Below are 46,035 nucleotides of genomic sequence, written 5' to 3' on the forward strand. Positions count from 1 at the left end.
AAAAACTTTGGCATTGACTATCAAACACACTGTTGAGTTCTCAAACAACCGACGCACACCCACAAGACCAGGACCTTCGTCCTGACCCCGCCGGGGGCAACTCCTCAAACTTACCAGACTCTTTCCGGCCGATCCAACCGCCCGTTCCCGGGCAACGGCTCGTCCGACTCGACGTCGGGAAGCCCCCAGATCGCGTCTCGGGGCACACGAAGCGACCCGATCCTCGAATGGAGTTCCAGCCCCGGTCGGCCACTCGAGCGCCGGTCTCCCGGGCTGTGCTCTTCGTGTCCGTCTCCCTGTCGGGCTGACTTCGTAGAACTTACACGCTCCTCGGGCCCGGACCAACTCCGCCGGCGGTGACGCGGGGCACACACACCCGGAGGCAGGGCTAGATTCGCGCGGTGACCGCCTCTTCGCCCCTCGTTCCGTCGCCCGGCCACGTGCTCGTGCGCCCCGCCCGTGCCGAGGAGGCTGCGGACGTCGCCTGGCTCGCCGCGCTGACGTTCCCCCTCGCGTGCCCGCCCGCGACACGGGTAGCCACGATCGCCGCGCACATCGCGGCGCACCTGAGCCCCGAGTGCTTCCGGGCGTGGATCGCCTCGGACCGCCACGCGCTCCCGGTCGCCGTCGGACCGGGCTCCGGCCGGCTGCTCGGCTACGCGCTCGTGGCGTTCGGCGAGCCGGACGGGCAGGCAGAGCGCGACGTGCTCGGCGACGCGGCCGGCCCGGGGCCGTACGCCGAGCTCTCCAAGATCTACGTCCATCCCGACGCGACGGGATCCGGTGTCGCGGGGCTTCTCCTCGACGACGTGGTCCGCGCGGCCGGGCGCCTCGCCCCCGACCCCGGCGCTGCCCCGCACCTGTGGCTCGGGACGAACGGCCAGAACCTGCGCGCCCAGGCCTTCTACCGCAAGCACGGCTTCGAGGTGGCGGGGACGCGTACCTACGACGTCGGCGGCGTGGAGCACGACGACGTCGTGATGATTCAGCGTCGCGACGCCTGACGGCGCCGGTCCCGGTCCGCTCCCCGGAGACCGGCCGCCGCCTCCCGTCAGTGCCGGCCGGGACGGGCGCGCAGCGCGAGGATCGCGTCCGCGCTGCGCTCGGCGTTGCCCAGGGAGTCCACCGGGTGCGGAGGCTCGGCGACGGTGGCCGCGTTGTCCTGCTCCCAGATCCCGTGCTGCTGCCCCGAGCCGTGCAGGGCGCTGAGGAACGACCGGTAGTCGAGGTCGCCCACCCCGAACTCGACGATGTCGTAGCCGTTGGCCGACGTCGGGTTCACCCGGCCGTCCTTGAGGTGGAACATCGGATACCGCTTCCGGTTCGCCAGCACGTACTCGACCGGCTCGAAGCCTGGGTAGAGGTACCGCCCCACGAAGGCCCAATACACGTCCATCTCGAGGAACACGGCGCGCGGGTCGGTGTTCTCGAGGAACACGTCGTACAGCCGCACGGACGGGTCGTCGGTCGCGAACCCGAACTCGTGCTGGTGGTTGTGCTGGTAGAACTTCAGCCCGCGCGCGGCGGCCGCCGCGCCGAAGCCGTTGAACTGCTCGGCGGCGGCCAGGTACCCGGCGACCGTCCGCACGTTGGTGGGCGCGTTCGCCGTGCCGACGTGCCGCATCCCCAGCGTCTCGGCGATGTCGAGCTCCGCCTCCAGGTTCGCGGCGAAGTCGCCGATCCCGCGGTGCGAGCCGACCGCGGCCAGGCCGTTGTCGTCCAGCAGCGTGCGGATCTGCGCCGGCGTGATCGCACCGACGGTCCCCTGCGTGTAGCCGGCGAACTCCACCTCGGCGTACCCGATCTGCGCGAGGCGCTCGAACACGGCGCGGAAACCCAGGGAGGAGACCTTGTCGCGGATCGAGTACAGCTGGATGCCCAGCTTGCCCGGGGGCACGAGCCGGCGACCTCCCCCGCCGGCCCCGGCCGCCGCCGCGGGAAACGCCGCGGCGGCCCCCGCCCCGGTGACGGTCGCGGCTCCGACCGCGACGGTGGACCCCGCCAGACGCAGGAACGTCCGGCGGTCGAGCTCGGTACGACTGGTCATGCTGATCTCCTTTGATCAGGACGCCGGACCACCCGGCGCCACGCTGTCGTCGTCCAGGCTGGGTCGGCCGCGTCGCCGCGTGGGTCAGCGGCGCTGGGAGAACGCGGCGTCGAACGCCGCCGCCGGCGGGTCGAACGCGAGCCCGCGCACGAACTCCAGAGCCTGGCGCGCGCCGACCAGGCGGTCCATTCCGGCGTCTTCCCACTCGATCGAGATCGGCCCCGCGTACCCGATCGTGTTGAGCATCCGGAACGCGTCCTCCCAGGGCACGTCCCCGCGCCCGGTGGAGATGAAGTCCCAGCCGCGTCGCGGGTCCGCCCACGGCAGGTGGGACGACAGCCGCCCGTTGCGGCCGTTCGTCATGCGCTTCTTGGAGTCCTTGCAGTCCACGTGGAAGATGCGGTCGCGGAAGTCCCACAGGAAGCTCACCGGGTCCAGGTCCTGCCACACCATGTGCGACGGGTCCCAGTTGAGGCCGAAGGCCTCGCGGTGCCCGATCGCCTCGAGGGTGCGCACCGTCGTCCAGTAGTCGTACGCGATCTCGCTCGGGTGCACCTCGTGCGCGAACCGCACCCCGACCTCGTCGAAGACGTCGAGGATCGGGTTCCAGCGGTCCGCGAAGTCCTGGTAGCCGGCTTCGACCATCGCCTCGGACGCGGGCGGGAACATGGCCACGTACTTCCAGATCGACGACCCCGTGAACCCCACGACCGTGTCGACCCCCAGCCGGGCCGCCAGCCGCGCGGTGTGCTTCATCTCCTCGGCCGCGCGCTGCCGCACCCCCTCCGGGTCGCCGTCGCCCCATACGACGTCGGGCAGGATGTCGCGGTGCCGCGCGTCGATGGGGTCGTCGCACACCGCCTGGCCCTTGAGGTGGTTGGAGATCGCGTGCACCGTGAGCCCGTGCCGCTCCAGCAGGTCCAGCCGGGACTGCACGTAGGCGTCGTCGTCCCATCGCCACGGGTCGAGGTGGTCGCCCCAGCAGGCGAGCTCCAGCCCGTCGTACCCCCAGCCGGACGCGAGCCGGGCCACCTCCTCCAGGGGTAGGTCGGCCCACTGGCCCGTGAACAGGGTGATCGGTCGTGACATCGAGATGCTCCTTCTCAGCGGGTTTCGACAGGTTCAACCAGCGACGTGGGTTGCGACAGGCTCGGTTTCGACAGGCTCAACCGGCGAGGTCGACCCAACCGCTGCCGCCGGTGGAGCTGCGCTCGACGGCGTCGAGCACCCGCTGCACGGCGAGGCCGTCGGCGAAGGACGGCGTCGGCTGCTTGCCGGCCGCCAGGTCGCCGACGAGGTCGACGACCTGATGGGTGAAGGCGTGCTCGTAACCCAGGCCGTGGCCGGCCGGCCACCAGTGCCCGCCGTAGGGGTGCTCCGGCTCCGTCACGACGATGCGACGGAACCCCGCGACCTGGGCGTCGTCGCTCGCATCGAAGAAGTGCAGCAGGTTCATGTCCTCGAAGTCGAAGGCGACCGAGCCCCGGGTCCCGTTGACCTCGAGCCGGATCGCGTTCTTGCGACCCCCGGCGTACCGGGTGGCCTCGAAGCTGGCGAGCCCCCCGCCCGCCAGCCGCCCGAAGAAGACGGCCGCGTCGTCGACCGTCACCGGGCCGGTGCCCTCCCCCGCCTCGCCGGACAGGCCGGAGAACGACGCCGGCACCGGGCGCTCGTGCACGAAGGTCTCGAGCATCCCGGCCACGCCGACCAGCCGTTCGCCGGTGACGAACTGCGCGAGGTCGACCACGTGGGCGCCGATGTCGCCCAGCGCGCCGGAGCCCGCCTTCTCCTTGTCGAGCCGCCACGACAGCGGCGCGTCGGGGTCCGTGAGCCAGTCCTGCAGGTACTGGGCCCGCACGTGCCGCACCTCGCCGATCCGCCCCTGCTCGACCAGGCGACGCGCGAGCTGGATCGCGGGGACGCGGCGGTACGTGAAGCCCACCGTCGCCGTCACCCCGCGCCGGGCCGCCGCGTCGGCGGCCGCCACCATCGTCTCGGCCTCGGCCACCGAGTTCGCGAGCGGCTTCTCGCACAGCACGTGCTTGCCCGCCTCGAGCGCCGCGACCGCGATCTCGGCGTGCGTGTCGCCCGGGGTGCACACGTCCACGAGGTCGACGTCGTCGCGCGTGAGCAGCTCCCGCCAGTCCGTCACGGCGTCGTCCCAGCCGAGCCGGTCCGCCGCCGCGCGGACCGCCTGAGGGTCGCGGCCCGCGACGACCCGCATCCGGGGGGCGAGCGGCAGGTCGAAGAACCGCGGCGCGGTCCGCCAGGCCTGCGAGTGCGCCGCACCCATGAACGCGTATCCGACCATCCCGACGCCCAGCGTCGGAGTCCCCCCTGCTGGGGCGTGCTCGGCCATGCTGCCCTCCCTGTCCTGCGGTGGCGCACCGGCCGGCCCTGGGAGCCGGCCGGTGCCGTCCGTCGTGTTCCCGGTGGTCGTCAGTCGTCGTCGATCGGCCCGGTCAGGACCGGAAGCCGATCGGCAGGTACTGGTCGACGTTGTCGGCCGTGACGACCGGTGCGTAGAGCTGCGTGGTGCGCGGGACGCCCGCCGAGACGAGGTCCCCCATGTTCTTGTCGTGCACCACGAGCCGGGCCAGCTTGATGCCGTCGGCGGCCTGCGTCGACGGGTAGACGACGGTGGCCTGCAGCACGGAGTCGTCGGCCTTGATGTGCTCCATCACGTCGAGGGAACCGGCGCCGCCGACCATGAAGAACTCGTCCCGGCCGGCGTTCTCGATGGCGGCCAGGACGCCGACGCCCTGGTCGTCGTCGTGGTTCCAGATGGCGTCGATCTTCGGCTCCGCCTGCAGGAGGTTCGACGTGGCCGTCTCGCCGCCCTGGACGGTGAAGTCCGCGGCGACCCGGGCGTCGACGTCCAGGCCGCAGTCGGACAGCGCGTCCTTGAAGCCCTTGCTGCGGTCCTGGGTGAGCGGCAGCGAGTCGATGCCCGCGATCTCGGCGACGACGGCGTCGGGGTTGTCCCCGAGCTGCTCGCAGATGTACGTGCCGGCGCTCACGCCCATCCCGTAGTTGTCGCCGAGCACCGTGGCGCGTGCCGCGAACGGGCTGGAGAACTCGCGGTCCACGTTGATGACGGGGATCCCCGCGTCCATCGCCTTGGTGGCGACCTCGGTGAGCGCCGCACCGTCGAACGGGAGCAGCACGATGGCGTCGACGCCGTCGTTGATGAACTGCTCGATCTGGCTGATCTGGACGTTGACGTCGTTGGTGGCCTCCGCCTGCCGGAGCTCGACGTCCGAGTACTGCTCGGCGGTGTCGACGGCGGACTGGGTGATGGCGCCCATCCAGCCGTGGTCGGCTGCGGGGGCGGAGAAGCCGATGACCATCTCTTCCCCCGGCTCGTCGTTGCCCTCGGCCGCGACCTGCGGTGCGGCCGAGCCCTCGTCCTCGGGGGCCTCGTTGCTGGTGCAGCCGGCGGCGAGCAGGACGGCGGTGGTGGCCACGGCGGCCAGCGCGGCGGTGCGCCGGCCACGGTTGAAGCGTTCGGTACGTGCGGACATGTGATCCTCGATTCGGTCCGGCCCCGCCGGGCGGGTGACCCGGTGCGGGGTGGTGCGGGGAGATGCAGGGAGGTGCGGCGGCGTCAGGTGGACGATCGTTTGGCGAACCGCTGCTGGATCAGCACGGCGGCCACGATGATCACGCCCTTGGCGACGTTCTGGGCGGAGATCGACAGGTTGTTGATCGTGAAGACGTTGGTGAGCATCGCGAAGATGACGACGCCGATCACGGTGCCGACGATGGTGCCGCGCCCGCCGATGAGCAGCGTGCCGCCGACGACCACGGCGGCGATCACCTCGAGCTCGAGATACATGCCGTGCGTGGAGCTTCCGGCCGTGGTGCGGCCGAGCATCATCACGCCCGCGATGCCCGACGTGAGCCCGGACAGCGCGTAGACGTACAGCAGGTGGCGCTGCACCTTGATGCCCGCGAGGCGCGACGCCTCGATGTTGCCGCCCACGGCCACCGTGCGCCGTCCGAACGTGGTGCGGTTGAACAGGAACCAGCCGGCCACGGCGACCACGGCGAAGATCCACACGAGCACCGGGACGCCGATGAAGTCGGCGCGGAAGAAGTCCAGGAACCCGTCCACGCCGACGACCTGCGTCTGCCGGCCGGAGATCATCTCCGCGAGGCCGCGGGCGGCGATCATCATCGCGAGGGTGGCGATGAACGCCACGACCCTGCCGTAGGCGATGATCAGGCCGTTGATGAGGCCCGCCGCGGTGCCCACCGCGAGCGCCGTGAGCACCATGACCGTCCAGTGCACGTCCTCGGCCATCGTCTGGGTGGCGAGCGTGCTGGCCCACACGGAGGTGAGGCCCACCAGGGAGCCCACCGACAGGTCGATGCCGCCCGCGGTGATGACGTACGTCATCCCGATGGCCAGCACGCCGGTCACCGACGCGAGCCGGAGGATGGTCATGATGTTGTCGATGCTGGCGAAGCGCTCGCCGCCCGTGATCACGCCGACGACGGCGACGAGGGCCAGGGCCACGACGAGCCCGACGGTGCGCCCGGCGGGGCCGGACAGCCACGAGGACCGCGACTCGGCCGCGGGTGGTGCGTCGACCTGGGTGCTCATGCGGCGGTTCCTTCCATGACGAGGTCGAGCACGCGGTGCTCGTCGATGTCCTGCGCGGGTGCACGGTGCACGACGCGTCCTTCGGAGACCACGAGCACGTGGTCGGCGAGCCCCAGGACCTCCGGGATCTCGCTGGAGACGACGACGACCGCTGTCCCGGCGTCGGCGAGCCGGCGCACCAGGGCGTAGAGCTCGGACCGGGCGCCGACGTCGACGCCACGGGTGGGCTCGTCCAGGAGCAGCACGTCGCAGCCGTGCACGAGCCACCGGCCGAGCAGCGCCTTCTGCTGGTTGCCGCCCGACAGGGTGCGGGCGGTGCGGTCGACGTCGGCGGGCCGCAGGTCGAGGGCAGAGACCTGCTCGCGCGCCGCCGCGCGCTCCGCGCGCTCGTCGAGCCAGCCGCCCCGGGCGATCCGGGCGAAGGTGGACAGGGTGATGTTCTTGTAGACGGGCTCGTCGAGGACGAGGCCCTGGCTCTTGCGCTCCTCGGGGCACAGCCCGATGCCGGTGCCCACCGCGGCGTCCACCGAGCCCGCACGCAGGCGCCGGCCCTTGACCGTCACGCTGCCCGCGGTGCGCCGCCGGGCGCCGTAGAGCGTCTCGAGGATCTCCGAGCGCCCGGCGCCGACCAGGCCCGCCAGGCCGACGATCTCGCCGGCCCGGACCTGGAAGGACACGTCCTCGAACGTCCCGGCGAGAGCAAGCCCTTCGACGTCGAGCACGACGGGCGCGTCCTGGGGGACGCCCGGCCGCGCCGGGAAGGCGTACTCGACGGTCCGCCCGGTCATGAGGCGGATCAGCTCGACGGTCGGCGTCGTGGCCGGCAGGTCGCGGCCCACCGTCCGCCCGTCCTTGAGCACGGTGATGCGATCGCCGATCTGGCGGATCTCCTCCATGCGGTGGGAGATGTAGACGACGGCCACCCCCTGCGCGGTGAGCTCGCGGACCACCCGGAAGAGGTTCTGCACCTCGCCCGCGTCGAGCACGGCGGACGGCTCGTCCATGACGATGACGCGCGCGTCGTGGGAGAGCGCCCGCGCCATCGACACCACCTGCTTGCCCGCGGCCGACAGGCGGCCGACCTCGCGGTGCGGAGAGATCTCGGGGTGGCCGAGCCGCGCCAGCAGCTCGCGCGTGCGCCGGGTCGCGTCGCGCCGCTGCGTGAACCCGCCGCGGTCGAGCTCGTGGCCGAGGAAAACGTTCTCCGCGACGGTGAGCCCGTCGACCACGTCGAGCTCCTGATAGATGGTGGCGATGCCGTGCCGCAGCGCCGCGACCGGGTGCGGGACGACGACCTCGGCGCCGTCGACCAGCACCCGACCGGCGGTGGGCTGGTGCGCGCCCGCCAGCACCTTGATGAGGGTCGACTTGCCGGCGCCGTTCTGACCGAGCAGGCAGTGCACCTCGCCCGGCAGCACGTCGAGGTCCACCCCGTCGAGCGCCTTGGCGCCCGGGAAGTGCTTGACGATCCCCTCCATGCGCAGCAGAGGGACCGGGGCGTCTCTGTCCTCGGGCGTTGCCGCGTCGTCGCGGTCCACGTCGACCATGGGTCTGAACCTAGGACCCCTTCTGTCGAGCGTCAAGCAAAAGATGCGGGTGAACCGGTCGTGATTGACTACGGCCATGACGGAAGGTGTAGGCGCCGGCCCGCGGACGTCCGGGGCGGGCGAGATGTTCCAGCTTCTGCGCGACGGGCGCGCCCGGACGCGGGCCGAGCTCGCCACCCTCACGGGGCAGGCGAGATCCACGGTCGCCGGGCGCATCGACGCGCTCATGGCCACCGGGCTCATCGCCCCGGCCGGCGAGGCGACCTCCACCGGGGGACGCCCGCCTGCGACCTTCGCGTTCCACCCGTCGTCGCAGGTGGTGCTGGGCGTCGACCTCGGCGCGACCCATGCGCGGCTCGCCGTGACGGACCTCGCCTCGACCGTGCTCGCCGAGCTGGACGCCCCGCTCGCCATCGCGGACGGGCCGGGGCCCGTGCTCGAGTGGGTCGCCGAGACGGGGCGCAAGCTCCTCGAGACCGCCGGCCGCGACCTCGCGGACCTCGCCGGGGTGGGCGTCGGGCTGCCCGGGCCCGTCGAGCACGCCACCGGCCACCCGAACAACCCCCCGATCATGCCCGGCTGGGACGACGCGGACGTGCCAGGGATCCTCCGGGCCCGCTTCGACGCACCCGTGCTCGTGGACAACGACGTCAACATCATGGCGCTCGGCGAGCACCGCATCGCCTGGGCGGACGTCCCGGACCTCATCCTCGTCAAGGTCGCCACGGGCATCGGCGCCGGCATCATCGCCGACGGCGCGCTGCGGCGCGGCGCGCAGGGTGCGGCGGGCGACATCGGGCACATCGCCGTCCCCGGGGCCGAGGACATCGTGTGCCGCTGCGGCAACGTGGGCTGCCTCGAGGCGATCGCGAGCGCGCAGGCGCTGGCCTCCCACCTCCGGCAGGAGGGCCTCGACGTCGCCGGCCCGGCCGACGTCGTCGCCCTGGTGCGCGGCGGCGACGTCAGCGCCGGGCGGGCCGTGCGGCAGGCGGGCCGCGAGATCGGCGCCGTGCTGGCCTCCACCGTCAGCCTGCTCAACCCGTCGGTGATCGTGCTCGGGGGCATCCTCGCCGAGGCCGGCGAGCACCTGATCGCCGGGATCCGGGAGGTCGTGTATCGACGGTCGCTGCCGCTGGCCACCCAGCACCTGCGCATCGCCGTGGCCCGCACCGGTGCGCAGGCCGGCGTGCTCGGGGCCGCCGCGATGGCCTCCGACCACGCGCTCTCCACCGAGGCGGTGGAGGCGCTCACCGCGAGCGCCTGACCACCGCGGGCACCGCCGTACGATGCGCGGCATGACCACCACGACCGCACCGTTCACCGGGCTGCTCGCGTACCCGATCACACCGTTGCACGACGACGGGACGCCCGACCTCGATGCGCTCGCCGGTCTCGTCGACCGCGCCGTCGCAGCCGGGGTGGACGGCGTCACGGTGCTGGCGACCTCCGGCGCCGGGGTGTCGTTCGACGGCGACGAGCGGGACGCCGTGGTGCGCGCCGCCGTCGACGCCGCTGGCTCGCTGGCCCCGGTGTACGCGGGCGCGGCGGACGCGTCCGCTCACCGCGTCGTCGCGCACGCCCGGGCCGCCGTCCGGTCCGGCGCCGCGGGGCTCGTCCTCCCCCCGTTCTCCTACCTGCCGCTCGACGACGCCGACGTGGGCGCGCTCTTCGCGCGGGTCTCCGCCGCCGTGCCGGGTACCCCCGTGTGCTTCTACAACAAGCCCGTGCAGCTCGGGTACGACGTCTCGGTGGAGCTCCTCGGGCGCCTCGCCGCCGAGGGCGTGGTGGCCGCGGTCAAGGACCCGGCGTCGACGGCGGCCCGGCCGGCGGGCCGGGTGGCCGCGCTCCGCGCCGCCGGCCCGGGCGTCGCGGTGGGGCTCAGCGGGGACGACGCGCTGGTCGGGGCGGCCGAGCCGGCCGACGCCTGGCACACCGGGCTCGCGGCCCTCGCGCCGGCCGAGTACGTCGCCGTCCGGCGTGCCAGGGTGGCGGGCCGGGACGACGACTCGGCGGCGCGGGCGTGGCTGCTCGAGGTCGCGCACGCGGTCGCCGCGACGAGGCGGCCGATCGCGGCGTTCCACGCGCTGGCGAACCTGCTGGGCGCGCCCACCGCGCCGCCGCGCGACGCGCTGGTCCCGCTCGCCGCCGCCGACGAGGGGCCCCTCCGGGACGTCGTCGCCCGGCGCCCCTGACGCCTGACGGGCCCGCCGAGCGCAGGGGCCGCGCCGCGGAGGGCCGGGAGCGAGGTGGTGGGAGCGTCGAGCACCCGCGCAGCGTAGCCGCGGGCGTCAGTCGCCCTCGTCGCCGTCCGGAGCGTCGCCCACCGTGCCGTCCAGGCCGCCGTCCAGCGCCGCCGGGCCGGCCTCGAGCAGGCGCGTGAACCCGTCCTCGTCGAGGACCGGCAGGCCGAGCTCCTCCGCCTTGGCCGCCTTCGTCCCGGCGTTCTCGCCCACGACGACGTAGTCGGTCTTCTTCGAGACCGACCCGGCAGACTTGCCACCCGCGGCGAGGATCGCCTCCTTCGCCCCGTCGCGGCTGTAGCCCTCGAGCGAGCCGGTGACCACGACCGTCAGGCCGGCAAGCGGTCCGGTCGGGCCCTGGTCGGCCTGCGTCGCCATGGCCTCCGGGCCGGGGTGCCCGGGCGTGGCGAAGCGGACCCCGGCGCGCTCCCACGCCGCGACGATCTCCCGGTGCCAGTCCACCTCGAACCAGTCCAGCAGCGCGTCGGCGATGATCGGGCCCACGCCGTCGACCGCGGCCAGCTCCTCGCGCGAGGCCGCACGGATCGCGTCGAGCGAGCCGAACCAGTCCGCGAGCGCCCGGGCCGCGACGGGCCCGACGTGCCGGATGTTGAGGCTGACCAGGATGCGCCACAGGTCCTTCGTCTTGGCGCGGTCCAGCTCGAAGACGAGTGTCTCGGCGGTGGTGGAGGGCCCGTAGACCGGGAAGTCCTTGCGGACCCCGGCCGCGCGGCGCTCCGCCGGCGTCGCGTCCTCGTACCCCGGCGGGTAGGTGCGGCTGACGACCTTCTGGAACGGCCGGACCACCTTGGCGCTGGTGATCGAGCCGTCCGACATGGTGACGTCGGCCGACTCCCCCCGGCCGTCGCTCGGCCGCGGCAGCCCGGTCTCCGGGTCCCGGACGACCACGCGGATGGGGGCGAGCTGCTCGATCGTGAGGTCGAAGAGGTCCTTCTCCGTGCGCAGGGGCGGCTCCTTCGGCTCCAGCGGCTGCGTGAGCGCGGCGGCCGTCACCTCGCCCAGCGCGTCGACGTCGAGCCCGCCCCGCGAGCCGATGTGCTCCACGCGCCCGCGCACCTGCGCCGGGCAGGTCTCGGCGTTGGGGCAGCGCAGGTCGACGTCGCCCTCCTTCATCGGGCGCAGCGGCGTGCCGCATTCGGGGCACTGGGCGGGCATGACGAAGTCCTCGCGGGGGTAGCCGTCGTCCGCGAGCGCCGCGACCGGGCCGAGGATCTCGGGGATCACGTCGCCGGCCTTGCGCAGCACCACCATGTCGCCGATGCGCACGCCCTTGGCCCGCACCACGTCCTGGTTGTGCAACGTGGCCTGCCGCACGGTGGAGCCCGCGACCTTGACCGGCTCCATCACCGCGTACGGCGTCGCCCGGCCCGTGCGCCCCACCCCCACCTGGATGGCCAGGAGGCGGGTGTTGACCTCCTCCGGCGGGTACTTGTACGCGATGGCCCAGCGCGGCGCGCGGCTGGTGGCGCCCAGGCGGCGCTGGTCGGCGAGCGCGTCCACCTTGACGACGATGCCGTCCAGCTCGTGCTCGATGGAGTGCCGGTGCTCGCCGTAGTAGTCGATCATCTGCTGCACGCCGTCGAGGCCCTCGACCACCCGGTTGTGCGGCGAGACCGGGACGCCCCACTGCTCGAAGAGCGCGTACGCGTCCGACTGGCGCCCGAGCTCGGCGTGCTCGCCCTGGGTCCACTGCAGGGCGCCCACCCCGTGCGCGTACATGCGCAGGTTGCGGCTCTCGGTGACCTGCGGGTCCTTCTGCCGCAGCGAGCCCGCCGCGGTGTTCCGCGGGTTGGCGTACGGGTCCAGACCCGCGGCGACGAGCTTCTCGTTGAGCGCCGCGAAGTCGTCGACGCCCATGAAGACCTCGCCCCGGACCTCGATGACGTCCGGGTGCGTGGCCGGGTCGCCGCCCAGGCGCTGCGGGATGGTCGCGATGGTGCGCACGTTGGCGGTCACGTCCTCGCCCGTGCGACCGTCGCCGCGCGTGGCCGCACGCACCAACCGGCCTTTCTCGTAGAGCAGCGCGATCGCGAGGCCGTCGATCTTGACCTCGCACAGGTACCCGACGCGGTCGTCGGGCCCGAGGCCCAGGTCGCGGTGCACGCGCGTGGCCCACGCGGCGATGTCCTCGGCGCTGAACGCGTTGTCGAGGGACAGCATCTGCTCCAGGTGCTGGACCGTCGCGAAGCCCGCCGCCGCGCGGCCGCCCACCCGCTGCGTCGGAGACTCCGGTGTGACGAGCGCCGGGTGCGCCGCCTCCAGGTCCTGCAGCTCGCGCATGCGCCCGTCGTACTCGGCGTCCGAGACCTTCGGCGCGTCGTCCTCGTAGTACGCGCGCTGGTCCTCCTCGACCAGCGCGACCAGCTCCGCCCAGCGGCGCTGGGCGCCGGCCTCGTCGCGCACGGTCTCGTCGAGCGCAGTCTCGTCGAGCGCAGTGGGTTCGATGTCGGTCACGGGCCCATCTTGCCGCGTCCCGCCGACACCGGCCGTACCGACGCCGGGGCCGTCGGCCCCGCCACGGGACCTATCGCGCGGACTGTCCGGACCGCTACGATTCTGGCGATTCGGCCCTTATCGACCGACAGCAAGGACGACCATGAAGATCGCCGTCGTCGGCGCCGGCTTCGCCGGCCTGGCCAGTGCCAAGGTGCTCCGCGAGTTCGGGCACGACGTGACCGTGTTCGACAAGACCCCCGACGTCGGCGGCGTGTGGAGCGCCAGCCGCCGCTACTCCGGGCTCACGACCCAGAACAACAAGGGCTCGTACTCCTTCTCCGACCTGCCGATGCCCAAAGACTTCCCCGAGTGGCCCAGCGGCGAGCAGGTGCAGGCCTACCTGGAGCAGTACGTCGAGCTGCACGACCTGGGCGGCACGCTGCGCCTGTCGACCGAGGTCGTGCAGGCCGAGCTCACCCCGGCCGAGGACGGCTGGCTCGTCACCGCGCGCCGGGCCGGCGAGGCGGTGGGCGATCCCGAGCCGTTCGACCACCTCGTGGTCGCGAACGGCATCTTCTCCGACCCCGTCATCCCCCGGTTCGAGGGGCTCGCGCAGCTCCTGCGGGCGGGCGGCAAGGTCGTCGCCGCGAGCCAGCTCACCTCGCTCGAGGACGCGCGCGACAAGCATGTCGTCGTCGTGGGCTACGGCAAGTCCGCCTGCGACGTCGCCGCGGAGCTGGGCCAGGTCGCGGTCAGCACCCACGTGGTGGCGCGACACCTGCTGTGGAAGCTGCCCAAGAAGCTGGGCAACGCGCTGAACTACAAGTACCTCCTGCTCACCCGCCTCGGCGAGGGCCTGTTCCGTTACCAGACCCTTGAGGGCGGGATGGAGCGGTTCCTGCACGGGCCGGGCGACGGCGTCCGCCGGTCGATGCTCTCCGGCGTCAGCTCGGTCTCCACCAGGCAGCTGCGCCTGAAGGAGCTCGGCCTGGTGCCCCGCGGCGAGTTCGCGGACATCGCCCGGTCCTCGGCGTCGCTCGCCACCGACGGCTTCTTCGAGCAGGTCCACGCGGGCGCGATCGTGGTGCACCGCGACACCGAGATCGAGCGCCTGGCGGCGGACGACGACGGCGCCCCCGTCGCCGTGCTCGACGACGGGACGACGACGCGCGCCGACCTCGTGGTCTGCGGCACCGGCTTCCACCAGCGCGTGCCGTTCCTCGACGACGACCTGCGGGCCCGCCTGCTCGACGACCGGGGGAACTTCCAGCTCTACCGGCAGGTGCTGCCCCACGACGTACCCCACCTGACCTTCGCCGGGTACAACTCGTCGCTGTTCAGCCCGCTGTCGGCCGAGATCGGCGCCGTGTGGACGGCCGCCTACCTGGCCGGCGCCCTGCGGCTGCCCCCGCTCGAGGTCCGCCGCGAGCACGTGGCCGGTCGCGTGGACTGGATGGAGAAGCGCACGGAGGGCAAGCACGCCCGCGGCACCAACGTCATCCCGTTCTCGCTGCGCCAGGTCGACGAGCTGCTGGACGATCTCGACGCGCGCCTCCCCGCGCCCACGCGCGCCGCCCAGTGGCTGCTGCCGGTGGTCCCGAAGGCGTTCCGGCACGTGTCGACCCGGATCCGGGAGCGCGTCGCGCAGCACGCGTGACCCGCCCGCCGCGGGCTCCCGCTCCGCACGAGCCGCGAGATCAGTCGCAGTCAGACGAAGCGGACCGGGAGCTCGCGCGGGTGGCGCACCCACGCCGAGCGCACGGGCAGCACGTCGCCGGGCGCGAGCATCAGCTCCATGTCGGCGGCCCGGGCGAGGAAGTGCCCCACCACCGTGCGGGTGATGACCGGCGCCGTGCGGTGCGCGGGGCACGCGTGGGCGCCCGTGCCCCAGGTGAGGTGGAACCGCGAGTCGACCTGCTCCCACGTGTCGACCGCCTGGACGGCGCGGTCGGCGTTGGCGGCGGCGACGGCCGGCACGACCGCGTCGCCGGCGGCGACGGCCTGGCCGCCCAGCTCGCCGTCGGTGAGGGCGTAGCGGGGCCGCAGGTGCGGCAGCGGCGGCGTGTCGCGGGCGACCTCGTCCAGGGCGTCGTCGAGGGAGAGCCGGCCACCGTACAGCCGGGCCGCGAACGCCGGGTCCGCGAGCACGCGCTGCAGGGCGGTGGCGATCCAGGCGATCTCGGCGTCGTGCGCCGTCTGGAAGAGCAGCGCGACGGCGCCCATCACCTCCAGGTCGTTCGCGTGCCCGGGGTGGGCCAGCAGCGCCGACGTGAGGTCGTCGCTGGGCTCGGCGCGGCGGGCGGCGACGAACCCCGCGAGCAGGTCCTCGGCCTCGGTGGCGGCCGCGTAGGCGTCCTGGGTGCCCGACCGCTGGGCCACGGTGAGCTCGTGCAGTCGACGCGCGTCCGCGAGCGTCATGCCGAGCAGGTCGGCCAGCACGCGCACGGGCACGTCGACGGCGTACTGGGCCACCATGTCCGCGCTGCCGCGGGCGGCGAGCCGGCCGAGCACGGCGGTGCACGCGACGTCCACCGTCCGCACGACACGCTTCTCCTCGAGCGCGTCCAGGGCGTCGGCCAGGGGCGCGCGCAGGCGCCGGTGCTCGGCTCCGTCGCGGTCGTGGGCGCTGTCGCGCTGCGCGAGCACGGCCCGCGTCGGCGAGCGCCAGGCGACGAGCCGCTCGGCCTCGTACCGCCAGTGGCGGGAGTCCCGGGAGAACAGCGCCTCGTTGCGCAGCACGGCGGCGACCTCGGCGTGCCCCAGGGCCAGCCAGGCCGGCACCCCCGGCTCGAGGTCGACCGGCGCGAGCGCGCCCCAGCGCGAGCGCAGGGCCTCGTAGCTCGCCCGCGGGTCCACGGCACCGGCCAGGTCCGCGAGCAGCGGTCGATCGGCGACGTCCTCGAGACGCACGACGCGCACCGCGCCGGTGAGGCTCACGCGGTCGCGCTCCCGCCGCCCGCGCGGCGCACGGCGTGCGCGACGAGGGCCTTGAGCGCCTCCACGGCCTGGCGGCGTTCGCGCAGGTCGCCGGAGACGACCGGTGTGCCCGGCGGCAGGTCGAGGGCGCCGCGCACGGCGTCTACGCCGTAGCGCGGCGCGTCCGGGAACTCGTTGACCACCACGGCGATCGGCAGCCGCGTCTGCTCCTCGAGCTGGTCCAGCACCTCGAAGCTGTCCTCCAGCCGGCGCGTGTCGACCAGGACGAGCGCCCCGACGGCGCCCTCGGCCAGGCCGGCCCACAGATCCCAGAAGCGCCGCTGCCCCGGCGTGCCGAACAGGTAGAGCGCGGTGGTCCCGCCCACGGTCACCCGGCCGAAGTCCATCGCGACCGTCGTCGTCGACTTCGACCCGAGGAGGGGGTCGACGCCGACGCTGGCGGCGGTGACGGTCTCCTCGGTGCTGAGGACGGGGATCTCGCTCACGGCGCCGATGAGGGTGGTCTTGCCGACGCCGTAGGAGCCCACCACCAGCACCTTGACCGACCGCTCGACGGTCGACGCCAGGTGCCGGGCGCTGCCGGGATCAGAACCTGTCGGGTCCGGACCCGTGCGATCAGAATCGCTGGAGCCCATCGAGCACCTCCTCCAGCAGGCCGAGTCCCGGCAGGTCGTGCTGCGCGTGGGAGCGGATCGCCAGGTAGCCGGAGTCGACCAGGTCGGACACCAGCACCGCCACGAGGCTCGTGGGCAGGTGCAGGTACGCGGCGAGCTCGGCCAGGGCGAGCGTGCCCCGGCAGGTCTCGAGGAGGGCGCGCTCGTGACGCCCGGCGCCGACGGGCAGCTCGCGCCCGTCGTCCACCGTGCGCAGGAGCGTCTCGGGCCGCAACGTGTTGCGGGAGGGATGCGCGCGTCCGCCGGTCAGGACGTACGAGCGCACCGGATGGTCGCGGTAGCCGTCCGTGGGCATCGGGTCTCCCTCAGTGCTCGAGCGAGGGCTCGGACGGGGAACCGGGCATGGTCTCGAGCGTGGTCTCGAGCGGGAGCGCGACCGACGGCCCGACCGGGTCGGTGCCGAGCGTCCGCTCCCCGATCATGAGGACCTGGGCCTGCATCTGCTGGGCCACGAGCCCGGGGTCCACGGTCGCGTCGGTCACGACCGCGAGCCGCGACCCGTCGCCCGCACCACGGACGAAGAGGAAGCCGCCCTCGAACTCCACGAGCACCTGGCGCAGCCGGTCCCCCGCGCCGAACTCCCGGCCCATGCTCATGCCGAGGGCGATGAGGCCCGCGCAGGCCGCCGCGACCTTGTCGGCGGAGTCCGGGTCGGTGACGTCCGTGCGGACCTTCACCAGCCCGTCGGAGCTGAGCACGACGGCGTGCCGCACACCACGCACCCCGGCCACGAGGTCGAGCATCCAGCTGTCGGGATGCGCGATCCCGAGCGGCGTCGTGCCGGTGGTCTGGGTGGTCATCTGTCCTCCGAGTTCCCGTCCGTCACGGTCGACGGCTCCTGGGCGTGGTGATCGGTCGCGAAGAACGCGCCGATCCATTCGCCGGCCTGCTCCGCGGTCTGGTCAGCGGTCTGGTCGGCGGTCTGGGCAGTGGGGGTCCGGGCCGGGGCGAGAGCGGCCGGGTCGACGGCGCCGCGCCTCGCGCGCCGCTGCGGGAGCGCCGGCGGCGCCACCGGTTCCGGCGGCACGGACGACGGCGCGAACGAGAGTGCCGCAGTCGTCCGGGCCTCGGGCACGACCGCGCGATCGCCCCACGCCTCGTCGACGCTCGGGGCCAGCGCCTCCGGTGCCACCGCGGACGTGGTGGTCAGCTCGCCGGGGACCAGCACGACGGCCCGCAGGCCCCCGTAGACGGACTCCATCAGGTCCACGCGCAGGCCGAGCAGGCGCGCGTACGCGCCGACGACGGCCAGGCCGGTCTGCGGGACCTCGCCGAGGTCCGCGATCCCCACCGGGCGCTTGCCCGACGCGACCTCCCGCACCCGCTCGAGCTCACGCGGGGCCATCCCCACGCCGCAGTCGTCGACCTCGATGACGGCGCCTCGCTGCACCTGCCGGATGGCGACGAGGACCTGGGTGTTCGGCGGGGAGCACTGGGTGGCGTTCGCGAGCAGCTCCGCGACCACGTGCGCGAGCGGCTCGATCGCCCGCCCGAGGACCGCCAGACCCGGGTCGCCCGAGACGTCGATGCGCTGGAAGGCGGTGATGCGCCCGGCGGCCGCCCGGACGACGTCCGGCAGGGCCAGCGGGTCGTCCCAGGCCTGGCCGGGCCGGCGGCCGCAGAGGGCGACGAGGTTCTGCGCCTGCCGCGCGTGCTGGGCCGCGGCGTGGTCGATCCGCATGGAGGTGTGCAGCACGTCCGGGTCCGCCGCGTGCCGCTGCACCATGCGCGCGGCCTCCTCCTGGATGCGGTGCGCCGAGGCCTGGACCTTGCGGCCCAGCGCGACGACGGCGGTCTCGACCGCGGCCCGCTGGTCGTCGTGCGCCTCCTGGGCGCCCGCCAGCGCCGTCGTCGCCTCCTCGAGGGACCGCGCGCTCGCCGCCAGGCCCGCCGCGAGCTCGTCGCGGAACGCGAGACGGGCGGACTCGGCCCGCCGGGCGGCCAGCGACAGCGCTACCGCCGCGACCACGACGAGGACGGCCGCCAGGGCGGCCAAGGCCCATCCCGTCTCGCGCGCCACGGGTTCCCCCGCGGCACCCCCGAGCACCGGCACGGCCGCGACGCAGAGCACCGCGGCCCCGGCGCAGAGCTGTCCGATGACGCGGGCGCTCGCGCCCGGACCGGCAGAGGTCGTCGTACTCACCGCACCCCCGTGGGTGAAAGGGGCGAAACCCCTGGAACGTCCATAGCGGGATCAATCCCCTGACCAGGAGTTTCTACCACGGGCGCCCCCCGGTTGGAAGAGGACCTGCCGCCGGAGTGCCTGGCCCGGAGGTTATCGTGCCGACCATGACCGCCGAGCGTCTCGAGACCGTCCCGTCCACCGCCGCACCGACCACCCCGCTCGACCCCGGAGCGCCCGACCCGTTCGCGTGGCTGGAGGACGTCGAGGGCGCGGACGCGCTCGCCTGGGTGCGCGCGCGCAACGACCACGCGCACGCCACCCTCGGCGCGGCCGAGGACTTCGCGGCCACGGAGACGGCGGTCCGCGAGGTGCTGGACTCCGACGAGCGCATCCCCGACGTGTCGCGGATCGGCGACCACCTGTACAACTTCTGGCGCGACGCCGAGCACGAGCGCGGCCTGTGGCGTCGCACCACCCTCGAGGAGTACCGCACCGACGACCCCGCGTGGGAGACGGTGCTCGACCTCGACGCCCTCGCCGCGGCGGAGGCCGAGAGCTGGGTGTGGCACGGCGCCTCGCTGCTGCGCCCCACCCCGGAGCAGCTCGCCGCGGGAGAGCCCTGGCGCCGCGCGCTCGTGGACCTCTCCCCCGGCGGGTCCGACGCCGACGTGACGCGCGAGTTCGACCTCGTGGACAAGCGGTTCGTGCCGGCGGCCGAGGGCGGGTTCGAGCGCGACACCACGCGGGCCGACGGCCACACCGGCGCCAAGGGCGGGCTCGCCTGGGCCGACGAGGACGCCGTGTACGTCTTCACGGACTTCGGGCCGGGCACCATGACCCCGTCGGGCTATCCGCGGGTCGCCAAGCTCTGGCGGCGCGGGACACCGCTGGAGGCCGCAGTCGTCGTGTACGAGGGCACCGACGACGACATGTACATCTCGGCACGGCGCTCCCGGACGCCGGGCTTCGAGCGCGACGTCGTGAGCCGGTCGATCGCCTTCTACCGCTCGGAGACGTACCTCGTCGAGCAGGTCGGCACGCCCGAGCAGCGGCTCGTGAAGATCGACGTGCCCGAGTCGGCTGAGGTCGGCTTCCACCGCGAGTGGCTGCTGGTCGAGCTGCGCGACGACTGGACCACCGCCGGCACCACGTACCCCGCCGGCTCGCTGCTCGCTGCCCCCGCGGACGCGTTCCTCGCGGGCTCGCGCGAGCTCACCGTCTTGTTCGAGCCCACGCCGTCGACCTCCCTGGTCGGGGCCGCCTGGACGCGGCACCACCTGGTGGTGAACGTGCTCGACGACGTGAAGAACCGCCTGCACGTACTCACCCCGCCCGCCGGGGCGGGCACGGCGCCCGGCGAGCCCTGGACCCGCTCGACGCTGCCCGTGGGCGGCGACCTCGTCACCGTCGGCGCTCGCGCCGTCGACCCGGTGGACGGCGACGACGTCTGGCTCACCACCACCGGCTACCTCACGCCGTCGACCCTCGCGCTCGCGACCGTCCGCGGCCCCGAGGACGAGCCGGCCGAGCCCGAGCCGCTGAAGGCCGCCCCCGCGTTCTTCGACGCCGACGGCATGGTCGCCGTCCAGCACTTCGCCACCTCCGACGACGGCACCCGCGTGCCGTACTTCGTCGTCGGGCGCGAGGACCTGGTGCGTCCGGCCGACCCGACGCTCCCGGGCGCGGCGCCGACCCTGCTCTACGGGTACGGCGGCTTCGAGATCCCGCTGCTGCCCGGCTACTCCCCCGCGGCCGGCCGCGCGTGGCTGGCCCGCGGCGGCGTGCACGTGGTGGCCAACATCCGAGGCGGCGGCGAGTACGGCCCCGCGTGGCACCAGGCCGCGCTGCGCGAGCGCCGCCACAAGGCGTACGAGGACTTCGCCGCCGTGGCCCGCGACCTCGTGGCTCGCGGCATCACGACCCCCGCGCACCTGGGCGCGCAGGGCGGGTCCAACGGCGGGCTACTGGCCGGCAACATGCTCACGCAGTACCCCGAGCTGTTCGGGGCCGTCGTGGTGCAGGTGCCGCTGCTGGACATGAAGCGGTACTCGCACCTGCTCGCCGGCGCGTCCTGGGTTGCCGAGTACGGCGACCCGGACACCGCGGACTGGGAGTTCGTCCGGACGTTCTCGCCGTACCACCTGTTCGACGCCGACCGCGACTACCCGCCGGTGCTGTTCACGACGTCCACCAAGGACGACCGCGTGCACCCCGGCCACGCGCGCAAGATGGCCGCGCTCATGCTCGCTGCGGGGAAGGACGTCACCTCGTACGAGAACATCGAGGGCGGGCACGGCGGCGCGGCCAACAACGCGCAGGCCGCGCACATGTCCGCGCTGGCCTGGACGTTCCTGCGCGAGCGCCTCGCCTGACGTCGCTGGTCGAGCCTGCGCCGTCCTGAGCCTGTCGAAGGGTCGAGTCCCCGGTTTCGACAGGCTCGACCAGCGGTGACGGTCAGGAGTGCGGCACCCTCGCCGTGATGAGGGTGCCGTCGTCGCGACGGTTGCCGGAGAGGGCGCGCAGGCTCGGGCGTCCGGGCCGCACGGCCCCCTGACCGTCGAGGGCGACGCGCACGGGGTCGCCGGGCGTGACCTTCACCTGCTCGCCGCGCACCGTGACCTGCGCGCCGTCGCCGGTCTCCGCCACGAGCTCGATCTCCTCGGGCCGCACGGTGATGCGCAGGCGCGAGCCGTGCCACGTCACGCGGAACGTCAGCCCCTCCCAGCCCTGCGGCAGCCGCGGGTCGAAGGAGAGCTCGCCGTCGTGGTCGCGCATGCCGCCGAACCCGAACGCCAGCGCCGTCCACGTGCCCCCGGCCGAGGCGACGTGCACGCCGTCGGCCGCGTTCGAGTGCAGGTTGGCCAGGTCCACGAGCAGCGAGGACACGAAGTACTCCAGCGCGAGCTCGTGGTAGCCCACCTCGGCCGCGATGATCGACTGCACGACGCCGGACAGCGTGGAGTCCCCGGTGGTCAGCGGGTCGTAGTACTCGAAGTCGGCGAGCTTCTCCTCCGCGGTGAAGTACTTGCCCTGCAGGAACAGCGCGAGGACGACGTCCGCCTGCTTGAGGACCTGGTACCGGTAGATCACCAGCGGGTGGTAGTGCAGCAGGAGCGGGCGCTTGGTGACCGGCGTCGCCGCCAGGTCCCACAGCTCCCGCTCCAGGAAGTGCGAGTCCTGCGGGTGGATGCCGATGCTCTCGGCGTACGGGATGGACATCTTGTCGGCCGCACGGTTCCACTCGGTGGTCTCGTGCACGCCCAGGGAGAGTCGTTCGGCGAGCCGTGCGTAGTCCTCCGGGAAGTCCGCGCGCATCCGCTCCACGACGAGTGCCGCCGCCCGCAGGTTGAACCTGGCCATGACGTTGGTGAACAGGTTGTCGTTCACCACGGTCGTGTACTCGTCCGGCCCGGTCACCCCGTGCACGTGGAAGTTGTCGTCGCCGTTGGCGCGCCAGAACCCGAGGTCCTGCCACATGCGGGCGGTCTCCACGAGGATGTCCGCCGCCTCGCGACGCAGGAAGTCCCGGTCGTCGGTGGCGCGCACGTACTGCACCAGCGCATAGCTGATGTCGGCGTCGATGTGGTACTGCGCCGTGCCCGCCGCGTAGTAGGCGGACGCCTCCTCGCCATTGATGGTGCGCCACGGGAAGAGGGCGCCCTTCTGCGACAGCTCGCGCGCCCGGCGGCGCGCCGCGTCGAGCATCTGGTAGCGGAACCGCAGCGCGTTCCGCGCGAACCGCGGCGACGTGTACGTGAGGAACGGGAGCACGTAGATCTCGGTGTCCCAGAAGTAGTGCCCGGAGTAGCCGCTGCCGGTGAGCCCCTTGGCGGGGACGCCGGAGCCCTCCGCCCGCGCGGTGGCCTGCGCGAGCTGGAAGAGGTTCCACCGCACCGCCTGCTGGATCTCCGGGCGGCCCTCCACCTCCACGTCGGACCGGTCCCAGAAATCGTCCAGCCACCGCCGCTGGTGACGGAGCTGGACCTCGATGCCGCCGTCCCGGACGCGGTCGAGCGTGCGGCGGCAGCGGTCCACGAGCTCCCGCGCCGGGACGCCGCGCGACGTGTGGTACGTGACGACCTTGGTGAGGCGGATCGGGTGGCCCGCCTTCGCGTCGACGCGGAAGACGTGCTTCGCCAGGTCGTCGTCCACCTGGGTGCGCACGTCCCACTCGTCCTGCGTCTCCAGGTGGTGGTCGGCCGCGACCGCGAGCGTCATGCCCGAGTTGGTGCAGCGGTAGGAGAGCACGAGGCGCTCGTCGTCGCCCCACCGGGTCTGCGGCCGCAGCACCCGACCGGCGAACTGCTCGGCCCGGCGCGGGTCGAAGCCCTCGCCGAGAGAGGCGTCCGGCACGTGGTACTCGTCCTGCCCGTCCTGGCGGTTGAGGATCTGCGAGGAGAGCGCGACGGGGCCGTCGGCGTCCAGCAGCGTGACCTCGAACGTCATGAGGGCGAGGTGCCGCTCGACGAACGAGACCATGCGCTGCGAGCTGATCTTGACCCGCTTCCCGGACGGGCTGCGCCACAGGATCTCGCGGCGCAGCACGCCGTCGCGCAGGTCGAGGGAGCGCTCGTAGTCGACCAGGTCCGCAACCGGCAGGAGCAGGGGCTCGTCGTCCACGTAGAGCCGGATCACCTTGGTGTCCGGCACGTTGACGATGGTCTGGCCGACCTTGGCGAAGCCGTACGCATCCTCGGCATGCCGGATCGGCCAGGTCTCGTGGAAGCCGTTGATGAACGTGCCGTGCGCGTGGGACTCGCGGCCCTCCTCGACGTTGCCCCGCATCCCGAGGTAGCCGTTGGCGACGGCGAACAGCGACTCGGTGACGCCCAGGTCCTCGGCGGAGAACTTGGCCTCCACGAGGCGCCACGGCTCGGCGGGGAACCGGACGCGGTCGACGGCGCGCTGCTCGTCTGCGGTGCGGTGAATCATGCGGACTCCCCCTGGAGGTCGAGGACGGACGCGTCGAGCTCGCCCAGGTCGGACACGACCCGGTCGGCGCCGTGCGCGGAGAGCGCGTGGGCGCCCACACCCCGGTCGACGCCGAGCACGAGGCCGAACAGGCCGGCGGCGCCCGCCTGCACGCCCGACAGCGCGTCCTCCACCACGACAGACTCCGCGGCGGGCACGCCCAGCAGGGCCGCGGCGCGCAGGTAGGTGTCGGGGGCGGGCTTGCCCGGCAGGTGCTCACGCGCCGCGACGTTGCCGTCGACGACGACGTCGAACCGGTCCGCAAGGCCCGACGCGGCAAGCACGGCGGGAGTGTTGCGCGAGGACGACACGACGGCGACCTGCGCCCCCGCCGCCGTGACGGCGTCCAGGAAGCGCACGGACCCCGGGTACGGGGCGATGCCCTCGTCCGCGAACATCCGGTTGACGATCTCGTCCTTGCGGTTGCCCAGCGCGCACACGGTGTCCTCGCCGGGTGCGTCGTCGGACGAGCCGCGCGGCAGCTCGACGCCGCGGGAGGCGAGGAACGTCGCCACGCCGTCGTACCGCGGCTTGCCGTCGATGTGCGCGAAGTAGTCCGCGGCGGTGTACGGCGCCAGGCCGCGGGCATCGCACCAGGGCGCGAAGAGGCGCTCCCACGCACGCATGTGCACCTCGGCGGTGGGTGTGAGCACGCCGTCGAGGTCGAACAGCACGGCTCGCAGGGAGGTCACGGGGAGTCCTTCGCAGGTCGGGGACAAGTCGGACACGCCGAGCGGACGCAAGCACGACGCCGAAGATCAGCCTACGCAGTTCCCGGCAGCCGCCGCGTCACGCGGCGGCGCGTTCCGCGAGCGCCTCGGCCACCCGGCCGAGGTTGGCCAGCTCGGCGCGATGCTCGTCGACGGTGCCGGGCCGCCGTCGCGACCCCGCGAGCAGGGTGACGTCGGCGAGCCCCGCCGCGGGCAGGCCGATGCGCCGCCAGGGCTCGGCGACGAGCCGGACCAGCTCCGCGAGCTGGGGCCCCGAGCACTGCGACACGGTCGCGGGCGGCAGGCCCGCCCACAGGCCGAGGCCCCGCTCGCTCGCGCGGGCCAGGAGCTCCCAGGCCCGCTCGTTCCAGCCCGCACCTTCATGACCGCTGCCGACGTCGGCGAGGTCGAGCCCGACGGCGTCCGCGCCGGCGAGCGCCACCGGCGGCACGCCGACCCACGTCGCGCCGAGGTGCACCACGACGCGGGCGCCGGCGTCGTGCGCGGCGTCGATGACGGGCTGCAGCCCCTCCACGATGTCGGGCCCGGGCACGGCGCGCAGGCGCGAGAAGCCCGAGAAGCTCGGCAGCACGCCCGCGTGCACCTGACCGAGCAGCCGCTCGGTGAGCTGCACCACCGGCTCGGCCCCCGGCACCTGGGCGCGCACGTCGGCGACGTGGGCGCGGACCGCCTCGCCCAGCGCGTGGGACAGGTCGCGGCGGGCGCCGGTGTCGGCGAGGACGCGGTCGCCGCGTGCCGACCAGAGCTCCGCGGCGAGGGTCCACGGTCCGACGAGCTCGACGGCGAGGGGGCCGTCGTGACCCACAGCCGCCACCGCCAGCGCGGACAGGTCGTCGCGCAGCATCGTCTCGGCCCGGCGCAGGTCCGCGCCGGGGTGATCGGCCAGCTTCCAGCCGTGCGGGCCGAGCTCGACGGGCATCTCGGCGAGCAGGGCCGCCGTCCGCCCGACGGCGTCGGCGCCCGGCCCCCGGCCCGTGAGCTGGGTGAGGAACGGCAGCGCGTCGACCCCCGTCGGCAGGGACGCCAGGTCGTCGAGGACGGTCTGCTGCGCGGACAGCTCGTCGCGCACACCGCCGGGCCACGGGCCGTGCCCGGAGACCGTCGTCATGAGTTCATCGCTGAGATGTCGAGTGGGTTGTCGGGCACAGGGCTGTCTACCACGGCGTCGGGCACGGACTTCACCACCTTCACCACCATGTCACCTCTCCCACCGCGTCACGCCGCGGCCGCTCGCTGCTCTCGAAGGGTAGGAGCACGGTAACGGCCCGACGAAGGAGTCCAGATGTCCGTCATCCTCGACGCGGCGAGACCGGAGCCCGCGCCACCGACAGCACACCCGTCCACCCCCCGAGCCGTCGCGACACGCGTGCACGCGAACGCGATGCCGGCCGGCGCGGAGGCGGTGCTGCGCCGCCAGCTCGCCCCCGGCTTCCGCAACCACGACGTGCTGCCCGGCTGCGCCGGCGGCCCCGACGCGCTGGTCGCGACCATGCACTGGTTCCACGACGCGTTCGTCGAGCAGCACGTCGAGGTGCTGCACGCGATCACCGAGGGCGACCTCGTCTCCCTGCACGTTGCCTTCAGCGCCCTGCACTCGGGGTTCTTCCTCGGCGTCGCGCCGTCGCACCGGCGCTTCACCGTCCGCGAGATGCACCTGGTCCGCGTGCACGACGGCCTCGAGGCCGAGCACTGGGTGATGCGCGACCAGGTCTGGTGGGAGCACGAGCTGCGCCGCTGACGTGCCGCTGACGTGCCGATGACGTGCCTGGCGCCGTGGGAGACTGCGGGCATGCGGATCACCGTGCGCAATGCCCGTTTCCAGCAGCTGCAGACGTTGCTCACCAACCGCACCAAGCGCGGCCGCGCCGGGGAGTTCCTCGTCCAGGGCGTGCGCCCCATCACGATGGCCGTGGAGCACGGGTGGCAGGTGCGCACCCTGCTGCACGAGACGGACCGGCGGCTGTCGTCGTGGGCGCAGGACCTGCTGCAGTCGACGCGGGCCGAGACCATCGCGATGGCGCCGGAGCTGCTCGCCGAGCTGTCGGAGAAGGACGAGGGCGCCACCGAGCTCCTGGCCGTGGTGGCGATGGCGCCCGACGACCTGGACCGGGTCCCCGTGGGGCCGGCATTCCTGGGCGTCGTCTTCGACCGGCCCACCCAGCCGGGCAACGTCGGCGCGGTCGTGCGGTCGGCCGACGCGTTCGGCGCCGACGGCCTGATCGTCACCGGCCACGCCGCCGACCCCTACGACCCGAAGTCGGTGCGCGCCTCGACGGGATCCCTGTTCGCGCTGCCCGTGGTCCGCTCCGCCTCGCACGCCGAGGTCATGGACTGGGTCGCCGCGCACCGGGACGCGGGGCGCGGGGTCACCGTCGTCGCGACCGACGAGGACGGCGACGCCGCACCGGCCGACGTCGACCTGACCGGGCCGGTGCTGCTGGCCGTCGGCAACGAGACCGCCGGGTTGTCGAAGGGGTGGCGCGAGGCCGCCGACGCCACGGTGGCGATCCCTATGGCCGGCTCCGCGAGCTCGCTCAACGCGTCCAACGCCGCGTCGATCGTGCTGTACGAGGCGCGCCGGCAGCGGCTGGCGCAGGGCTGACCCCCACCTCCGGGTGCCGGGCCCGCGTCAGGAGCGCACGACGGCGCGGCAGCTGCGGAGGAACGACGCCCCCACCTTGGTGGCGTCCCCCAGGTAGCCGGCGACCATCACGCCGTCGCGGAGCAGCATCAGGTCGTCGGCGACCGCGTCGGGATCGGCCGGCTCGAGCGGCGCGACGAGCCGTTCGAACGCGCTCGTCCACCACGCACGGTGCCCGGCGACGAGCCGTCGGACCGGGCTGTCGGCGTCGGGGTACTCCGCGGCGGCATTGATGAACGGGCATCCCCGGAACCTGGGGGCGCACGCGACGATCCCGGTCTGCTCGGCGAGCACTCGCAGCGCCGCGTCCACGTCGCCGTCGCCGTGGGCGATGGCCGCGGCGACGCCCTCGCGCTCGAGGGCCGCTCGGCGCTCGAGGTAGGCGACCACGAGGTCGTCCTTGGTCCTGAAGTGGCGGTAGAACGTCACCTTCGTGGTGCCGGCGCGTTCGATGACCTTGTCCACGCTCACCGCGCGCATCCCGCGGGCGTAGAACAGCTCGTTCGCCGCCTCGATCAGGCGTTCTCGCACGGACCCCTGCACGGTCGTGATCATACGTGGCTCCCCTCCCACCCCTTGCGTCGGGCAACGGTGCTGTGTACTGTCGCGCTCGGTAGAGTGACTAGTTAGTCTACCGAGTGGGACGCCGTCTGACGGGGCCATCCGGGCCCCGTCCGCTCCGGCTCCAACGAAGGGAATCTCATGACCACCACCGTGGCACCACCCACCTCCGTCGCCTCCAACGCCACCGCCCTGCGGAACCTGTACTTCGTCCGGTTCGGCTTCGCCATCGTCTGGGCCGTCCTGGTGTTCATGGTCGGCGGGAGCGTCGCCCCGCTGAGCGCGACGCTGATCGTGCTGTACCCGCTCTTCGACGTCGCCGCGGCGGTCGTCGACTTCCGCTCCGCCAAGTCCGCCCGGCCCACCGTCGGCCTGTACGTCAACATGGCGCTCAGCCTGCTGACCGCCATCGGCCTGGCCGTCGCCCTCACCTCGGGCATCCCCGCGGTGCTCACGGTCTGGGGCGCCTGGGCGATCACCGCCGGGCTCGTGCAGCTTGCCGTCGCCATCCGCCGCTACCGGCTCGGGGGCCAGTGGCCCATGATCCTCAGCGGCAGCATCTCCGTGCTCGCCGGGGCGAACTTCATCCGCGAGTCGGCCGCGCCCGACGGAAACCTCGCCACGGTCGCCGGGTACGCCGTCCTCGGCGGCATCTTCTTCCTCGCCTCCGCCGTGCGTCTGCACTTCGTCGCCAAGAAGGGCAACTGAAATGACCGAGAACATCTTCGACGTCGTCGTCATCGGCGCCGGCCCGGTCGGCGAGAACGTCGCCGACGGGGTCGTGCGGGGCGGCCTCACCGCGGCGATCGTGGAGAGCGAGCTCGTGGGCGGGGAGTGCTCGTACTGGGCCTGCATGCCCACCAAGGCCCTCCTTCGGGATGCGGCGGCGCTGCGCGCCGTCCGCGCTCTTCCCGGCGCCAGGGCCGCCGTGACCGGGGAGCTGGACCCGGCAGCCGTCCTGCAGCGCCGTGACGCCTTCGCCTCGCACTGGGGCGACGCTGGCCAGGTCGCCTGGCTACAGGGCGCCGGGATCTCCCTGTTCCGCGGCGTCGGGCGCCTCAGCGGCGCGCGGACCGTCGAGGTGACGGACGCCGACGGCGCCGTGACCGTGCTCGAGGCGCGACAGGCGGTGGTCGTCGCCACCGGCAGCAGCGCCGTGGTCCCGCCGGTCCCCGGTCTGGCCGACGCCGCGCCGTGGACCAGCCGGGAGGCAGCCTCCGCCCGGTCCGTCCCCGAGCGGCTGGCGGTCATCGGCGGCGGCGTCGTGGGGGCCGAGATGGCCACCGCGTACGCGGCCCTCGGCGCGAAGGTGACGATGATCGCCCGCGACGGCCTGCTGCCCCGCGTCGAGTCGTTCGCGAGCGACCTGGTCGCCGAGGCGCTGAAGGCACAGGGCGTGGCACTGCACCTGCTGACCGAGCCCGAGGGCGTGCACCGCGACGCGAACGGGGTCGTGCACATCGACCTCGCGGACGGCACCACGCTCCACGTCGACGAGGTGCTGGTCGCGACCGGCCGCACGCCGAACACGGCCGACATCGGCCTCGAGCACGTCGGGCTCACGCCCGGCGGCTGGCTGCACGTGGACGACTCGCTGCGGGTCGACGACTGGCTCTATGCCGCCGGCGACGTCAACCACCGCGCCCCCCTCACGCACCAGGGCAAGTACCAGGCCAGGGCCCTGGGCGACACGCTCGTCGCGCGCGCCCACGGCACCCCCGTCGACCTCGCCCCCTGGGGCCGGCACGCGGCCACGGCCGACGAGCGCGCCGCGGGGCAGGTGATCTTCACCGACCCGGAGATCGCCACCGTCGGCCACACCGCGGCCTCGGCCGAGGCGGCGGGGCTGCACGTCCGCGCCGTCGAGTACGACCTCGGGGCCGTCGCCGGCGCCGCCCTGCACGCCGACGGGTACACCGGCCGGGCAGGGATGGTCGTCGACGAGGACAGGCACGTGCTCGTCGGGTTCACGGTGGTCGGCCCCGACGTCGCGGAGCTGCTGCACGCCGCGACGATCGCCATCGCCGGTGAGGTGCCGATCGACCGGCTGTGGCACGCGGTCCCCGCCTACCCCACCGTCAGCGAGGTCTGGCTCCGGCTCCTCGAGACGTACGGCCGGCCCGGTCAGGCGCGCCAGGCGTCGGCCACGGTCGCCTGACCGAGCACCCGCGTACCGCGGTAGACGACGGCGGACTGGCCGGCCGCGACGCCACGCAGCGGGGCGCCCACCAGGCGCAGCCGCATGCCGGGCGCCCCGTCGTCGGCCACCGACCCGTCGCGGGCCGGCGTGCCGGGCGTCGCCTGCACCTGCACGGGCACCGGCGCGCCGTGGGCGCGGATCTGCAGCTCGGCGTCAACCCAGCCGTCGTGCTGCAGCGCGAGCCAGACGGCGTCCCGCGCGACCACGCGGTCCACGGACAACAGCTCGGCCGGGCCGACCACGACGGTGTTGGTCGACGTCTGCACGTCCACGACGTACCGAGCGCGCCCGTCGGCGGCCGGGCGCCCCAGGCTCAGGCCCTTGCGCTGGCCGACCGTGAACGCGTACGCGCCGTCGTGCTCGCCCACCACTGCGCCCTCCACGTCGACCACCGAGCCGGGCTGCGAGCCGAGCCGGTCGCGCAGGAAGCCGCGCGTGTCGCCGTCGGCCACGAAGCAGATGTCGTAGGAGTCCGGCTTGGCGCTCACCGACAGCCCACGCCGCTCGGCCTCCGCGCGGACCTCGGCCTTGGACGCGAACCCGCCCAGCGGGAATATCGCCCGGGCCAGGCGGTCCGGGCCCATCACTGCCAGCACGTACGACTGGTCCTTCTCCGCGTTCGGCGACCGGTGCAGCTCGCGGGTCATCGCGCCGTCGGCGGCCTCGTGCGTGACGACCTGCGCGTAGTGGCCCGTCGCGACGGCATCGAACCCGAGCGCGGACGCCTTGTCCAGCAGGGCCTCGAACTTGATGTGCTCGTTGCAGCGCACGCACGGGTTGGGGGTGCGCCCGGCCGAGTACTCCGCGACGAAGTCGGCGACGACGGTCTGCTCGAACGTCTCGGAGAGGTCCCACACGTAGTACGGGATGCCGAGCACGTCCGCGGCCCGGCGCGCGTCGCCGGCGTCCTCGATGGAGCAGCAGCCGCGCGAGCCCGAGCGGAACTGGTCCCGGTTGCGGCTCAGGGCCATGTGCACGCCGACGACGTCGTGCCCGGCCTCCACCGCGAGCGCCGCGGCGACGGCCGAGTCCACCCCGCCGGACATTGCCGCCAGCACCCTCATGCGGCACCCCCCGCGCGCACCGGGCCCGAGACCAGCCCCGCCGCGCGGGCCCGCTCGACCACCTGGGGCAGCGCGGCGACGAGCCGCTCGATGTCCGAGCGCACCGACGTCGCGCCGAGGGAGAACCGCAGCGCGCCGCGGGCCTCCAGCTCCGGCACGCCCATGGCGAGCAGCACGTGCGACGGCTGCGGCACCCCCGCCTGGCAGGCCGAGCCCGTCGACGCCTGGACGCCCGCCGAGTCCAGCAGGTACAGCAGGGAGTCGCCCTCCGCGCCCGGGAAGGTGAAGTGCGCGTTGCCGGGCAGGCGGGCGGGCACGCCGTCGGTGTGGAGCGCCGGGTCGGGGCCTCGGAGCACCGCCTCCGGGGCCGCGTACCGGACGCCGGCGACCAGCTCGTCGCGCAGGGCCGCGAGCGCCGCGGCACGCTCCGGGCGCGCGGCGACCGTCTCGGCCAGCGCGACGGCGAACGCTCGGATCGCGGGGGCGTCGAGCGTGCCCGAGCGCACCCCGCGCTCCTGCCCGCCGCCGTGCAGCACCGCCTCGAGTGGCAGGTCGCGGCGGGCCAGCAGCGCGCCCACGCCGCGCGGGCCGCCGAGCTTGTGCCCGGTCACCGTCATCGCGTCCGCCCCCGACGCGGCGAAGTCGACCTCCACCTGGCCCACCGCCTGCACCGCGTCCGTGTGCACGGGCACGCCGTGCTGGTGTGCCAGGCGCACGACGTCGCGCACCGGCTGCAGGGTGCCCACCTCGTTGTTGGCCCACATCACCGAGACGAGGGCGACCTCGTCGGCATGCTCCACAAGCTCCGCGCGCAGGGCGGCGAGGACCACGCGCCCGTCGCCGTCCACCGGCAGCAGGACGATCTCCGCGCCCGCGTGCCCCGCGAGCCAGAACGCCGGGTCGAGCACCGCGTGGTGCTCGACGGCGGAGACCAGCACCCGGGTGCGGCGCGGGTCGGTGCGGCGCCGGCCCCAGAAGATGCCCTTGATCGCGAGGTTGTCGGCCTCCGTGCCGCCGGCGGTGAAGATCACCTCGCTGGGGCGCGCGCCGAGCGCCGCCGCCACCGACTCGCGCGACTCCTCCACGACGCGCCGGGCCGCGCGACCGGCCGAGTGCAGCGAGCTCGCGTTGCCCGTGTGTCCGGCCTCCGCGACGTACGCCTCGAGCGCCGCGCGCGACATGGGGGTCGTGGCGGCGTGGTCGAGGTAGGCGCCCGCGGGCGCGGCCGCACCGGCGTCCGGTGCCTGCGAGGGGGTGGTCACGGTTCCCCAGTCTACGAACTCGCGCCGGTGCCCGGTCAGCGCCCGGTCAGCGCCCGGTCGAGCGCGCGGGCGGGGCCGTGCTGGAGCGGATGACGAGCTCGGGCGGGATGCGCTCGGCGACGGGCCTCGCGGCCGTCGCGGGCACCGCGACCAGCCCGGCCGCGGCGTCGCGCCGTTCCGCGAGCGCCGTGACGACCATCGCCACGCTGCGCTCACCGAGCTCCCCGAAGGGCTGCCGCACGGTGGTCAGCGGCGGCACGAAGTACGCGGCGCCGGCGACGTCGTCGAACCCCACCACGGACACGTCGCCCGGCACGGACACCCCGCGCTCCCAGAACGCGCGGAGCAGGCCGAGCGCCAGCTGGTCGTTGCCGGCGAAGACCGCCGTCGGCCCCTCCTGCGCCGCCACCGCCTCCGCGAGGTCACGACCGGCGGCGTACCCGTCCTCGGCCGACCACGTGCACTGCCGGGGACGGCTCGGGGCGATGCCGCGGGCCTCCAGCGCCTCGCGCCATCCGGCGGTGCGCTCCCGGGCGTCGAACCAGTCCCCCGGCCCGGCCACGTGCAGCACGTCGCGGTGCCCCAGGTCGAGCAGGTGGTCGGTGGCCGCCCGCGCCCCCGCCCGCTGGTCCACGGCGAGCGACAGCGTCGTCGGGCCCGCCGCCGTGGTGCCCGCGTCCTGGGGCGGGCGCTCGAGCGCCGCGACGACCAGCACCGGCACCGGGGCGCGGAAGGACTCGACCGCGGCCGCGACGTCGTCCTGCGGCGCGATGACCACGATGGCCTCCACGCCCTGGTCCATGAAGTGCTCCAGGGCCTCCCGCATGGCCTCCGCGTCGTACGTCCGCAGGGAGGCCAGGGAGACGAAGTAGCCCGCGTCCCGGGCGGCGCCCTCGATCGCGATCAGCGTGCTGGTCGGGCCGAAGAGCGCCGACCCGGTCGTCACGACGCCCAGGGTCGTGGAGCGCGCGGTGGCGAGGGCGCGCGCGGCGCTGTTGCGCCGGTAGCCCAGGCTCGCAATGGCGTCGAGCACGCGCTGGCGGGTCTCGCCCCGCACGCTCGGGTGGTCGTTGAGCACCCGCGAGACCGTCTGGTGCGAGACGCCCGCGACGGCGGCGACGTCCGCCATCGACGGCCGCCGCGCGGGGTGGCGCGCCGGTTGGCGTGCAGGGGGGCTCGCCGCGGCCCGCGGGCCGGCGGCGGTCATCGCTCCTCGGCCGCGTTCCTCGCGTCGACCTCGTCGAGCACCCGGCGCAGGTACGTCATCGTGAGCTTGCCCGCCGCGCGGTCGTACTGCTCCTCGTACCCGTGCTTGGTGTACATGGCGAGGTTGTGCTTGGAGTCCTTGCCCGTGAACGCCCAGACCTCCGTGACCTGCGACGGCAGGTACTGCAGGATCGCGAACATCAGCGACGTGCCGATGCCCTTGGCCTGCTGGTCGGGGGCCACGGCCAGCCGCCCGAGCGTGGCCCGCTCCCCCTCGATCTCGAGCCGCAGCGACCCGACGAGCCGGTGCCCCTCCCACGCGCCGACGGTCACCACGTCGTCGCGCGCCATGTCGTCGCGCAGCTCGTGCAGCGTCTGCGTCAGGGGCGGGATGTGCGGGTCGTCGTAGAGCTGCGCCTCGCTGACGAACGCCGCCCGTCGCAGCGTCAGCAGCTCGCCCGCCTGGGCGTCGTCGACGAGCGCGATCCGCAGCGCGTCCTGGGCAGGATCGGGCCCTTGATCCTGGGCGTCGGTGCCGGGTGCCTCACTCATGGAGACATCGTGGCAGACCGTACGAAGGTTCGCCGCCACCTGCGCTTCCAGCCTCACGCATCGGGCATACCGCCCAGATCGGAGTTGCACCGAACGCTTGCGTACCGGCCCAACCGCGATATATCTTCCCCGTGAACAGCCACCGGGGGCCAGATTCGGTCTCTGAACTGCGCGTTGCTGTCGAACCGACGATGGCCTCGCGCCTGAGTGCCATCCCTTTCCGCGAAGGTGGGGAATAGGCATGGGGCGTCGTTTGCCTAGGTTGATCGCCGGGGGCCTTCTTCTTATTGGCTTTGTTGTCCCCGGTGTACTCTCAGCTGCTGCCCAGCAGCCGACGCTCTACAGCACGGCCACCGGTGTCTCGTCCTGGAACAAGGACACGTCGACGTCCCTGTACATGGCCAGCGTCTCAGTCAAGGAGACCAAGGCTGACAGCCGTTCCGTCTACTCAGACTTCAAGACCTACGACACCGCGACGAAGAAGTCGCGCCTCCAGATGCGGCTCACGAACCAGCTGGGTTCAGGGAAGACAACAACCGCCGGCGCGTATGCCAACACCTGGGTGTACTACCACAAGGGGTGCACGCGGATCAATCTCCTGCCGGACGCGTGCGGGTCGACGGGATACCCGTCCCACTGATGACCGCAGCAGTTCTGGACAAGGTGGAGGTGCTGGCCTTGACAGGGCCGTCGGGCAGCGGGAAGTCGACGCTGCTGGACGTGGTGCTGGGGCTGCGCCGGCCCTCGGCCCGCCGGGTCGAGGTCCTTGGTCACGACCTTGGGGCGATGTCGGCGGGACAGATCGCAGACCTGCGGAGGGTGCAGGTCGGGCAGGTCTCGCAGACTCCCGACCTGCTGCCCGAGCTCACGGTGGCGGAGAACGTCGGGGTGGGGCTGATCTTTTCCGGGATGCGCCGCCGCCGGGCCCTGGAACGCGCCGAGGCGGCACTCGACATGGTCGGGCTGTCCGGGGCCGGGAGCTTGCGGCCCGCGGCGCTGTCGGTGGGTGAGGCGCAGCGAGCATCGATCGCTCGGGCGCTGGCCCCGGAGACGACTCGGCTGCTGGTTGCGGACGAGCCGACCGCATCGCTGGATGCAGGCAACGTGCGCATGGTGATGGACGTGATCCTGTCAGCGGCTCGGGCGCGGGACCTGGCGGTCCTGGTGGCCACGCATGACCGGTCGGTCGCGGACCGCTGCGACCGGGAGGTCGCGCTGCGCTCCCACGTTGCACACGCGCCACAATGAGGACGACGCTCGCGCTCGCGCTGCGGCTGGCGCTCGCCCGTTCGGCGCGGTGGCGGCTGACCTGCGTGGTCCTGGCCTCTGCGGTCGCGGTCCTGGCCGCCTGCCTGGGCCTGGCGTTGGTCGGGGCCGTGGAGAACGCAGAACTACGGATGGCTGCCCGCTCGCCTGTTCCGGCGGTCGACGCTGGGGATGAGACCGTGCGCGTGGAGTTGCGCGGCTTCGAAATCGACTCGCGCTCGATCACGGTCCGGTGGATCGAACCCGTCGTGGACGAGGTGCCCGCGCGGAGTCTGCCGGCCGGCATGGACCGCATGCCCGAACCGGGAGAGGCAGTCCTGTCGCCGGGGCTGGCGGCCATGGGAGTGACGGCCGAGGACCTCGGGTTCGAGCCCTCAGATGCAGGCTCTGGACCGGGCGGCCTGATCGGTGAGAAGGGCGTCGCCACGCTGGACGAGCCGTTCGCCTGGGTGCGCCCGGTCGAGGGGCGCACCCTGGGGGACAGCGCCGTGGCACTGTCCCGGTTCGCGACCATGGCCGATGCGCAGCAGTCCCGAGAGCAGGACCTACCTCTCGAAGACCCCCTCTCACCCGGGTCCCCCCTTCCCTCCGCTGGACAGATGTGGCTCTTCGTGATCCTCGCGCTGGTGTTGCCGGCCTTCCTCCTGCTGCTCTTCTCCTGCCGGGCCCGTTCCGAGGTACGGTTCCGCAGGTCGGAGACGTTGCTACGGCTCGGCGTACGAGGCATTCGTGTGCGGCAGGTCATGATGACCGAGAACCTCGCGCTGGCCCTGGTCGGTGCTGTACCCGCCGCATTCCTCTACGCGGCGGCGGGCGCCCACCTGCAGCACATTCCTTTCACCGACACCGTGTTCTTGCAGCGGGCGCTGACACTGTCGGGAGGCGTCACTGCCACCGTGGTGCTGGGCGTCCTGACGCTGGTCGCAGCCCTGTCCGTCTCGGTCCCGCTCCACGCGTCCTTGCGCGTGGAGCGCTCCGAGAGGGCCCGCGTCTGGAGGATCTTCCCGGTTCTCGTGGGCGCGGCGCTCATGCTCGGCTCACGCGCACTCGGGGCCGAAGGGGCGATCCCGTATGGGGCAGGGGTATTGCTGGCTGCAGTCGGGATCCCGCTGGCGGCACCGCTGCTGGCCTCCTGGGTGGCCAAGGCCTGGCGGAAGCGCACCGGCCGGCCTTCCGAGTGGCTGGCGACCGCGCGGGTGGCCGTGCGCCCTCGCCTGCTGTCGGCGACCGCCGGCCTACTGTCGGTCGGGGTGCTCCTCGGATCGGTCGCGCTGAGCGTGGGTGCTACCTGGGCCACCGAGCGCACCCAAGGGCCGGACACGTCAGCTCTCGTGCTCGTCGCCAACTGGGCGGACCCCAAGCCAGGGGACACAGACAGCTTGGCGGCGAATCTTGACGACTTGGTCCCTGGCCTGGTCGTGCTGCCGCTGCGCCAGGGCGGGAAGTACGGGCAGGTCGCCCACGCCGACTCGTGCGAGAGCCTGCGCCCCGTCGCCGTGCAGCTCGGTGGTGATCCCTGCGACCCGGATGGTGGCCTCGCCGACGGTGCGGCCCAGGTCCTCGACCAGATGATGCTCGAGATCAGCTTCGCAGAGCACGCTCCCCGACCCGAGATCGGCAGCGGTGACGTCCTGCTCCTGACCGACGGTCATGTGTCCATGACCGACGTCTACCAGGCGGGGAGGGGACTGCCGGCCTTCAACCCTGCGCAGTTGTCAGGGAGCCTGACCGCGTGGAACCCCGCGACGGGCTGGGTGCTCTCAGGCGCCTTTATCGCCCTGCTGATACTTGGTACGGCGGTCGTACGCGAGCTCATCGAGCGGTCCCGGGACGCCTTCGCCGACCGCGGGCGCCTGTCGCGGCTGGGCCTCGTGCCCGCCGACGCCTTGAGAGTCGGCCGGTTGTCGGTCCTGGTTCCGGTGCTGGCCGTTGCGCCGCTCGGATACTTCTGCGGCCTGGCAGCCTCCTTCGGCGGCACGGGGATCTCGCTCACGACCTACACGCCCGTGTGGATCTCACTGGTGACTCTCGGTGCCCTGCTGGTGACCTGGGCCGCCGCGTGGGCGGGTAGCCTCGTCGCGCCCCGGGGAGAAGACCTGTCCGGAAGATCCTGAATGAGCGCGTTGCTCAGCCGCGAGAGCGCGCCATGAGTCCGCAGGTCTCCGGTCGGTCGTGCGGGGCGACGGCCGAGCGCCCCGGTGAGTTCGCCCACGGACCGTGGCACGCCGTTCGCGCACGTCCTCCACAATGGACCGGTGACCACCGCATGGGTGCTGACCCTCTCCTGCCCCGACCGTCCCGGCATCGTGCACGCCGTCGCGGGGACGCTCGCGGAGCACGGCGGCAACATCACCGAGTCCCAGCAGTTCGGCGACCCGGCGTCGGGCCTGTTCTTCATGCGCGTGCAGGTGGAGGCCGCGGCCGGCCGCGACGAGCTCGAGGCGGCGCTGGCCCCGGTGATCGACAGGTTCGCCATGACCTGGCACCTCGACGTCGTCGGCCGGCGGCTGCGGGCCCTCGTGCTGGTGAGCAAGGCGCCGCACTGCCTGGTCGACCTGCTGTACCGCGAGCGGTACCAGGGCATGCCGATCGACGTCGTCGGCGTGGTCGGCAACCACCCCGACCTGGCCGACATCGCCGAGTTCTACGGCAAGCCGTTCCACCACGTGCCCGTCACGAAGGACACGAAGGCGCAGGCCGAGGACCGGCTGCGGGGGCTGGTCGCCGAGCTCGACGTCGAGCTCGTCGTCCTCGCCCGGTACATGCAGATCCTCTCGGACGAGCTGTGCCGCGACCTGCAGGGCCAGGTGATCAACATCCACCACTCGTTCCTGCCGAGCTTCAAGGGCGCCCGCCCGTACGCCCAGGCCCACGACCGCGGCGTGAAGATCATCGGCGCCACGTCGCACTACGTCACGGGCGACCTGGACGAGGGGCCGATCATCGAGCAGGACGTGGAGCGCGTGGACCACTCGCGCGACATCTCCGACCTCGTCGCGATCGGCGAGGACGTCGAGCGCCGCACCCTGGCGCGCGCCGTGCGGTGGCACGCCGAGCACCGCGTGCTGCTCGACGGCCACCGCACGGTCGTCTTCCGCTGATCACGCCCCCGCCCTGCTGCCGAACAGGCGGTTGACACCGTGATGCGTGGTGAAAGCCCTCCATAACGGTGTCAACCGCCTGTTCGGCAGGTCGGGGTCGGGCGGGTCAGGCCGCCGAGACCTCGACGAGGGTGCGCCAGGGGTCGTCGAACCGGAGGGTCCGGCCGTCGTCGCGCGCGTCGACACCCGCGTGCCGCAGGCGGTCGGCGAGCGCGCCCAGCTCGTCGCGCGTCGGCACCGTGAGCGCCACCTGCCCGAGCCCGAGCGTCGCCGCCCGCGGCCCGGCCCCCGCGCTGTTCCACGTGTTCATCGCCATGTGGTGGTGGTACCCGCCCGCGGCGACGAACAGGGCGCCGTGGAACGTGGCCATGATCTCGAAGCCGAGGGTGTCCACGTAGAACTGCTGCGCCGTGGGGATGTCGCCCACCTGGAGGTGCACGTGCCCGACCTGCGCGCCCTGCCCGGCGGTGCCGGCCATCGCGTCCTCGGTGAGGTGCCGCTGCAGGAACTCCTGCGGGTCGAACCAGTCGGAGCCCATCGCCACGCGGTTCCCGTCGCGCCGCCAAACGTCCCGCGGCCGATCCCAGTACAGCTCGATGCCGTTGTCCTCGGGGTCGGTGAAGTAGAACGCCCGCGACACCCAGTGGTCCGCGTTGCCGGCGAACCGCGACAGCGGGTGCGCCGCGGCGTGCGCGACGGCGGCCGCGAGCGCCTCCTCGGTGTCGAAGAGGATCGCCGTGTGGAACAGGCCCGCCTGGTTCCGGGCCGTCGCCGGCAGGCCCGGCGTGTGCTGCAGCGCGACGACCGGCACGCCCCCACGCCCGAGCACCACCCGGTCCGGGGCACCGAGGGCGGGGATCTCCTCGAGCGCGATCGCCTCGCGGTAGTAGGCGCTCATCGCGCCGAGGTCTCCCACGTGCAGGGTGACGGCGCCCATCGCGGTCTCGGCCGCGAGGAGGTCGGCGGTGCGGGTAGGCGATGTCATGGTCTCGGCTCCTGGTGCTGGGATGCTTCGGCGCGAACGACGACGAGGTGGCTCAGAGCAGCGCGAACCCGGTGGTCCACTGCGTCTTTTCTCCGGCGGCGAGCGTGAGCTGCAGGAAGCCGAGGGACTCGAGCTCCCGGGCGCGCTTGAGCGAGCCGGCGTCGACGACCCGGACGGCGGCCCCGTCGAGCGCCTGGGCGAAGGCCTCCTTGGCGTCCGCGTCGTCGCCCGCGACCAGGACGGTGGTCGTGGCGTCGCCGACGGTGCCGCTGGCGAGGGTGGCGGCGAAGTTGGTGTTGAACGCCTTGAGGACGTTCGCGCCCGGGAGCTTCGAGGCGAGCTCGGCGGCGGCCGAGGAGTCGGCGGGCACGACGAGCGAGTCGAAGGTGGAGAAGTCCAGCGGGTTGGTGAGGTCGACCACGGTGCGCCCGGCGAGCTGGTCGCCGTAGGTCGCGACGACGTCGTCGAGAGCCGGGTACGGGAGCGCGAGCACGACGATCTCGCCCGTGAGCGGATCGCCGAAGGCGGTCGGGGTGACGGCGGCGTCGACGGCCGCGGCCTTGGCCTTGTCGCGGGAGACGACCTGGACGTCGTTGCCGCCGGCGAGCGCGAGCCCGGCGATCGCGGTGCCCATGTTCCCGCTGCCGAGGATGGAGATCGTGGCCATGGTGTCCTCCTGGCGTTCACGCGTCGACCCATTTGGTTGACGCTACAACCAACATAGGCCGCTATAGTTGTAGCGTCAACCTTTGCCCCCGAGGCTTCCGCCCCGAGATCTCTGCCCCGAGAACGAGGACCACATGACACCGGAGGAGCCCCGCTGGCTCGACGCCGAGCAGATGCGCAGCTGGCTGCGGCTGCAGGCGGTGATCGAGCTGCTGCCCGCGGCCCTCGACCAGCAGCTGCGCCGCGACGCCGACCTGACCCACTACGAGTACATGGTGCTCTCGATGCTGTCGGAGGCCCCGGACCGGTCGCTGCGCATGAGCGAGCTGGCGCACCTCACCAGCGCCACGCTCCCCCGGCTCTCGCACGTGGCCCGACGCCTCGAGGCGCGCGGCTACCTCGAGCGGTGCACGGCCCCCGACGACAAACGGGCGACCGTCTCCCACCTCACCGAGGACGGCTGGCAGAAGGTCGCCGCGAGCGCGCCCGGCCACGCCCGAACGGTGCTGGAGAACGTCTACGACGACCTCGACGACCACGAGGTCGCCGCGCTCTCCAGCGCGCTCGGCAAGATCCTCGCCCACATCGACCCGCGCGACCGGTTCGGCCTCGAGGACGAGAACGTCGCCGGCTGAGCGTGTCGATACGGGTCTCGACAAGCTCAACCGGCGAAGCCTCGACAAGCTCGACCTGCGGGTCTCGTCGTGCCGGGCGTCAGGACCCGCAGAACGACGGAGCCTCGTCGACGTTCATCGCCGTGATCAGTGAGACCGGCTTCTGCGAGACCTTCACCCCGTCGGGGTCGTCGAGCAGCGCGACGGCGTGCTCCAGCGAGCGGCTGCCGAGGTCCGCGGCGGAGTCCGCCACCGTGGCCGCGAAGTCGCCGGCCTCGACGGCGATGAGGCCCGGCTCGGTGCCGTTCGTCGTGACGATCTGGGCGGCGCTCCCCGCCGCGTCGAGCGCGGTGCGTACCCCGAACGCCATGTCCTCGTTGAGCACGAACACGTAGTCCACGTCAGGGTTCGCCTGGACGATGTTCTCCGTGACCTCCTGCGCCTTTCCGCGGTTGAACATGCCGGGCTGCTCCGCGACGACGGAGACTGTCTCCGGCAGCGCCTCGGTGAAGCCCTGGACCACGTAGTCCGACGACGCGCCGGGCGCACCCGCCACGACCGCGGCGGTGACATCGCCGCCGCCGGCATTTTCGGCGTCGGCGACGATCCAGCCCGCCGCGAGCTCTCCCACCTCGGCGAGGTCGACGACGCTGGCGCCGAGCACATCGTCGAGGTTGTCCGGCATGATCGCCGAGAGGTACACCGGCACCCCCGCGTCCCGGGCGGCCGTGATGCCGCCGGCCATGGTGTCCACGCTGACCGTGTTGAGCACGATCGCGTCGACCCCGCGCGCGATCATGTCCTCGACGTTCGAGATCTCCTTGGCGGGATCCGTGTCGGAGTTGGCCACCAGGAGCTCGACCCCGGCCTCCACGGCGCCCGCCTGGACGCCGTTCTCCAGGCAGGTGCCCCATTCGTTGTTCGCGCCGTTGACGAAGCCGATCGTGTAGCCGTCGTCGCTGCCCGTCGCGCCGCCGGCGGTGCTGCACGCCGCCAGGGCGAGCGCGCACGCCGCCGCCAGGCCGGCGGTCGAGACTGCCTTCGAGATGGCATCGGGCCGCATGTTCGTTCCGGTCATCTGTCTCACCTTTCGTCGCACGACGTCGTCGTCGTGTTCGTGGTCGTTCGGAGGATTCGGCGTGGGGGTCAGTGCCGGCGGCGCAGCGCGCTCGAGACGGCCGCGACCAGCAGCACGAGGCCGACGGCCATCATCTGGAAGTAGCTCGAGACGCCGAGGAGGTTCAGCGCGTTGGACAGCACGCCCAGGAGGAGGACGCCGAGGACGGTGCCGGTCATGGTGCCGCGCCCGCCGGCCAGGGACGTGCCGCCGATGACCACCGCCGCGACGGCCTGCAGCTCGAGCGTGAGGCCGGCGCCACCCGGGCTCGCCGCCCCCAGCCGGGCCAGCAGCATGACGCCCGCCAGCCCGGAGAGCGCCCCGGTGAGCGCGTACAGCGACACCTTCTGGGCGGCGACGGGGATGCCGGCGAGCCGCGCGACGTCCTCGTTGCCGCCGATCGCGAAGGCGTTCCGCCCGTAGGCAACGTGCCGCAGCACGAACCCGAGCCCCAGGCAGACGGCGACGGCCGTGAGCAGCACCAGCGGCACGCCGAGCACGCTGCCGCTGCCGAAGCCGCGTAGCGCGTCGCCGGCCGAGATGCTCATGCCGTCGACGACGTAGAGCGCCAGGCCGTCGAGCAGGGTGGCGGTGGCGAGCGTCACCACGAAGGGCGCCGCCCGGGTGAAGGTCGTGACGAGCCCGTTGACCAGCCCGACGAGGACCGCGCAGCCCACGCCGACGCCGACGGCCACCCCGACGGCCGTGCCGCCGGACACGAGCGTCGCCACGAGCGCCATCGTCACGGCAGCGTTGCTACCCATCGAGAAGTCGATCCCGCCGGAGATCATGAGCACGGTGAGGCCGGCCGCCAGCACGGCGACGACGCTGACCTGGCGGAGCACGTTGAGCAGGTTGTTGGGTTCCAGGAAGGCGTCGGAACCGAGGCTCGCGACCACGACCAGGGCCACGAGCACCCCGAGCAGGCCGGCGTGCGAGCGCACTCCGCGACCGAGGGACGCGAGTGCGGTGGGGGCAACGGGCGCGGCGGCGTGCGCGCGCTCGGGGCTAGACGTCGGTGCGGACATGGTGGGCGTCTCCTACGGTCAGGGCGATCAGATCGTCACGGGTGGCGGTCGCGTCGCGCTCGGCCACCACGCGGCCGGCGCTGACCACGACGACGCGGTCGGCGAGGCGCAGCACCTCGGCCACGTCGCTGGAGGCGAGCAGGACGCCGGTCCCGCGATCCACCAGGCGGTCGACGACGCGGTGGATCTCGGCCTTCGCGGCGACGTCGACGCCGTTGGTTGGCTCCTCGAGGAAGACGATCTCGGGCTCGCTCTCGAGCCACTTGGCGAGGAGCACCTTCTGCTGGTTGCCGCCGGACAGGCTCCCGACGGGCGGGTCCGCGGTCAGGGTGACGACGCCGAACCGGCGGCGCAGGTCCGCCGCCCGGCGGCGGAGCGCCCTCCACCGCACGAGCCTGCGCCCGGCCGCGCGGTTCTGGGCGAGCAGCACGTTCTCGTCGACGCCGAGGGCACCGACCAGGCCGAGCGCGTGCCGGTCGCCCGTGACGCAGCGCAGCCCGCTGGCCAGCGAGGCGCGAACGGAGCCCCAGCGGACCGCCCCGCCCCTCGCGCGCAGCGTCCCGCCGTCGGGCACCAGCGTCCCGGCGAGCGCGCCGAAGAGCGCGGACTGGCCGTCGCCCGCGGGGCCGAGGACGGCGACGACCTCGCCGGCGCGCACCTCGAGGGTGAGGTCGCGCAACCGGTTGCCCACCCGCAGCCCGTCGAGGGCCAGAAGCGCTGCCCCCGGCGCGCGCCCGCGCACCGGCCGTTCCGTGTCCACGTGCTCCCCCGCCATCGCGTACACGAGGCGGGCGACGTCGAGGTCGGCGACGTCGCTCGTGAGCTGGTGGCGCCCGTCGCGCAGGACGGTGACGCGATCGGCCAGCTCGGTGATCTCCTCGAGGTGGTGGGAGATGTAGACGATCGCGAGCCCCTGGTCGCGCAGGCGGCGGACCAGCGCCCGCACCTGGGCGGCGGCCTCGCCGCCCAGGGTCGCGGTCGGCTCGTCCAGGACGAGCACCCGCCCCCCGCGCCGCACCTCGCGGGCGATCTCGACCATCGTCTGCTCGGCCGTGGAGAGGTCGCCGGCCGGCCGGTCCGGGTCGATCGCCAGACCCAGGACGGCGAGCGCGGCGAGCGCGTCACGCCGCACCCGGCGGTGGTCCACGACGCCGAGGCGCCGCGGCAGGTCGCCGAGCACGAGGTTCTCCGCGACGCTGAGGCTCCCGACGAGGTCGCGGCGCTGCGGAACCGTGGCGACGCCGAGCTCGCGCGCCCGGCGCGGGGTGAGGCCGTGGTGAGCCGCCCCGTCGATCTCGATCGTGCCGGCGTCGGGCACGAGGGCCCCGCTCATCACCCCGACGAGGGTGGACTTGCCGGCCCCGTTCATCCCCACCAGCGCGTGGACCTGGCCCTTCACCAGGTCGATGCTCACGTCCTCGAGGGCGCGCGCCCCGCCGAAGGACTTGCTGATCCCGGTCATCGACAGGACCGGTACTGGAGTGCGGGCGGCATCGGCCGCCGGACTCGCACAGACGTCGTCATCGACTTTCACGCGTGCTCCTGCTTCATCGCAGAACGGGTGGCCGGTGTGGGCACCCGGTCGTGGTTCACATCACTTATGGTGCAATATATATCTCGACATACGTTGCTGGCCACCATCCGACGACGGACGGTGCCGCGGCGCAGGTCGGACCCACTCGGGCATCGGAGCCCGGGCGCATCCCACGACGGAGTTGGAGACAGACATGGGCAGGATCTTGATCGTCGGCGGAGGCATCGGCGGCCTCGCCACCGCCATCGCGGCGCGGCAGGTCGGGCACGACGTGGACGTCGTCGAGCGCCACCCCGACGTGCACTCGTCCGTGTACGGCGTCGGCATCATCCAGCCGGCGAACGCCCTGCGGGCGCTGGACGTGATCGGCTGCGCCGCCGAGTGCATGGCCGTGGGCTACCCCGCCGAGGGGTGGGGCCGGATGCTCGACGTCGACGGCAACCCCGTGCGCGAGATGCCGGGGATCCCGATCGACGGCATGCCGCCGATGAACGGGCTCACGCGGCCGCAGCTGCACGAGATCCTCACCCGACGGACCAAGGACGTCGGCGCCGAGATCCGGTACGCGACGACGTTCACCGAGCTGCGCCCGGACGCCGACGGCGTCGACGTCGACCTCACCGACGGGACCTCCGGCCGGTACGACGTCGTGGTCGGCGCGGACGGCGTCAGCTCGTCGGTCCGCAGGTACGTGCTGGACGGCGAGCTCAAGCCTCGCTATATCGGCCAGTCGGCCTACCGCGTGAACATCCCCCGTCTGCCCGAGATCGACCGCATCGTGCTCCAGGAGGGGCCCGACGGGATGGCGGGCTTCGTCCCGATCGGCCCCGACCTGGCCTACCTGTTCTTCAACGCGAACATGGACCGACCCGACCCGGCGGCATCACCCGAGTCCGTCCTCGCCGACCTCAAGGCGCACCTCGCGCCCTTCGGCGGGCTCGCGGCCCGCGTGCGGGACGAGTTCCTCACCGACCCGGGCGCCGTCGTGCTCCGGCCCGAGGAGACGCTCATCGCCGACGCCCCATGGCACCGTGGGCGCATCGTGCTCCTCGGCGACGCCGTGCACGCGATCACCCCGCACCTCGGCCAGGGCGCCGCCCAGGCCATCGAGGACGGCATCGTCCTCGCCGAGGAGCTGGCGAACCACGACGACGACGTCGAGGCAGCCTTTACCGCGTTCACGGCCCGGCGCTACGACCGGTGCAAGCTCGTCGTCGAGACCTCGCTCGCCATCGGCGAGTGGGAGGCCGGCCGCCTGCCCGAGTTCGACAACGTGGCCGCGACCAACCACGTGATCGCCACCATGGCGCAGCCCCTCTGACGCCGCCGGCCGCTCGATAGCATTCACCGTGTGAGCGACGCGGGAGCATCCGAGCGAACCACCGACCGGGGCATGCTCGTGCAGACCTTGCGCGAGCTCGCCTGGACCGTGCATCGAACGGCCCCCGCGCGGGCCGGCGTCGGCCCGATCCCCACCACCGAGCTCGCCCTGCTCAAGCAGGTGCTCGAGACCCCCGGGGCCACGGTGGGCGAGCTCTCCCGCGCGCTCGGCCTCCGCCAGCCCAACACCAGCGCGGCGCTGCGCGTGCTCGTCCACCACGGCTTCGTCGTGCGCGAGACGCATCCCGACGACCGGCGGGTGGCGCGCATCGTCCCGACCGAGGCGGCGCGGGCCGAACACGAGGCCATCGCCGCGGCGTGGGCCGGGGTGCTCGGCGAGGCCGTGGACACGCTCGCCGCGCACCATCGGCGCGCGCTGGACGACGCCGCCGAGGCGCTGGCCGCCCTCCTCGACTCGCTCCGGCAGCCTCCGGGCAAGGAATGGTCGGGCGAGGTATAGCCCCACAACACGAACGGCGGTGGGGTGTGGTCCCCTTTCTGGGCCCCAACCCCCCCCCCT

Annotated in this window: 41 protein-coding genes; 16 read left to right on the forward strand and 25 right to left on the reverse strand. The window is 73.3% G+C overall.

Annotation, left to right across the window (positions count from 1 at the left end; genetic code table 11):
- The first annotated feature begins 401 nt into the window (after positions 1-401).
- Positions 402-1,004, forward strand: coding sequence for a GNAT family N-acetyltransferase (locus AC1C2W_RS08565; RefSeq protein WP_495388455.1), 603 nt, complete (start codon positions 402-404; stop codon positions 1,002-1,004).
- Positions 1,005-1,051: 47 nt separating this feature from the next.
- Here AC1C2W_RS08565 and AC1C2W_RS08570 read toward each other — a convergent pair whose 3' ends face one another.
- From AC1C2W_RS08570 to AC1C2W_RS08595, 6 genes are all read right to left on the reverse strand, one after another.
- Positions 1,052-2,047 (reverse strand): sugar phosphate isomerase/epimerase family protein, encoded by a 996-nt coding sequence (locus AC1C2W_RS08570; RefSeq protein WP_495388456.1) that lies wholly within the window; start codon positions 2,045-2,047, stop codon positions 1,052-1,054.
- A gap of 84 nt (positions 2,048-2,131) precedes the next feature.
- Positions 2,132-3,136, reverse strand: coding sequence for a sugar phosphate isomerase/epimerase family protein (locus AC1C2W_RS08575; protein ID WP_495412882.1), 1,005 nt, complete (start codon positions 3,134-3,136; stop codon positions 2,132-2,134).
- A 76-nt stretch (positions 3,137-3,212) separates the two neighbouring features.
- Positions 3,213-4,406 carry a Gfo/Idh/MocA family protein gene (locus AC1C2W_RS08580; RefSeq protein ID WP_495412883.1) on the reverse strand — a complete coding sequence of 398 codons (1,194 nt, stop codon included), beginning with the start codon at positions 4,404-4,406 and terminating at the stop codon, positions 3,213-3,215.
- A gap of 103 nt (positions 4,407-4,509) precedes the next feature.
- Positions 4,510-5,571 (reverse strand): substrate-binding domain-containing protein, encoded by a 1,062-nt coding sequence (locus AC1C2W_RS08585; protein ID WP_495388459.1) that lies wholly within the window; start codon positions 5,569-5,571, stop codon positions 4,510-4,512.
- A gap of 83 nt (positions 5,572-5,654) precedes the next feature.
- Entirely contained in the window at positions 5,655-6,656 is a 1,002-nt protein-coding gene (locus AC1C2W_RS08590) for an ABC transporter permease (RefSeq protein WP_495388460.1), read from the reverse strand.
- The gene (locus tag AC1C2W_RS08595) at positions 6,653-8,203 is read right to left on the reverse strand and encodes a sugar ABC transporter ATP-binding protein (protein ID WP_495412884.1); all 1,551 of its coding nucleotides are present in this window, start codon (positions 8,201-8,203) and stop codon (positions 6,653-6,655) included. Before AC1C2W_RS08595 ends, AC1C2W_RS08590 begins: the two co-directional genes overlap by 4 nt.
- Positions 8,204-8,279: 76 nt before the next feature.
- Here AC1C2W_RS08595 and AC1C2W_RS08600 point away from each other — a divergent pair, with 76 nt between their 5' ends.
- Both AC1C2W_RS08600 and AC1C2W_RS08605 read left to right on the forward strand, forming a co-directional pair.
- A complete protein-coding gene (locus AC1C2W_RS08600; RefSeq protein WP_495412885.1) occupies positions 8,280-9,467 on the forward strand; it encodes an ROK family protein in 1,188 nt (395 codons plus the stop codon).
- A gap of 31 nt (positions 9,468-9,498) precedes the next feature.
- Entirely contained in the window at positions 9,499-10,395 is an 897-nt protein-coding gene (locus tag AC1C2W_RS08605) for a dihydrodipicolinate synthase family protein (protein WP_495412886.1), read from the forward strand.
- 96 nt (positions 10,396-10,491) lie between these two features.
- On the opposite strand, the gene ligA is transcribed toward AC1C2W_RS08605, so the two are convergent.
- On the reverse strand, positions 10,492-12,918 hold the full coding sequence (gene ligA / locus AC1C2W_RS08610; protein ID WP_495412887.1) for an NAD-dependent DNA ligase LigA: 2,427 nt from the start codon (positions 12,916-12,918) through the stop codon (positions 10,492-10,494).
- A gap of 142 nt (positions 12,919-13,060) precedes the next feature.
- On the opposite strand from ligA, the gene AC1C2W_RS08615 reads away from it, so the two are divergent.
- The gene (locus AC1C2W_RS08615) at positions 13,061-14,557 is read left to right on the forward strand and encodes a flavin-containing monooxygenase (protein WP_495388465.1); all 1,497 of its coding nucleotides are present in this window, start codon (positions 13,061-13,063) and stop codon (positions 14,555-14,557) included.
- Positions 14,558-14,607: 50 nt separating this feature from the next.
- On the opposite strand, the gene AC1C2W_RS08620 is transcribed toward AC1C2W_RS08615, so the two are convergent.
- The 5 genes from AC1C2W_RS08620 to AC1C2W_RS08640 are packed head-to-tail and all read right to left on the reverse strand — an operon-like array spanning position 14,608 to position 18,654.
- Positions 14,608-15,837 (reverse strand): cytochrome P450 family protein, encoded by a 1,230-nt coding sequence (locus tag AC1C2W_RS08620; RefSeq protein WP_495388466.1) that lies wholly within the window; start codon positions 15,835-15,837, stop codon positions 14,608-14,610.
- Positions 15,834-16,472 carry a GTP-binding protein gene (locus tag AC1C2W_RS08625; RefSeq protein WP_495388467.1) on the reverse strand — a complete coding sequence of 213 codons (639 nt, stop codon included), beginning with the start codon at positions 16,470-16,472 and terminating at the stop codon, positions 15,834-15,836. The genes AC1C2W_RS08620 and AC1C2W_RS08625 overlap by 4 nt, the downstream gene beginning before the upstream one ends.
- The gene (locus AC1C2W_RS08630) at positions 16,453-16,806 is read right to left on the reverse strand and encodes a DUF742 domain-containing protein (protein ID WP_495388468.1); all 354 of its coding nucleotides are present in this window, start codon (positions 16,804-16,806) and stop codon (positions 16,453-16,455) included. Before AC1C2W_RS08630 ends, AC1C2W_RS08625 begins: the two co-directional genes overlap by 20 nt.
- Before the next feature lie 10 nt (positions 16,807-16,816).
- A complete protein-coding gene (locus AC1C2W_RS08635) occupies positions 16,817-17,311 on the reverse strand; it encodes a roadblock/LC7 domain-containing protein (protein WP_495388469.1) in 495 nt (164 codons plus the stop codon).
- Entirely contained in the window at positions 17,308-18,654 is a 1,347-nt protein-coding gene (locus AC1C2W_RS08640) for an ATP-binding protein (RefSeq protein WP_495388470.1), read from the reverse strand. Before AC1C2W_RS08640 ends, AC1C2W_RS08635 begins: the two co-directional genes overlap by 4 nt.
- A 146-nt stretch (positions 18,655-18,800) precedes the next feature.
- Here AC1C2W_RS08640 and AC1C2W_RS08645 point away from each other — a divergent pair, with 146 nt between their 5' ends.
- The gene (locus tag AC1C2W_RS08645; RefSeq protein ID WP_495412888.1) at positions 18,801-21,008 is read left to right on the forward strand and encodes a prolyl oligopeptidase family serine peptidase; all 2,208 of its coding nucleotides are present in this window, start codon (positions 18,801-18,803) and stop codon (positions 21,006-21,008) included.
- Positions 21,009-21,090: 82 nt separating this feature from the next.
- On the opposite strand, the gene AC1C2W_RS08650 is transcribed toward AC1C2W_RS08645, so the two are convergent.
- The 3 genes from AC1C2W_RS08650 to AC1C2W_RS08660 form a co-directional block, all read right to left on the reverse strand.
- On the reverse strand, positions 21,091-23,568 hold the full coding sequence (locus AC1C2W_RS08650) for a glycoside hydrolase family 65 protein (protein WP_495412889.1): 2,478 nt from the start codon (positions 23,566-23,568) through the stop codon (positions 21,091-21,093).
- Positions 23,565-24,299 carry an HAD family hydrolase gene (locus AC1C2W_RS08655; protein WP_495388473.1) on the reverse strand — a complete coding sequence of 245 codons (735 nt, stop codon included), beginning with the start codon at positions 24,297-24,299 and terminating at the stop codon, positions 23,565-23,567. The genes AC1C2W_RS08650 and AC1C2W_RS08655 overlap by 4 nt, the downstream gene beginning before the upstream one ends.
- A 97-nt stretch (positions 24,300-24,396) precedes the next feature.
- Entirely contained in the window at positions 24,397-25,446 is a 1,050-nt protein-coding gene (locus AC1C2W_RS08660; protein WP_495412890.1) for a uroporphyrinogen decarboxylase/cobalamine-independent methonine synthase family protein, read from the reverse strand.
- 174 nt (positions 25,447-25,620) lie between these two features.
- Between AC1C2W_RS08660 and AC1C2W_RS08665 the strand changes: the two genes are divergently transcribed.
- Together AC1C2W_RS08665 and AC1C2W_RS08670 are read left to right on the forward strand one after the other, a co-directional pair.
- Positions 25,621-26,076 carry an ester cyclase gene (locus AC1C2W_RS08665; protein ID WP_495388475.1) on the forward strand — a complete coding sequence of 152 codons (456 nt, stop codon included), beginning with the start codon at positions 25,621-25,623 and terminating at the stop codon, positions 26,074-26,076.
- Positions 26,077-26,127: 51 nt separating this feature from the next.
- Positions 26,128-26,940, forward strand: a complete 813-nt coding sequence (locus AC1C2W_RS08670) for a TrmH family RNA methyltransferase (protein ID WP_495388476.1) — start codon at positions 26,128-26,130, stop codon at positions 26,938-26,940.
- A 27-nt stretch (positions 26,941-26,967) separates the two neighbouring features.
- Here the strand turns inward: AC1C2W_RS08670 and AC1C2W_RS08675 are convergent, their stop codons facing one another.
- Positions 26,968-27,534: a TetR/AcrR family transcriptional regulator gene (locus tag AC1C2W_RS08675; RefSeq protein ID WP_495412891.1), complete on the reverse strand. Its 567-nt coding sequence runs from the start codon at positions 27,532-27,534 to the stop codon at positions 26,968-26,970.
- A 147-nt stretch (positions 27,535-27,681) separates the two neighbouring features.
- Between AC1C2W_RS08675 and AC1C2W_RS08680 the strand changes: the two genes are divergently transcribed.
- Positions 27,682-28,248, forward strand: a complete 567-nt coding sequence (locus AC1C2W_RS08680) for a hypothetical protein (protein WP_495412892.1) — start codon at positions 27,682-27,684, stop codon at positions 28,246-28,248.
- Position 28,249: 1 nt separating this feature from the next.
- The gene (locus AC1C2W_RS08685; protein WP_495412893.1) at positions 28,250-29,698 is read left to right on the forward strand and encodes a dihydrolipoyl dehydrogenase family protein; all 1,449 of its coding nucleotides are present in this window, start codon (positions 28,250-28,252) and stop codon (positions 29,696-29,698) included.
- On the opposite strand, the gene mnmA is transcribed toward AC1C2W_RS08685, so the two are convergent.
- The 4 genes from mnmA to AC1C2W_RS08705 are packed head-to-tail and all read right to left on the reverse strand — an operon-like array spanning position 29,665 to position 33,824.
- Positions 29,665-30,804: a tRNA 2-thiouridine(34) synthase MnmA gene (mnmA, locus tag AC1C2W_RS08690; RefSeq protein WP_495388480.1), complete on the reverse strand. Its 1,140-nt coding sequence runs from the start codon at positions 30,802-30,804 to the stop codon at positions 29,665-29,667. The two genes, AC1C2W_RS08685 and mnmA, sit on opposite strands and share 34 nt — an antisense overlap.
- On the reverse strand, positions 30,801-32,066 hold the full coding sequence (locus tag AC1C2W_RS08695; protein ID WP_495388481.1) for a cysteine desulfurase family protein: 1,266 nt from the start codon (positions 32,064-32,066) through the stop codon (positions 30,801-30,803). The genes mnmA and AC1C2W_RS08695 overlap by 4 nt, the downstream gene beginning before the upstream one ends.
- A 46-nt stretch (positions 32,067-32,112) precedes the next feature.
- Positions 32,113-33,273, reverse strand: a complete 1,161-nt coding sequence (locus AC1C2W_RS08700) for a LacI family DNA-binding transcriptional regulator (protein WP_495412894.1) — start codon at positions 33,271-33,273, stop codon at positions 32,113-32,115.
- Positions 33,270-33,824 (reverse strand): GNAT family N-acetyltransferase, encoded by a 555-nt coding sequence (locus AC1C2W_RS08705; RefSeq protein WP_495388483.1) that lies wholly within the window; start codon positions 33,822-33,824, stop codon positions 33,270-33,272. Before AC1C2W_RS08705 ends, AC1C2W_RS08700 begins: the two co-directional genes overlap by 4 nt.
- A 397-nt stretch (positions 33,825-34,221) precedes the next feature.
- Here AC1C2W_RS08705 and AC1C2W_RS08710 point away from each other — a divergent pair, with 397 nt between their 5' ends.
- From AC1C2W_RS08710 to purU, 4 genes are all read left to right on the forward strand, one after another.
- On the forward strand, positions 34,222-34,464 hold the full coding sequence (locus AC1C2W_RS08710) for a hypothetical protein (RefSeq protein ID WP_495412895.1): 243 nt from the start codon (positions 34,222-34,224) through the stop codon (positions 34,462-34,464).
- Positions 34,464-35,072 (forward strand): ABC transporter ATP-binding protein, encoded by a 609-nt coding sequence (locus AC1C2W_RS08715; protein WP_495412896.1) that lies wholly within the window; start codon positions 34,464-34,466, stop codon positions 35,070-35,072. Before AC1C2W_RS08710 ends, AC1C2W_RS08715 begins: the two co-directional genes overlap by 1 nt.
- A complete protein-coding gene (locus tag AC1C2W_RS08720; RefSeq protein ID WP_495412897.1) occupies positions 35,069-37,204 on the forward strand; it encodes a hypothetical protein in 2,136 nt (711 codons plus the stop codon). The genes AC1C2W_RS08715 and AC1C2W_RS08720 overlap by 4 nt, the downstream gene beginning before the upstream one ends.
- 141 nt (positions 37,205-37,345) lie before the next feature.
- On the forward strand, positions 37,346-38,191 hold the full coding sequence (gene purU / locus AC1C2W_RS08725) for a formyltetrahydrofolate deformylase (protein WP_495412898.1): 846 nt from the start codon (positions 37,346-37,348) through the stop codon (positions 38,189-38,191).
- A gap of 106 nt (positions 38,192-38,297) precedes the next feature.
- Here purU and AC1C2W_RS08730 read toward each other — a convergent pair whose 3' ends face one another.
- Positions 38,298-39,176, reverse strand: a complete 879-nt coding sequence (locus AC1C2W_RS08730) for a VOC family protein (protein WP_495412899.1) — start codon at positions 39,174-39,176, stop codon at positions 38,298-38,300.
- Between the two features lie 52 nt (positions 39,177-39,228).
- Entirely contained in the window at positions 39,229-39,843 is a 615-nt protein-coding gene (locus AC1C2W_RS08735; protein WP_495412900.1) for an NADPH-dependent F420 reductase, read from the reverse strand.
- A gap of 133 nt (positions 39,844-39,976) precedes the next feature.
- On the opposite strand from AC1C2W_RS08735, the gene AC1C2W_RS08740 reads away from it, so the two are divergent.
- On the forward strand, positions 39,977-40,477 hold the full coding sequence (locus AC1C2W_RS08740) for a MarR family winged helix-turn-helix transcriptional regulator (protein WP_495388490.1): 501 nt from the start codon (positions 39,977-39,979) through the stop codon (positions 40,475-40,477).
- Positions 40,478-40,556: 79 nt separating this feature from the next.
- Here AC1C2W_RS08740 and AC1C2W_RS08745 read toward each other — a convergent pair whose 3' ends face one another.
- From AC1C2W_RS08745 to AC1C2W_RS08755, 3 genes are all read right to left on the reverse strand, one after another.
- Positions 40,557-41,534 (reverse strand): sugar ABC transporter substrate-binding protein, encoded by a 978-nt coding sequence (locus tag AC1C2W_RS08745; protein ID WP_495412901.1) that lies wholly within the window; start codon positions 41,532-41,534, stop codon positions 40,557-40,559.
- A 68-nt stretch (positions 41,535-41,602) separates the two neighbouring features.
- On the reverse strand, positions 41,603-42,601 hold the full coding sequence (locus tag AC1C2W_RS08750) for an ABC transporter permease (protein ID WP_495412902.1): 999 nt from the start codon (positions 42,599-42,601) through the stop codon (positions 41,603-41,605).
- A complete protein-coding gene (locus AC1C2W_RS08755) occupies positions 42,582-44,063 on the reverse strand; it encodes a sugar ABC transporter ATP-binding protein (RefSeq protein WP_495388493.1) in 1,482 nt (493 codons plus the stop codon). The genes AC1C2W_RS08750 and AC1C2W_RS08755 overlap by 20 nt, the downstream gene beginning before the upstream one ends.
- A gap of 265 nt (positions 44,064-44,328) precedes the next feature.
- On the opposite strand from AC1C2W_RS08755, the gene AC1C2W_RS08760 reads away from it, so the two are divergent.
- Both AC1C2W_RS08760 and AC1C2W_RS08765 read left to right on the forward strand, forming a co-directional pair.
- The gene (locus tag AC1C2W_RS08760) at positions 44,329-45,456 is read left to right on the forward strand and encodes an FAD-dependent monooxygenase (protein WP_495388494.1); all 1,128 of its coding nucleotides are present in this window, start codon (positions 44,329-44,331) and stop codon (positions 45,454-45,456) included.
- 30 nt (positions 45,457-45,486) lie between these two features.
- Positions 45,487-45,975 (forward strand): MarR family winged helix-turn-helix transcriptional regulator, encoded by a 489-nt coding sequence (locus AC1C2W_RS08765; RefSeq protein ID WP_495388495.1) that lies wholly within the window; start codon positions 45,487-45,489, stop codon positions 45,973-45,975.
- Positions 45,976-46,035: the final 60 nt, after the last annotated feature.

The sequence above is a fragment of the Isoptericola sp. Y581 genome (genome assembly GCF_059445475.1).

Bases quoted from the DNA above. Each gene is read 5' to 3' on its own strand.
- AC1C2W_RS08570 (WP_495388456.1), bottom strand. From the start codon at position 2,047: ATGACCAGTCGTACCGAGCTCGACCGCCGGACGTTCCTGCGTCTGGCG.
- AC1C2W_RS08575 (WP_495412882.1), bottom strand. From the start codon at position 3,136: ATGTCACGACCGATCACCCTGTTCACGGGCCAGTGGGCCGACCTACCC.
- AC1C2W_RS08580 (WP_495412883.1), bottom strand. From the start codon at position 4,406: ATGGCCGAGCACGCCCCAGCAGGGGGGACTCCGACGCTGGGCGTCGGG.
- AC1C2W_RS08585 (WP_495388459.1), bottom strand. From the start codon at position 5,571: ATGTCCGCACGTACCGAACGCTTCAACCGTGGCCGGCGCACCGCCGCG.
- AC1C2W_RS08590 (WP_495388460.1), bottom strand. From the start codon at position 6,656: ATGAGCACCCAGGTCGACGCACCACCCGCGGCCGAGTCGCGGTCCTCG.
- AC1C2W_RS08595 (WP_495412884.1), bottom strand. From the start codon at position 8,203: ATGGTCGACGTGGACCGCGACGACGCGGCAACGCCCGAGGACAGAGAC.
- AC1C2W_RS08600 (WP_495412885.1), top strand. From the start codon at position 8,280: ATGACGGAAGGTGTAGGCGCCGGCCCGCGGACGTCCGGGGCGGGCGAG.
- AC1C2W_RS08605 (WP_495412886.1), top strand. From the start codon at position 9,499: ATGACCACCACGACCGCACCGTTCACCGGGCTGCTCGCGTACCCGATC.
- AC1C2W_RS08615 (WP_495388465.1), top strand. From the start codon at position 13,061: ATGAAGATCGCCGTCGTCGGCGCCGGCTTCGCCGGCCTGGCCAGTGCC.
- AC1C2W_RS08625 (WP_495388467.1), bottom strand. From the start codon at position 16,472: ATGGGCTCCAGCGATTCTGATCGCACGGGTCCGGACCCGACAGGTTCT.
- AC1C2W_RS08630 (WP_495388468.1), bottom strand. From the start codon at position 16,806: ATGCCCACGGACGGCTACCGCGACCATCCGGTGCGCTCGTACGTCCTG.
- AC1C2W_RS08635 (WP_495388469.1), bottom strand. From the start codon at position 17,311: ATGACCACCCAGACCACCGGCACGACGCCGCTCGGGATCGCGCATCCC.
- AC1C2W_RS08645 (WP_495412888.1), top strand. From the start codon at position 18,801: ATGACCGCCGAGCGTCTCGAGACCGTCCCGTCCACCGCCGCACCGACC.
- AC1C2W_RS08650 (WP_495412889.1), bottom strand. From the start codon at position 23,568: ATGATTCACCGCACCGCAGACGAGCAGCGCGCCGTCGACCGCGTCCGG.
- AC1C2W_RS08660 (WP_495412890.1), bottom strand. From the start codon at position 25,446: ATGACGACGGTCTCCGGGCACGGCCCGTGGCCCGGCGGTGTGCGCGAC.
- AC1C2W_RS08665 (WP_495388475.1), top strand. From the start codon at position 25,621: ATGTCCGTCATCCTCGACGCGGCGAGACCGGAGCCCGCGCCACCGACA.
- AC1C2W_RS08670 (WP_495388476.1), top strand. From the start codon at position 26,128: ATGCGGATCACCGTGCGCAATGCCCGTTTCCAGCAGCTGCAGACGTTG.
- AC1C2W_RS08675 (WP_495412891.1), bottom strand. From the start codon at position 27,534: ATGATCACGACCGTGCAGGGGTCCGTGCGAGAACGCCTGATCGAGGCG.
- AC1C2W_RS08680 (WP_495412892.1), top strand. From the start codon at position 27,682: ATGACCACCACCGTGGCACCACCCACCTCCGTCGCCTCCAACGCCACC.
- AC1C2W_RS08685 (WP_495412893.1), top strand. From the start codon at position 28,250: ATGACCGAGAACATCTTCGACGTCGTCGTCATCGGCGCCGGCCCGGTC.
- mnmA (WP_495388480.1), bottom strand. From the start codon at position 30,804: ATGAGGGTGCTGGCGGCAATGTCCGGCGGGGTGGACTCGGCCGTCGCC.
- AC1C2W_RS08700 (WP_495412894.1), bottom strand. From the start codon at position 33,273: ATGACCGCCGCCGGCCCGCGGGCCGCGGCGAGCCCCCCTGCACGCCAA.
- AC1C2W_RS08705 (WP_495388483.1), bottom strand. From the start codon at position 33,824: ATGAGTGAGGCACCCGGCACCGACGCCCAGGATCAAGGGCCCGATCCT.
- AC1C2W_RS08710 (WP_495412895.1), top strand. From the start codon at position 34,222: ATGGCCAGCGTCTCAGTCAAGGAGACCAAGGCTGACAGCCGTTCCGTC.
- AC1C2W_RS08715 (WP_495412896.1), top strand. From the start codon at position 34,464: ATGACCGCAGCAGTTCTGGACAAGGTGGAGGTGCTGGCCTTGACAGGG.
- AC1C2W_RS08720 (WP_495412897.1), top strand. From the start codon at position 35,069: ATGAGGACGACGCTCGCGCTCGCGCTGCGGCTGGCGCTCGCCCGTTCG.
- AC1C2W_RS08730 (WP_495412899.1), bottom strand. From the start codon at position 39,176: ATGACATCGCCTACCCGCACCGCCGACCTCCTCGCGGCCGAGACCGCG.
- AC1C2W_RS08735 (WP_495412900.1), bottom strand. From the start codon at position 39,843: ATGGCCACGATCTCCATCCTCGGCAGCGGGAACATGGGCACCGCGATC.
- AC1C2W_RS08740 (WP_495388490.1), top strand. From the start codon at position 39,977: ATGACACCGGAGGAGCCCCGCTGGCTCGACGCCGAGCAGATGCGCAGC.
- AC1C2W_RS08745 (WP_495412901.1), bottom strand. From the start codon at position 41,534: ATGACCGGAACGAACATGCGGCCCGATGCCATCTCGAAGGCAGTCTCG.
- AC1C2W_RS08750 (WP_495412902.1), bottom strand. From the start codon at position 42,601: ATGTCCGCACCGACGTCTAGCCCCGAGCGCGCGCACGCCGCCGCGCCC.
- AC1C2W_RS08755 (WP_495388493.1), bottom strand. From the start codon at position 44,063: ATGACCGGGATCAGCAAGTCCTTCGGCGGGGCGCGCGCCCTCGAGGAC.
- AC1C2W_RS08760 (WP_495388494.1), top strand. From the start codon at position 44,329: ATGGGCAGGATCTTGATCGTCGGCGGAGGCATCGGCGGCCTCGCCACC.